Genomic DNA, 55,915 nt, shown 5'->3' on the forward strand with positions numbered 1-55,915 from the left:
GCCGGCCGCAAATGTATTCTGTCCGCCCAGAGCTTCCCGATAGTTCGGTCAAACAGTCTCCAGGACCTGAGAACTCAGGGCGTCATTACGGACCAACCGGCGCGCGCGGCGCGTCGAACCGCGCATCTGCGTTCAGTGCCTGCGGCGTACCCGGCCGAGCACGTGATGTGCAACCAACCAGTGATGCATCATGCCTTCGCCATCGTGCTCCTTCCGGTAGGCACGCGATTCGAAGACCGATAGCCCGAGCAGGACAAGCAGGCCAACCGCCAGCCCGGCGAGACCAGCAATAGTTTCGGCATCCATGGCAGCCTCCTTCAGTTGCAGCCATACGAGTATCTTAGGACAGCAGCAGGCAGGAAAAAAAGTGGGGAAATCGGCGCAACGTTGCGGCCGATTTTCGTGCCAGAAGCGAAATAAATTTGAAAGGATTCGGACAAATGCTTCGTATCTTTGTTGCGGCAGCGATGGCCGCTTTCCTCTCGGCATGCGCCGACGATATGACGGTCAAACACCATGGGACACCGCCGCAGGATCCACCTGACTACCACGGTGTTCCGACCGACGATCGGCCGCCCACCATGATCGATAACCCGCCGCCGGCTCAATAAAGACCGCGGCCGCGCTATTGTCAGGACTGGACGGCGCGAGGAACGATGGCGCGAGAAACCCGTGGCAGCAGAGGCGAGAGCGTCAGCCCTCGCGCGGCCATGAAGAGCAGCAGCGCACCCCATAGGCCGTGATTGGCGAAGGGGCCCACCAAGGCCCATGAGGCCACCAGAAACAGAGCGAGCGATAACGCCATCGCACGCATGAGATCGTGCGTGCGCGTGGCGCCTATGAAGACGCCGTCCAGCAGAAAGCCCCAGACTGAAATTAACGGCGAGAGCGCAGCCCAAGGCAGGAAGGTTCGCGCGGCATCGCGCACGGTGGTCTGGTCGGTTAGCTGGTCGATGATCCAGCCACCTGCAGTCCAATAGGCCAGCGAGAACCCGAGCGCTCCGAGTACAGACCAGAGCAGGTTCACCTTGACCGCTTGCCGGAAAGCATCCCGATCGCGCGCGCCGATGGCTGCGCCGACCAGTGCCTCCGCCGCATGCGCAAAGCCATCGAGGCCGTATGCCATGAAGGTCTGAAAGTTCAGCAGCAGAGCATTGGCGGCAAGTATCGCGTCGCCTTGCTTCGCCCCCAGATGGGCAAACCAGCCGAACGACCCGAGCAGACACATCGTCCGCAGAAAGATGTCCCGGTTGATGACGACAAGGCGCTTGAGTGACTGCGGTTCGAGCAGGGCTGTCCATTGAAGCGGCGGCAGACCGCGGGGGCGTAACCACCAAAGCACCGCTGAGCCGAAGGCAAAGCCGCATGCGTCCGCCGTTGCGGTCGCCGCACCGATGCCCGCGATGCCCCAATGCAGGTCATATACATAGAGCAGCACCGCGATCATGTTCACGACGTTGATGAACACCTGAGCGGCGAGTGCCACCCGCACGCGCTGGGTACCGAGCAGGTAGCCCAGCACCACGTAGTTCGCGAGAGCAAAGGGGGCGGAGCCAATGCGTCCTGCGCAGTACAGCCGGGCGTTGGCCTGAACTTCATGGCTGCCGCCGATCAACGCGAGTACGTAGCGGATCAACGGTGCCTGGATCACCAGAATCAGGGCGCCGATCGCGAACGCCAGCAGCAGCGCGCGCACGACGTTGGCGCGCAGCGCCGCACGGTCGCCGGCGCCGAATGCCTGCGCGACGAGCCCGGTAGTGCCCATGCGCAGAAAGCCGAATCCCCAGAAGACAAAGTTGAAGAACAATCCGCCAAGTGCTACGCCGCCGAGGTCGGCGGCACTGCCGAGATGACCGGCGACCGCCGTATCGACTGCGCCGAGTATCGGCTGGGTGAGATTTGCGAGGACGATCGGAAAAGCGAGCGTTAGAACCCGGCGGTGCCAGCCGCGCTCTGCAGGAAGGGGAAGGCTGTCGCTCAACCGCGCTCCTGCACACAGATCCACGGCGAGACGACGACTGCCCACAATTCCGGCTTGCGCGCGGCATAGTCCGCGGCAGTGGCGGCCTGCATTCGCTCGACGAGCCCGGCGGAAAGCCATTGGATGACGGGTTCGGCGTTGTCGCTGGCGATAGCCTCGGCGACGCTTACGAGATCCAGATCGCGCGCCACGGAAAGCAGCTTGCCTTGTGCGAAGAACCGCTCGAGATCCTGCCAGTCGATTTTTGCCGTTTCACCGAGCAATTTGGCGTACAGCGCGCTGGGCGTGGCGTCTGGGGTAGTCATGGTCATGGTGGAATGAGTTGCGGCAGATACTATAAACGATCCGGCGCGGCAGACGACACGCGGAAAACCATCCGTGTCCCGGACTATCCTTATTAATAATACAAAGCGATTTCTGTCTTAATCAGACAAAAGCCGGAATTGATAAATCTGTTTCAAATCCACACGTGTAATCTCGACTAAATCGCGACATGCGTGCGTTTGCCCACCAAATACACACGAGCGAAGCAGCTCGAAATCGTCCATTGTCACTGACATCCGAAATGCCGCTCGAACAGCCTTGTATTGCTTTTGTGCGATTGCACAAAATCCTATAAATTCAAATATTTGGCGAATATGTATTGATTTTGTAAAGATATGACGGCAAGCGCGGGTAATGCTCAATGGCAGCGCTTACCGTGATCAGGTTCGCTATAAAAAGCGGGTGTGGTCCTTAATCCGTGCGCAGAGACACATTTTTAATCGAATTAAATCGTTGCGCACGTTAACGGCCATTGATAGATTGCACCTCGGCGCATGGTAAACCGGTCCTTTGCCGATATGCGCCAAACCCCCGTTAGCCCGGCGCCATGCCGGGCTTTTTTTTCGTCCAGCGTTCAATTGTGCCGAAGCTCAGCGCGCCGGCAAATCGTGGGTCGGGTCGATCGACCGTCCCTGGTAGCGTAGCTCGAAGTGCAGCATCACGCGATCGCTGTCGGTGCTGCCCATCTGCGCAACCTGTTGACCTTGCGCCACCGTCTGGCCTTCCTTCACGAGCAGCGTTTGATTGTGCGCGTAAGCCGTCAGATAGTCGCCGCTGTGCTTGATGATCAGCAGATTGCCGTAACCGCGCAGACCATTACCGGCATAGACGACCGAGCCGGCCGCGGCGGCCACCACCGGTGTGCCCGCGCTATTGGCGATGTCGATGCCTTTCGAATTGCGTCCGTCGAAGCCGCGGATCACGGTGCCGTTGGCCGGCCAGACGAGGGAGATCGAGGAGGCGGGTGCGGCAACCGGCGCATTGTCGGCGGCAGCAGGGGCCGGACGGCTCGCTCGCGGCGCAGCGCTCGCCGCGGAACTGACCGTGCCCGCGGGCGGTGCGACACGCAGAACCTGGCCTACCTCGATGGCGTCGGGATTGGACAGATTGTTCCAGCGCACGATGTTCTGTACTGACTGCCCTTTACTGCGCGCGATTTTGTTTACCGTGTCGCCGCGTTCCACGCGATAGTAGCCGGGTCCGACCGGCGCCGAGCCGCAGGCGGCGAGTAGCGCGACTAGCGTCGCGCAGGCGAAACGTCTGATTCCTGTTGCCAACATTGAACCTCGCAAGACGCTGCCGGACGGACAGGCCGCGCCGGCAAAACGTCCGATTTTAGCGGGTTTGGCCAGGCGGGCGCGTCATTGTCGTTTGCAGCGCGCTCGTCGCCGGCCTGGATGCGGCCGGGTGACGAGCCTGAGAGGCATGCAGGTAGCGTTAGACGAGCTCGGCGACGCAGACGCGCAGGTCGGCTCGTGCACTTGCTCCTGGCGCGAGCCAATGCAGCCCGAGCCCGTTGTGGATCGCATCCGGCAGGCCGAGCCACGGCTCGATGCAATAGAAGTCGGAATTTTCGGCTTCGGTCCAGGTGGTCACCGCGTACCACGACATCGAGCCGGGGCGATCGAGCTCGATCGTCACGACACGGCCGAGGCCCGGCGCGATCATCCGCACCGGCGCGGCCGGCGGCGTCGGCTCGAGCACGTGAAAGCGGTCGACGATCTGCGGATCGTCGAGGCGGTACTGTGCTGCGCCCGCTTCGGTCGGGCTGATCGAGCCATCAGGCAGTTGATACCGGCGCACCGTCGGCGGCAGCTCAATCGTTGTCTGCGCGCGTTGCCCATGGGGCAGCGTGAAATAGAAGTGATGACCGGCGTACCAGGGCAGCGGATCGCTACCTGTATTGGTCGCCGTCAGCGAGACGTCGAGCGTGTGATCATCGGCGAGGCGATAGGCCGCTTCGAAGCGGAACGAGAACGGGTAGCCGGTACGAGTGGCTTCCGGGTCGGCGAGCGTCATGTGAATACCGTGCCCGTCGTCGTCGATCTGAGCAGCGAACGGCAGGTCGCGCGCGAAGCCGTGCATGGGAAGATCGCGGACTACGCCCTGTGCGTCGCGCCATCGGCCGATCTGGCCGTCTACGCGATGACGGCCGAGGAACGGGAACAGCAGCGGGTTGCCGCCGCGTATGCGCGCAGGCTCGCTCCAGTTTGCGTGTTCGGGCCAGTGGATGACAGGTTGGCCGTCGACATGCCACGAGAGCAGCCGTCCGCCGGCCCACGGAGCGAAGCGCAGCGTCGAAGCGCCGCTGGAAATATCGAGGATGTCGTGCTGAGGGCTGGATTCCATTGGGCTCGTATGAGGAGAGGGGAGAAGGGGGCAGCGTCGCGCCATGCACGCGAATTGTGCGCCGCTTTCCGATGCGTGAAAACCCTTTGTCGGGAAAGCGCGGGTATGGCGGGCGAAGTCGGGGACGGATAATCGCGCTACATCGTGCGATAGAGCACAGATCGATTCAGGAGGTCCCCATGGATATCGCCATGGCCATGAGTACGGCACTGTTCGGACTGTTCGTCGGCAGCAGCGCTTACTTTTTCTACAAGATGGCGCGCTGAAGCAGGCACACCTCGCGGTTTGCTTCAGCCCTGTTTTCTCGCGCTTCTCTCATCATTGGCAGATATCGCATCCCGCTCCCGCGGGCGGCGTTCGGGTGCGCGATCACGCCCTTCACCATCTAGCGCCATTCGCCGCGTCGGCGCCCGCAAAATTGTTGCGGCGCCGTAAATTTGCCGACAAATCTCCCTCGATGCATGGCGCTCGGCGGCGGCCACCGGCATAATCGGTGCGCTCTGCCGCGCCGGTATTGCCTCGGTTCGGCGTCAACCACCCCACTTTGAGGATTCGCGAGTGAGTCTCTGGTTTCTACTCTTTTTGAGCGTGCTGCAGGGCGTTACCGAACTCTTTCCGGTCAGCAGCCTTGGTCACACGTTGCTGGTGCCGGCGCTGTTTGGCATGCATATCGACAAGCACGCGCCGCAATTGCTGCCATTTCTCGTCGCGCTGCATCTCGGCACGGCCGTTGCCCTGCTGTGGTACTTCCGCGAGCGCTGGGTTGCGCTGATCCGCGGCTTTTTCGGCTCGCTTACCGGACGGCACAGCGACGACAGCCACATGGTGTGGGCACTGATCATCGGCACGATTCCGGCGGGGATCGTCGGAATTGTGCTGGAAAAGCGCATTGAGGCGATCTTTCATGACCTGCGCATCGTCGCTGCCGCGTTGATGATCAATGGCGTGTTGCTGTGGTTCGGCGATCGTCTGCAGCGCACCCGTACGCATCGGCCGCCGGAGCGGCTCGCGTTTCGCCAGGCTTTCCTCGTAGGACTCGCGCAGATCGGCGCACTGATCCCGGGCTTTTCGCGCAGCGGCCTCACGATGATTGCCGGCAATGCGGCCGGACTGACGACCGAGAAGGCCGCCGAGTTTTCGTTCCTGCTCGGCACGCCGATTATCTTCGCCGCGGGGCTGTTCGAACTGCCGAAGCTATTTCACGCGCGCGATCAGTTGATGACGGCGGCGGTGGGCGGTGTGCTCACAGGCATCGCGGCATGGCTTAGCGTGCGCTTCCTGATGCGTTATTTCGAAGGACGCGGGCGTCTTGCCTCGTTTGGCGTGTACTGCGTGATTGCAGGCGCCATTTGTCTCGGCTGGTTCGTGGTGCATCAGCAGCCCGTCTGACGCAACGCAGGCCGGGTGCGGCTCGCCCGGGCTGGACGCGGTATAATCCAGCGCCCATCTTGCCGCGTTCTGCGCGTGAGAGGGTGGCGCGGACGACGCGCTCCTGCGCGACAGTAGCTCAGCTGGATAGAGCATCGGCCTTCTAAGCCGAGGGTCGGGGGTTCGAGCCCCTCCTGTCGCGCCACTTCCAGCGATTCTGACTTCGGCGGGGTTACGCCGGGGTTACACCGAAGCTGGTTCCGAACGCACCTCGCGTTGTCAGCGCTGCCCCGTCGATTTCCCGCAAAGCGTCTTTTGAGACTGGTATGCTAGAAAAAAGAGAAGCCAGCCACCATCTACCCGGAGTGCCATACATCTGAAGCGATCGAGAATGGCGTGGCCGAGGAAACGACAACGATGAGTGTACAGTTCCAGAACGCTCCGCTTGCTGAGCTCATTGCCGAACTGCGGTGGGGTCCGTCGATGCCCATTCCCACGAGTAATGGGCCGCTTCAAATTCCGCTAACGTTACCGCGCAGTCAGGATGAAGCGATTTTCATGCAGTTTGCGATGATCATCGCGCAACGCGGTTACGGTCGGCTCGAGCGTCTTATACCCCCAGGCATACCTACGCCTCCGCAGCTACCCGCATGCCGGTTCAGGCCTACCCAGGTCGACCGACAATCTCCGCTTTTTCAGATCGGTAAGGGCATATTTAGCGCGAACGCTTTGCCACCGGACTACCAGAGCTGGCAATCGTTCCGCCCGGAGGTTCGTGCCGGGATCGATGCCTTATACGCTGCGCATCAGCAAGCGGGAGAGCCGCTTCCTGATGTTTCACAAGCTGTAGTGAGGTATATCGATATTTTCAATGAGGAATTGACAGGCGGCCGAAGCATAGCTGCGTTTCTTCGCGACGTGCTGGGCATCCAGATATTGCTTCCGGATTCGATTGCAAACCTGGCCCAGGCCGAGATAGAGCCGAATGTGACGTTTTCGGTCCCGATCGGGGTGGGGGTGCTCACGATGAACATTGGTAAGGCAATGCGCGGGACAGAAACGGCCGCGCTGCTGGATACTTCCGTTCTGATCCAGCGACAAATCGGGCGTTCCGCTGACGAAGCGATTGAGGCATTAACGGAGGCCCGCGGCGTCATACACGACCTGTTCCTGTCGCTCACCCAGCCTATACGCGAAGCGATGAGGCCCAAATCATGACGACTGTCTCAGGTTGGGCATCTGGGCTCCCCAACGTGGCAATCCCAATGGGGGAGTCTCGCTTATTTGGCGCTGGGCTCGAAGGCCGAAGGCTATATGCTATTCCTCAAGCTCAACCGCGCCGGCCTATGTGGTACGAAGCTTCGCTTGATGAGCAGCTTTCCGATGTGAAGGCCTTGGGCGAAGACTGGGACGGCCACGGCGCGGCATCTATCGATGTTGCGATTGTCAATAACGCTAAAAGCTTGTTGATGCTCCTGCGCAACCCACCCGACTATCTGCTGCCCAGTGTTTCCGGGACGATTCTGATTGAATGGGAAGGTTTGCTCGGGCGTGCGAGTCTTGAAATCGGAATCGATACGTTTGGCTTTTACACCGCACCGAAAGTGGGTAAGTCGATATTTCTGGGCGGATCTATTCGGGGACTCGAACTTGGCGACATTGATTTCGCTGTGTCGACGATTGTGGGCAGCGCGGTCCCGCATTCTCTGGAAAGTATCGATTGGACTTTGGGTATCGAGAGCTTGTACAAGGAAGGTGCCGCGGCAGCTTGAAGGGCGCGAAGTGCTGATTCGCGCGGTGATGTCCCCTTACCACACCAAGAAGGGAAAGCTTGTTCGCGGGGCGTTCGAAGCGCCTCCCGATCAGGATGATGTGTCAGTCAGCAGGCACCAGTACGTCGCGCCGTGGATTGCCAAGGCTTATGCGAAACGCTGGGTACAAAGGGGCGATTCGAAGCCGGCCAAGCTGTACGAGGGGCTTGCATTTGTCAGCGTTGAGCATATTAGATCCGTGGGCTCGACGGTTGCGGATTCGAGAAGCGAATATCTAGGGCACGCAGATATTTCGCACGGTGTGGTTAAGCCGAGAGGACAGGCTCTTCCCGCAGATGTTCGGAAAGCGCTTGATGACAGGCTCGACGCGATAGTCAAGAATGCTACGTACATCAAGGACCCGGCGCCTTCCGACAGAAGGTGGCGGGGGTAGAGCGCCGACCTGAACGAACCTCATCCCGATCACGGCGATTGGAAAGCGGACCTTCGTCGCAAACGAACTATTCAAGGCTCGATGCCGCGTGCCTGGCGATACTTTGTCTGCGCGGCGTCATCTGGCAGGCGATTGCTACGTCTTCGTCGCCAACGCGTCGGCATTGTGACGGAGCACGTGCACTCGCATTCCCTCTCGGAGCTTTGCTCCACCTTCGGTGCGCGGGAAGCCAGCTTGATCATCGACCGTCTCGGATCGGACCTCCGCGTTGCCTACCCGAATGGATGGCACGGGTAGTTCCTCGAAATAGATCGGACCTTCGATGGCAAGTGTGTCGCCGACATCGACCGTACCGGTCTCAATGACGACGCCAAACGCATTTTTCCAGACATGAGCGACGGTGCCGATGTACTCATAGTGCGTGGGCATAACCTCAATACGCTTGCTGCCATACAGGAGCGGCACGACATTGCTGGACGATCTCCGCACACCGGGCGGCAAGCGAATTAGACAAACTACTGGCACAACCAACCAGAAAGAAGCGCAGGAGTACCACGACAAGATAAAGCACGATCTGTGGCGCGCTTCGCGTCTCGGTGAACGACCCTCGCGAACATTCGACGAGGCGGCATTGCGCTTCCTGCAGGAGAACGTTGGCAAGCCCGATTATGGCAACAAGGTGCTCCACCTCCGTCATTTTCGCGAACACTTCGGCGGCCGGAAGCTTGAGACGCTGACGCGCAAGGATATCTTGACGGCGCTCCCGACGGTCAGCCGACGCACGCGCGAACCGAGGCCGGTCTCGGCTGCCACAAAAAAACTGTATCTCAGTACGATTCGCGTGCTGCTGAACACGGCCGTCAACGAGTGGGAGTGGATCGAGCACGCGACCAAACTGCAGGCGGCGCCCGTCAATAACAGGCGTGTCCGCTGGATCACGCGCGACGAGGCACAACGGCTCATTGCGGCGATCGGCACCGAGTGGATGCGCGATGCGACCATCCTCGGGTTTGCGACAGGGCTTTGGCAGGCGAACATCCTCGGGCTGGAGTGGTCGCAGGTTGACCTCGTGAAGCGTCGCACGTGGATCCACCCGGACCAGGCGAAAGCGCGGCGCCCGATCGGCGTACCGCTGAACAGCGAAGCCGTCGAGGTGATCCGGCGCAATCTTGGGCATCATGAAAGGTTCGTCTTTGCTCGAAAAGGTAAGCCGATCGTGAACTGGGATCGGGCGCAATGGGAGCGCGCCGTGGCGCGGGCCGGGCTGGATCACTTCCGGTTCCACGACGTGCGGCACACGTGGGCCAGCTGGCACGTGCAGGACGGCACGTCGCTGCCGCGGTTGATGGAGCTGGGCGGGTGGTCGAAGTACGAGAAGGTGCTTCGCTACGCCCACCTCGCGCCCGACCACCTCGCGCCGCATGCGGATGCGGTCACGATCTGGGCGCAAGACGGCTCGGGAAGCCCAGGGCAGGACGTAGCAGGGGACGGGAACGGGGAAGCCGCTGGCGGCACCATTTCACGGTCGCCGGAGCCGTTGCTGCGCTCGGCGTAGCGGAGGGGTTGTGAGCAGCCCTCACGGGCGCTGGCGGTTGCCCTGAGCTCCGGGCACCTGCCAGGAGTCCCGCTTCGAGGCTGCTATGCTTGTCGCAGCTTCTGGAGGAGACCATCATGAAAGCGTTGCTTAACCTCGCACTCCTGTGCGCTGCCGTCGCCGCGTCGAGCGCGGCCCACGCGAACTGTGTCGGCGGTCCGACCGTGGAGACCTGCACCGACCAGAACGGCAATTCGTACACCGTGAACCGGATGGGCAATACGACGATGGTGAACGGCTACAACGCCCAGGCCGGCAGTTCGTGGAACGAGACCGCCAACACCTACGGCAACACGACGCAGATCAACGGTACCGCGGCCAACGGCCAGCACTGGAACGAGACGATCCAGAACTACGGCAACGGAAACCGCTCAATGTACGGCACCGATTCGGACGGGAACTCGTTCAGCAAAACCTGTACGGCATACGGCTGCAACTGAGCCGCCTAGCCGCACCTGTCTAACTGTCTAACTGCGCGGTCGATTGCGTATATGGAATTTTCATGCAAAAAAGCAAAGCTTTGAGGCGCATCGTTATTCCGTATAGCATGATCGCGCACCTATCGGAGTCGGATCGCTACAGCCTTCATCTTCTTGGCCATATCTTCAATGAGACGATGGTCCTGCTTAAGCTGGCATACACAACCTCGATAAAGCGGGAGGACTGTACCGACGCCGAGGTGGCTGCCAGCGTGTGTCAGGCGACACTTTTTTGCCGCCTTCTGGCGGGCAAGATTCATGAGGCCCAACTGAGGTTAAATTCGAAGGAAGTTCGGGTGTTTTTGACCAACTGTTGCTATCCATATGTGCCCGATGAGGCAGGTCCGACGCTGCTGGCGGCATTTAATACGGCAGCTTCGCAGTGCAAGTGGCTCAACGCTGCGCGTAACGGGCACTCGATGCACTATCCCAGTCTGCAGCATTGGCAAGCAGCCCTAACGACGCTCTCAGAAAACAAAGCAGGGTTTGAGCTTATATGCGGGAAGCTGGACGGAGATATCCTATACCATTCATCCGATGCAATGGCCGGTTTGGCGTTCTTTCATGAAGTAGATCCGGCCGATTGGCGAACGGGTGCGGAAACGATGATCCGCGAACTCCAACAATTAGGGGATCGTCTCGGCGAATTCATTCAAACAATCCTGCGCAGCTTTGTGCTACGTGCGAAGGACGAGTTCGCTGGGGCGGTCGGGTCGATAACCGTTGAAACTCTTCCTCCATTTTACGCACCGGACTTCGATCATTTTGAAGTTCCGTATTTTTTCTCAGTCAGCGAAGACTAATCTTCCGTTGCCATGGCTATAGGACGGCAGGCTGATATCAGTCTTACTGCGCCGTCCCGGTTCCGCCACCGAACGGAATGCCTGCCTGCAGGCAGAGCGCCTGCGCGTAAGGGTCTCCCTGCTCGGCAGACGCAATCGCGATTTTGGCGAAAATGTTATTGGCGACGCTGTTGAAGACGCCGGGGCCGTTGACATCCACAAAGTCGCGCAACAGACCTGCCTCGTTCGCCCGGAAAATCGCCGCGCAAATGAGCTGGTTTTCGACGCCGGTCAGGTGGAGCGTGACGTCCAGATAGCGGAGCGGGGGATCGTTTCGGTTGGCATCATCCGCCATGATTTACCCCATCGTGAAGCCGTACGAATTCCCGCCGCCGCCCGAGTAATACGGGCTCGACGTGAACGCGCCGCCAAAATCGCCGCTGCCATAGGAGCCGGTAGTGCCGTTGAAGAAGTTGCCCAGGCTGCCGGCATTCTGGATGTTGTTGCCAAGTCCTGAGATACCCTGCGAGAGCATGCTGCCCACAGCACCCGCACCGGTCGACTGGTTCGACAACGGCGCGTATCCAACGCAGTCACAGGGGCTGCAAGCGCTTATCGAAAAGCCAACCGCCGCGCCGATTCCCGGCAACTGGAAGGACGGTGGATGCCTGGACCACTTACCGAACGATCCGTGGGGGCACCCGTATCAGTTTTTGAATCCCGGCGTGCACGGTGAGATCGATGTCTACAGCGATGGCGCTGCAGGGCCGTCCGGCGACGCAAATACGGCGGCCATTGGGTCGTGGCAACCCGAAGTAGCTGCCGCCGAAAAGGACTACATCCAACAGGTAACCCAGCCAAAAGCGGATTCTGATGGGGCACAGTAACGGCAGCCCCCTGCAAATCAGTCGGGTGCAAAAGGAGCGGTACGCTGAGCTAACCGCCCCGCCTCCCCGTAGCTACGCTACCTATCGGCTTTCAGACCTGATCGATGCCGGCTCAATTTATCTCGCAACTCCAACCACTCCAGTCCAGCCCTTGATATACGTTGCCTTTCTCGACTTCGTCCCTGACCGGCTCTGAATATATCGAACGTGGCCAAAGCCGCTGCGGTCCTTCGTTGGCTCCCCATAGCTTAGCCAGCCGAAAATAGTCAGCAAAATCCCTGACGGCTGGATCGTCCCACGCTAACCTCTGAATCAATTGGGCGAGCAAGGCTCCTACCGGCTGGAACCCAGGATGTTGCCCCTCCGAATTCAGTGATGCGCAGCACATCGCAGTGGAGATGGCCCAATTGCCACCCATCCGCCCTCTGAGTTGTATGGGATCGCCCATCCCTTCATGAATGTCCACCCGCGGCTGACGAATTAGCCACCACGTGGCGAGATCAGCGACGCAAATGAGGTCAATGGCGTGCGCGGGCGTCGGTGCAATTGCTGCGTCACCCGCCAAGACCCGGTTCACGTTATCAACTGGCCGGGAACCCTCTGCTTTCCACGCGTGCGAATGTGCGAGAACTCCGAAAACTAGCGCAGAGCTGAGCTCTAAACGTGGAGAACCTGTTCGAGGCTTGAACAGATTCTTAAATTGTACGCATCGATTGGCCGAATCGAGAATATGGTCGGAGCGAAGCGTTGTTTTGCACTCAAAGGCGGCAGCAACCCCCTGAGCAAGCCATATTTTCTTGTCAAGAAGCTTCGTCGGGTAGGATGGCTTTAGAACTACAACGTCGATCTGTGGCGACATCGTACCGTCGTAGCCAAGCAACCGCCCTTTCGTACGAACGTGATAGTGCGGAGGAAGCCATTCGCGCAACAACTTGGCCCAATTTTCTTCCACCTCGTCTCCAGCAGTTCCTGGATCATCCGGTGCGCGGGAAAAAATGCGTCTATATTCAGAGGCCATCTCCTCGGTAACTTGGGACATGAAAACATGAAGATCATGTAGTTTGGCGCTCATATGGCATCCTTCAATATCTCATATCGAGAGCAAGTAACGGCGTGCATGAATTCTCCCAATCGAGTAGCTGCGCGAAGCATTTTTGTCCTTTCGCCGATGGAGCCGGTGCTTCTCGGCTGCGAAGACGAACATTGTAGTCACGTACGTATGCTCCTCCCGAAAGCAACCTTGAAGGGCTCCAAAGGACAGCAGCGATAGAAGCATGCGGGTATTGTGTTGCGGTGCCAGATACTCTGCTTTGTCGCGACACTAGCCACCAACGCTCGAAGAAGCTCTAAGTAAGTCGGGATCGATAAGCCTCGTCGAAGATCTGTTCGAGCGTCGGATGCACGCCGCGAAGCTGATCGACAACAGCTTTCGCCCAATCGAAATACGCCTGCTTACGTTCCGCGTTCCAGTCAGCCGGCGGACTGCTTGCCAAGTCTCGCAGATTACATATTTTGTCGGCCAGCTTGACGAATTTCGCGCGTCTGCTCGCACTCGCAGCGTGCTCGATCTGCAATCGCTTCCGCTCGTCCTTCGGAAGCGCCTTGTCGTCGGTCACTTCGCTCACGATGTCGGCTACTGCTTGACCGAACAGTCGCACCAATTCGTGCTCCGACGTGTTCGTGTCCTCGATGACGTCGTGAAGCATGGCAGCGATCAGGACGGTTTCGTCCTCGACTCCGGCTTCGTTCGCCAGTACGTGCACGAGGGCAATCGGATGATTGATGTACGGAGAAGCATCCGCGTCTTTGCGCTGTTGATGCCGATGCTTCTCGGCGGCGAAGGCGATAGCCGCAATCAATCTATTCATCTTACTCCCGCAGAATTCGGTGTTTCTGCGTTACAAGCCGTCGATGATATGTGCTTCCTGCTCGTCCAGCGTGAATCGCAACAACTGAATATCCAGGCGCCGGATCGCGTCGTTGAGATCATCAGGAAGCGGACCATCATCGGGCAGCACGACCACCCGTCGGCAGTCGCTGCTAGTGCCATGAACCATCAGTTGCCCGATCGCCGAATATACGTCTGACCGACTAGTGCTGGTTTTGATCTCAAAGACTTCAATCAATCCCCGCCCCACGGCGACACCCATATCAATTAGGACGTTTTTGACTATCCGCGCGCGTGACGGCATGAGCTTCTGCTTGCGCCATTTGCAAACCGCATCAACCACGTCACCGTGACGCGAAACATAGTCGATCTTGCTGGATCGACGTCCTTTACGCCTTCCGCGCGACTCAGCGTAGAAGTCTTCAAATTCCCCTATCTTGCGCTGGAACTCTGGAGAGTTCGTCTCGTCATCCCGGACTGCTTGCTTGAACCGGGCTATTGTATCGATGTAACGAACAGCCGATCTGGTTGCCGCCAAGCCTTCTATCGGCATCACGATCACACCTTCTCGAACATCACCGGCTGAGTCGGCGACGTCAATCAACGGTTGATCGCTCCAGGCCAAAAACGCAGATTTGCTAACGCCTTTGGTTCCGCCGCCGACGCGGCCAGAGTGAAACAGATAGATTGCTCCAGTCTCGTTGTCGCGCGCAAAGAAACCCGCAACCTGATCGTTGCGACCTTCATATGTCGTGTTGATCTCAACAGTGATTTGAAGATCACCGTCTTCGCGGTAGATTCCAAACCAGTTCAGGCGCCTCTGATTAGGAACGTTCGGTTTGTTATTGTCACTCGACCAGTACCAAGTTCGCCCGTCGGTGCGAACGCTGACGTCGTGCCTTGTGTCGCCGGGAAATCCAATGTTTTTGAGTGCTGTGCGGGGAAGTTCGCGCCGAAGTGTGGCCTCTAGTTTGCGCTGGGCTTTAGAGATATCGGCCCGCGTCTCCAACATCAAGAACATTTCCTGCCCCCGTAAAACCTTTGATTGTGGATAGATAGATTGCCACAAAACAGCGTCGCTGCCGATGCAGCGACGCAATGGAGTTTGTGGCGCTTTTCGCCACAGTCGATCGTTCCGGTGTGACCTGCTCCCCGAGATTAGTACGCTGACGGTGTAGAGTCCGTTCCGACAAGGAGCGGTCATGAAGAAGCGATTCACTGAAGAACAGATTATTGGTGTGCTGAAGGAAGGCGAGGCAGGCCTGAAGCCAGCGGAACTGTGCCGCAAGCACGGCATCTCGGAGGCGACCTACTACAACTGGAAAGCGAAATTCGGCGGCATGACGGTTTCCGACGCACAGCGCCTGAAGGAACTGGAGCAGGAGAACAACAAGCTCAAACGTCTGCTTGCCGAATCGATGCTCGACAACTCTGCGTTGAAGGACCTGCTGTCGCGAAAATAGCACGCCCGCAGGCCAAACGCGAGGCGGTCCAGATATTGATGACCGAACGCACCATGGGTGTCACCCGGGCCTGCGGGCTGGTAGGGATTTCTCGTTCACTGTTTCAGTATGAATCGCGCCGCACAGTCGCCGACGAAGAGCTGACTGGGCGGATGATGGTCATCGCGGCTCAAAAACGTCGCTATGGCTATCGCCGGATTCACGTGCTGTTGCGGCGCGAGGGCTGGCTGGCAAACCATAAGCGCATCTGGCGGCTGTACAGCAAGGCGGGGCTGAGTGTGCGTAAGCGCAGACGCAAACGCATTGCTGCTGTCGAGCGCAAACCGCTGCCGGTGACCACGGGGCCGAACCAGAGCGGGTCGATGGACTTCGTCAGCGACGGGCTGGCCTATGGTCGGCGCTTTCGCTGTCTGAACGTAGTCGACGATTACACGCGCGAGTGCCTGGCTATCGAGGTCGATACGTCGTTGCCGGGTGTGCGGGTTAGGCAGGTGCTCGACCGGCTACGCGAGATGCGCGGCCTGCCCGCTTCCATCACGGTAGACAACGGCCCGGAGTTCGCTGGTAAGGTGCTGGATGCATGGGCTTACGAAGTGGGCGTCACGCTGTCGTTCATCCGGCCCGGCAAGCCGGTCGGGAACGCCTACATCGAGAGCTTCAACGGGCGATTCCGCGATGAATGCCTGAACGAGCACTGGTTCGTCTCCATGCGTCACGCTAGGCGTTTGATTGAAGAATGGCGTATCGAGTACAACACCGAGCGGCCTCACAGCTCGCTCGGTTATCTGGCGCCGGCGCAGTTTGCGCAGGCCCATAGAGCGAAGGAATCTTTAACCTCGGACTCTAGCTGTGCTTCGTACTAAAACCGGGGGCACGTCAGATGAGCTATTGAATGGTTTGCCTCCTAAATATGTGCCATCAAATCAGATTGTTTATGACGAAATGGAGCGGCATAAGGGTGTGATGGTGTGCATTGTTCGAATCTTGTCGGGGGATTTTGATTTTGTTGAGCGGTATGCGAGCGATGATTTTGTGACGACGTTTCCGAAGCGCAGGGCCGAACTGGATAAAGTCATCGCGGCATTACCAGACCTGAAGAGGCGTTATGCAGAAACGGGGTCGGTTATTTAGTGAGTGGTGAGATTTTGTTGACACAAACACATCTTCAACAGCGACAGGCCAGGAAGGTATTGCTGTGGTACTCAAGTAAGCTTAATGAGCGGCTCTAATGCTCGTGGCTATTCTGATATGGCGACGTTTACAAAAAATGATCCGACGTTCTCATTCGTGGTCGGCGATGGCAATGAACGCTACAACTCCATGATGAAGGCGACTGACGCGCAAATTGCAAAGAATCCTGCCATGCAGGCAGCAATCGATGCCGCGCGCAATGCTCTCGCTGGTGGCCCAGATAAATCAAATGGTGCGTATTTTTGGGATGGGGCAGATATCAAGAAAAACTATGCTCAACATTTTAAGGTTCGACATGGAATAAAAATAACGGACCCAAGCCACAACATTTACGACATCAAGGATTCAACCAAGCTTGTTATTCTGTACAAGGTCATAAAGAAACAGGATAAGAAAACCAAAAAAACTGAAGCTATAAAAGTAGAGACAGGACGCTACGATCATGTTTACGACTCGACCGCTGGCGTTGGTGGAACGATATTTTGGAAATATAACCAGCAGTACCTTGACGTGACGCGTGGGAGTGAATACCGATGAAGAAAAGCAATTTTGCAGCGGTGTTAGTGATTGCTTCCAATCTGGGATGGGCGGCACCGCCAAGCGAAAACGTTGTAAAGAGTTGCCTTCAGTTGGTGTCGGCATCCCCCGCTGTTGAGGTCAAGACTCTCGATGTGGGCGAGGTTTTTCAAGAAGACGATTACGCGGATGGGTTCGACGCGAAATATGCCTTTAAATATGGCGGTGCTGACGTTGGGTACGCAGAAAGAAAGGCAGAGCAGGCCCTAATCTATTCGGGGAAAATCTATCCGCTGGCAAAGGCTATGCCCACTGGAGACAATCGCGGAATCAAACCTTCCGCGTTCAATCCAACATTGGCGCAATGGGGGATTGTCCGGGAGGGGAGGGAGAAGTATCTCTGCGTTAGCTTCAACTTTGACGGGCTGGGGCGTAGTGGCTCGTATCAAAATGTGCATGGCGGTTATCTTTTGAATTCGAAAACGAAAGGCTTATATTTTGTCGTGCGTGATGTTCGACAATGACGCAGCGGCAAGGACGGTCGCATGAGTTGGATCGCGGACAAACTGGCGTTGCTCATTTGCGCTGCGGCCATGCTGATCGCCGCATGGGTGGCCTTCCATTACGCCGGTCAGTGGTATGTGCCCGCGTTCACGGTGTTGGCGTTCGCTGTGCTTCTCGCGGATAACTCCCGACTGCGGAAAAGGCTTCGCGCACTCGGGGAAGAGCCGAACGCGCGCACAAGGCGCGTGCAATAGTGCGTTTCCGCGCGTAGCTGGATATGGGTGGGAGGGTGGCCACCGGGTCTTCTGATGGATTGCCAGATTGTCGGCAACGGATGGGGTATCGGACGGTTGATGGGCGGATTTTCGGGTTGCCTTTCCCGTTGTGGATCAATGTGTTAATGCGTGGGGGTAGTGGTCGGACAGAGCTAATGTAACCCGCGCGTGCAGCGCTTCGTCCTGATCGTTGAATCGACTTCTGCGCTGAAGAAATCGTTCTTCCGCCATGGCGTCTGCGCGCCTCAAAGGCTTGCAATCATGCAACAGGTAGCGATAAGCACAACAAACGAAACGAGCAGGCAAACCGTGCCTCCGCGCAGCATGAAGTCGGGCCAGTGGGGCATGGGCACGTGGATGGCGCGGGGCAGGCGCGGGGCTGCGGCGGATGCGGGCAGGTAATGTGCCACGAGGGCCATGAGGCCGATGCAGATGAGGGCGAGCACGAAGGCGAACACCCGAAGGGCGATGGAGTAGGTCATGAGGGACAATATGCAAGACGGGCGAGACGGCTAAGGCGTCGAATGTGTCCAGAATAGGGAGACAATTCGGACGTCGCTATCAGACTTGTCCCAAACGGCGGCCCCGTTCGCGTTCACCGTCGCGCGGGAAAAATAGGGCCCGTGCTATCCTCCCCGGCGACGACAGCCTTTCAAGGAGAAGCTTCGATGCCGACGTCCACCCGAATCCTGTCCAGCCTTGGCGCGGGTCTGCTGCTCGCGGCGCTTGGCGGCGTTGCCCATGCCCAGAATCTCAGCTTTCTCAACAATACGCCGGCGGCCTACATGAAGCAGGCCGACAACGCCTCGCTCGCCAAGGCCGTGCGCGAGGCCGTCGATCAGAAGCAGGACGGCGAGACCGCAACCTGGACGAACGAAGGTCTGCGCAACAGCGTGAAGATCGACGCGGCCATCACGCTGACGAAGACCGAAACGACCGGCGACACGACGTGCCGCGACACACAAGTGGTCGTCAACGCCAAGGGCCAGTCGATGACGCTGCGTCCGCGCTTCTGCCGCCAGGGCACGGGCGCATGGGTCTACCAGAAGACGCATTGAGCACCGCGGCGTGAGCGGCAAGATCGTTTCGTGCGGTACCGTGCTGCTCGATCCGCAGGGCCGGGTGCTGCTCGCGCATGCAACAGGCACGAATCATTGGGACATTCCGAAGGGGCAGGGTGAGCCCGGCGAGACGGAGAGCGCGAGCGCGCTGCGCGAAATGGTGGAAGAGACCGGCATCGAGATCGATGCCGCGCGCCTTGCGGACCTTGGTCGCTTCGTCTACCGGCGGGACAAGGATTTGCATCTCTTCGCCGCACGCGCGTTGCAGCAGGAACTCGATTTGTCGCGCTGCCATTGCACGTCGCTCTTTCCGCGCCGCGAAGACGGCGTGATGATCCCCGAAATGGACGCGTGGCTATGGGTCGCACCCGGCGACGTCGCGCGCTACGCAAGCCGTAGTCTCACACGACTTTTCGAGACAACGCTTTCGCTTGCGGAACTGCATCGCATGCTGTGAGCGGTGCGCATTGCCGCCGCGACCGCGCCAATAAAAAACCGCACTATGAAGTGCGGTTTTTTTGCGACTCGCGGAACGCTCGTGGCGCTTATTTGCCCCAGCTGTCGCGCAGGCCGACGATGCGGTTGAACACCGGCTTGCCGGGCTTCGAGTCGTAGCGGTCGGCGACAAAGTAGCCGTGCCGCTCGAACTGATAGCGGTCTTCCGGCGCCGCGTCGCGTGCGCCGGGCTCCAGATACGCCTGCACCACGCGCTTCGAATCCGGATTGAGCGCTTCGAGGAAGTTGCGCCCGCCCGCGTCGGGCTGCTCTTCGCGGAACAGGCGGTCATAGAGGCGCACTTCCGCCGGGCACGCATGCGCCGCGCTCACCCAGTGGATGTTGCCCTTGACCTTGTAGTTGTTCGCGCCTTCGGTGCCCGATTTGCTGTCCGGGAAGTAGTTGCAGTGCACGGCGATCACGTTGCCGTTCTCGTCCTTGTCCGCACCCGTGCATTCGATCACGAAGCCATAGCGCAGACGCACCTTGTTGCCCGGGAACAGGCGGAAGTAGCCCTTCGGCGGCGTTTCGTTGAAGTCCTCGCGCTCGATCCACAGCTCGCGCGAGATCGGGAACGTGCGCAGGCCGCGCTCCGGATGGTGCGGGTGCACGGGGGCCGTGCAGTCTTCGCTTTTGTCCTCCGGATAGTTGTCGATGATGAGCTTGAGCGGGTCGAGCACGGCGGCCGTGCGCGGCGCCTTGTCGTCGAGGTCGTCGCGCAGCGCGCCTTCGAACACGCTCATGTCGATCCACGAATCGACCTTCGTCACGCCGATACGTTCGCAGAAGAGCTGGATCGCCTCGGGCGTGAAGCCGCGGCGGCGCACGCCGACGATGGTGGGCATGCGCGGGTCGTCCCAGCCGTCCACGTGGCCTTCGGTCACGAGTTGCAGCAGCTTGCGCTTGCTCGTGATCGCATAGGTGAGGTTCAGGCGCGAGAATTCGATCTGCTGCGGCAGCGGGCGGGTGAACACGCCGGCGTCGGCCAGTTCGTTGAGCACCCAGTCATAGAGCGGGCGATGGTCTTCGAACTCGAGCGTGCACAGCGAATGCGTGATGTTTTCCAGCGCGTCCGAAATGCAGTGCGTGTAGTCGTACATCGGATACACGCACCACTTGTCGCCGGTACGGTAGTGATGCGCGAAGCGGATGCGGTAGATCACCGGGTCGCGCATGTTGAAGTTCGGCGACGCCATGTCGATCTTCGCGCGCAGCACGTGCGCGCCTTCCTCGAACTCGCCGGCCTTCATGCGGCGGAACAGGTCGAGGTTTTCGTCGACGGCACGATCGCGGAACGGCGAGTTCTTGCCGGCTTCCGTGGCCGAGCCGCGGTTCGCGCGCATCTCGTCCGGCGACTGGCTGTCCACGTAGGCCTTGCCGCGCTGGATCAGCAGTTCGGCGAACTCGTAGAGCTTGTCGTAGTAGTCGCTCGCGTAGAACAGGTATTCGCGATCGTCCTTCTTCCACTCGAAACCGAGCCACTCGACGGCGTCGATGATCGAGTTGACGTACTCGACGTCTTCCTTCTCCGGGTTCGTGTCGTCGAAGCGCAGGTGGCACACGCCGCCGTAGCTTTTCGCGACGCCGAAGTTCAGGCAGATGCTCTTCGCGTGGCCAATGTGCAGATAGCCGTTCGGCTCCGGCGGGAAGCGCGTTTCCACGCGCTGGCCCCACTTGTCCGAGCGGTTGTCGTCGTCGATGATGTTGCGGATGAAATTGGATGCCGCAGGCGCGTCCGTGCGGTCGGCGTCTTTACGTTCGGTATTCATGCGAAAAGGGAAGATCGTTCGAGGGCGCGTGCTTTTGCCGGAATTCCACCAGGATACCACCGGGATTGCGTCGGCACGCGCGCCGGGCTGATGATGACCATTCTACCTGACGCAACCGGGCACGACAGCCCTCGGGCCGCGCGGGCGCAGCTAGACCACGCCCTTGCCGCGCAGCGCCGCCACCTCGTCGTCGCCATAGCCGAGCACGTCGCGCAGCACCTCGTCGGTGTGTTCGCCAAGCGTTGGCGGATGGCTTTCCGCGCGCGGCGGCGTCTCGCTCATGCGCACGGGATTGCGCACGAGCTTGACCGTGCCGCCCGACGGATGCGGCAGATCCACGCGCATTCCGCGCGCCACGACCTGCTCGTTCTCGAATACCTCGGAGAGATCGTTGATCGGCCCGCAGGGCACGCCGGCCCCCTCCAGCGCCGCGATCCAGTCGGCCTTGGCGCGCGTGCGGACCATCTCCGCGAGGACCGGCACGAGCGTGTCGCGATGGCGCACGCGCTCCGGATTGGTCGCGAAACGGACGTCGTCGGCGAGTTCCGGCCGCCCGCCCGCTTCGACGAACTTGCGGAACTGGCCGTCGTTGCCGACCGCGATGATGATCCAGCTGTCGCTCGTCTGGAACGCCTGGTACGGCACGATGTTCGGATGCGCGTTGCCCCAGCGCGCGGGCGCGTTGCCGCTCGCGAGGTAGTTCGAATTCATGTTCGCGAGCATGGCCACCTGCACGTCGAGCAGCGCCATGTCGATGTACTGGCCCACGCCGGTCCGGTCGCGGTGCGTGAGGGCCGTGAGCACGGCGATGGTCGCGTACATGCCCGTCATCAGGTCGGCAATGGCCACGCCCGCCTTCTGCGGGCCGCCGCCGGGCAGGCTGTCGCGCTCGCCCGTGATGCTCATGAAGCCGCCCATGCCCTGCACGATGAAGTCGTAGCCCGCGCGCGACGCGTAAGGGCCGGTCTGGCCGAAACCCGTCACCGAGCAATACACGAGATCGGGCTTCACTTCGCGCAGCGACGCGTAATCGAGGCCATATTTTTTGAGCTGGCCCGCCTTGTAGTTTTCGAGCACGACGTCGCTTTGCGCGGCCAGCTCGCGCACGATGCGCTGGCCTTCCGGCGTGGCGATATCCAGGGTCACGGACCGCTTGTTGCGGTTCGCGGCGAGATAGTAGGCGGCTTCGGCCGTGTCCTGACCGTCGGGTGTCTTCAGGTACGGAGGGCCCCAGTGGCGCGTGTCGTCGCCGGCGCCGGGGCGCTCCACCTTGATCACGTCCGCGCCGAAGTCGGCGAGAGTCTGCGCGCACCATGGGCCCGCCAGCACGCGGGTCAGGTCGAGTACACGGATATGGCTCAAGGCGCCCATGGAGTGTCTTCCAATGTCGTTGTCTGGCTGGCCGCGAGGCGCGGTGCGTTCACGGCATCTTAAGCGATCCCGGGCTTGCGTGCCAAATTTCGGGACGATGTTTCGCTAAGCGGAACTTTGCGCCGACAGCAACCACGGGACACGATGCCGCGCGGCGAGTACGCGTGCGATGTCGCGCCTTCGCACACCGGGCGGAGCGTGCTGCCGCGAGCCTGCTTCGATCCCGTATAATCGACCGATTCCCCAGCGAGCGATGCACGCGCGAACACGCCGTTTTGCGCCGGGTTAGCCGCTGATCGAAACCGCTACGAACCCAGTACGAACCCCTCCGGCATGCTCTCCGGCCGTCACGTCGGCGCACGATTTGCGCGCGCGGCGTGCCGCGAGGCGAGCCCGAAGGCCGGGACATACGCACAGGACGCCCGCAAGCACGCCATGAAAGCCGCTGAAATCCGCGAGAAATTCCTCAAGTTCTTTGAATCGAAGGGCCACACGATCGTGCGCTCGTCGAGCCTCGTGCCGGGCAACGACCCCACGTTGCTCTTCACCAACTCCGGCATGGTGCAGTTCAAGGACGTGTTCCTCGGCACCGAATCGCGCCCGTACTCGCGCGCGACCACCGCGCAGCGCAGCGTGCGCGCCGGCGGCAAGCACAACGATCTGGAGAACGTCGGCTATACGGCGCGTCACCACACGTTCTTCGAGATGCTCGGCAACTTCTCGTTCGGCGACTACTTCAAGCGCGACGCGATCCACTATTGCTGGGAACTGCTGACGAAGGTCTACAGCCTCCCGGCGGAAAAGCTCACCGTCACCGTCTATCAGGAAGACGACGAGGCCTTCGACATCTGGGCGAAGGAAATCGGCGTGCCGGTCGAGCGCATCATCCGCATCGGCGACAACAAGGGCGCGCGCTACGCTTCGGACAACTTCTGGCAGATGGCCGACACCGGCCCTTGCGGCCCGTGCTCGGAAGTGTTCTACGATCACGGCCCGGAAATCTGGGGCGGCCCCCCGGGGTCTCCCGAGGAAGACGGCGACCGCTTCATCGAGATCTGGAATCTCGTGTTCATGCAGTTCAACCGCGACGCCCAGGGCAACATGACGCCGCTGCCCAAGCAGTGCGTCGATACGGGCATGGGGCTGGAGCGCCTGGCGGCCGTGCTGCAGCACGTGCACAGCAACTACGAGATCGACCTGTTCCAGAACCTCATCAAGGCCGCCTCGCGCGAAACGCAGACGCCCGACCTTACGAACAACTCGCTGAAGGTCATTGCCGACCACATCCGCGCGTGCTCGTTCCTGATCGTCGACGGCGTGATCCCCGGCAACGAAGGCCGCGGCTACGTGCTGCGCCGCATCGTGCGCCGCGCGATCCGCCATGGCTACAAGCTAGGCCAGAAGGGCGCGTTCTTCCACAAGCTCGTGGCGGACCTCGTTGCCGAAATGGGCGCGGCCTATCCGGAACTGAAGGAAGCCGAACAGCGCGTGACCGACGTGCTGCGCCAGGAGGAGGAGCGCTTCTTCGAGACCATCGAGCACGGCATGTCGATTCTCGAAGCCGCACTCGCCGATCTGGAGAAGAAGGGCGGCAAGACGCTCGACGGCGAGCTCGCGTTCAAGCTGCACGACACCTACGGCTTTCCGCTCGACCTCACGGCGGACGTTTGCCGCGAACGCAACGTGAACGTCGACGAACCGGCTTTCGACGACGCCATGGCGCGCCAGCGCGAGCAGGCCCGCGCGGCGGGCAAGTTCAAGATGACGCAGGGCCTCGAGTACTCGGGCGCGAAGACCACGTTCCACGGCTACGAAGAGATCGTGTTCGACGACGCGAAGGTCGTCGCACTTTACGTGGACGGCGCGTCGGCGAACGAAGTGAAGGCCGGCCAGGACGCCGTGGTCGTGCTCGACCACACGCCGTTCTACGCGGAATCGGGCGGCCAGGTGGGCGACCAGGGCGTGATCGCGAACGCGAGCGTGCGCTTCGCGGTGACCGATACGCTCAAGGTTCAGGCCGACGTTTTCGGCCATCACGGCACGCTGGAGCAGGGCACGCTCAAGGTGGGCGACGTCGTGAAGGCGGAAATCGACGCGATTCGCCGCGCCCGCACCCAACGCAACCACTCGGCCACGCACCTGATGCATAAGGCGCTGCGCGAAGTGCTCGGTACCCACGTGCAGCAGAAGGGCTCGCTCGTCGACGCCGACAAGACGCGCTTCGACTTCGCCCACAACGCGCCGATGACGGACGACGAAATTCGCCGCGTGGAGCAGATCGTCAACGCGGAAGTGCTCGCGAACGCGCCCGGCATCGTGCGCGTGATGCCGTTCGACGAAGCGGTGAAGGGCGGTGCGATGGCGCTCTTCGGCGAGAAGTACGGCGACGAAGTGCGCGTGCTCGACCTCGGCTTTTCGCGCGAGCTGTGCGGCGGCACGCACGTGACGCGCAGCGGTGACATCGGTCTCTTCAAGATCGTCATGGAAGGCGGCGTGGCCGCGGGCATTCGCCGCGTGGAAGCGATCACGGGCGACAACGCCGTGCGCTACGTGCAGGAGCTCGACGCGCGCATCAACGCGGCGGCGGCGGCGTTGAAGGCGCAGCCTGCGGAGCTCACGCAGCGCATTGCGCAGGTGCAGGATCAGGTCAAGTCGCTCGAAAAGGAACTGGGCGCGCTCAAGTCGAAGCTGGCGTCGAGCCAGGGCGACGAGCTGGTAGGTCAGGCCGTCGAGGTGAACGGCGTGCACGTGCTCGCGGCGACGCTCGAAGGCGCCGACGTCAAGACGCTGCGCGAGACCATGGACAAACTCAAGGACAAGCTCAAGAGCGCGGCGATCGTGCTGGCGGCGGTCGAGAGCGGCAAGGTGAGCCTGATTGCGGGCGTCACGGCCGAGGCCAGCAAGAAGGTCAAGGCGGGCGAGCTCGTGAACTTCGTCGCCCAGCAGGTGGGCGGCAAGGGCGGCGGCCGTCCCGACATGGCGCAGGCGGGCGGCACCGAGCCGGCCAACCTGCCGGCCGCGCTCGCGGGCGTGAAGGGCTGGGTCGAGGCGAAGCTGTAAGCGCCGACTCGCTTGTTGGCGGGTTTCAGGAAGGGCTGTCCGTGAGGGCAGCCCTTTTTTGTTGCGCGTGTTCCGCCTCCTGCGCGCCCCCGGCGTTTTCCAGCAGGGCGCGCTTGAGCGCGTCGAGCGCCGGCGAAAAGTGCCCGCGCCGCCAGATGAGCAGCGTGTCGACGAGTCCGTGCTTCCCCAGCGAATGCATCGCAACGTCATCCACGTTGCGCTGCAATTCCAGCACCGAGCGCGGTGCGACAGCCACGCCCGCGCCCGCCGCCACACACGCAATGATCGCGTGATACGAGCCGAGTTCGAGCACGCGCGTGGGCCGGATGCCGTATTCGAGATACCAGCGCTCGATGTAGCTGCGATAGGCGCAGCCGCGCTCGAACGCGACGAGCGTGGAGAGGGCGACATCGCCAGGCTGGCGGATCGGCGGATGGCCGCGCGGGGTCAGCATCACGAGTTCCTCGCGATAGACCGGCACGTACTCGAACAGTGCGGCATCGGGCGGGCCGCCGAGCGGCATGGAGATCAGCGCGGCGTCCACCTCGAATTCGCGCAGGCGCCCGGTCAGGTGGCCGGTGGTGCCGGTCTCGAGTTCGAGCGTGACCTCGGGCCAGTCCTGGTGATAGCGCGCGAGCACGCCGGGCAGGCGGCTTGCGGCCGTGCTCTCCATCGTGCCGAGGCGCAGCCTTCCCGAGGGCCGGCCGCTTTTGACCGCGTGGCGCGCTTCGTCGGCGAGCGCAAGCAGGCGCTCGGCATAGGGCAGCAGTGTTTCGCCCGCGGGCGTCAGCACGAGCCGGCGCCCGTCGCGCGTGAAGAGATCGGCGCCGAGCTGCTCCTCGAGCTGCTTGATCCGCGTCGTGACGTTCGACTGCACGCGGTTGAGCTTGGCCGCCGCGCGCGTCACGCCGTTTTCGTGGACCACCGCCCGAAAAATGGCCAGCGCGATCAGATCCATGATTCTCTCCTTGGGATTAATTCGTTCATCATAATTCATTTTTCGTGATTGATTGAATGGCCTACGATACTGAAAGTCGATTTGCGCCTTTCGCGTCTCCTGCCGCCATGAATGATTTCGTCTCCCGCCCCGCCGCGTCTCCCGCCGAGCCGCGTGGCCGTTCGCACGGTCCCGATGCCGCGCGCCGGGCCGCGCTCGCGTGCATGGTGACGCTCGCGGTGGCGTTGGGCGTCGGCCGCTTCGCGTTCACGCCGCTGCTGCCGCTGATGCTGCACGGCGGCGGCCTGGACCTGCGCCACGGCGGCTGGCTGGCGTCGCTCAACTACGCGGGCTACTTCGCGGGCGCGCTCGGCTGCGTGGCGCTGCGCGGCGCCCATGCGACGATCGTCCGTGTGGGCCTCGCGGCAACGGTCCTGCTGACGCTCGCGATGGGGCTCACGCAGCAGTTCTGGATCTGGGCCGTGGTGCGGTTCGTGGCGGGCGCCGTGAGCGCGTGGACCTTCGTATTCGCCTCGCAATGGGGCTTGCGGCGTCTGGCCGAATTGAGCGCGCCCGAGTGGGGCGGCGTGATTTATACGGGGCCGGGCGTCGGCATCGTCGCGACGGGGCTTATCGTCAGCGCGGCGGGCGGACTTGGGGCGCGCGCCGGCTGGATCGGCTTCGGGCTGATCAGCGCCGTGCTTGCCGTGCTCGTATGGCCCACTTTCGGCGAGGACAGGCGGGAAAAGTGCGAGGAAAAGTGCGCGCCGACGCTCCACGCGGCGGGGGCCGCAAAGTTCGCAGCCGGCGCCAATGCCTCCGCCGCGCCCGATCAGCCTCGCGCCGACGCCTTCTGGCTCGTCCTGCTCTATGGGGTGCCGGGCTTCGGCTACATCATCACGGCGACCTTTTTGCCCGTGATCGCGCGCCATGCGCTGCCGGGCTCCGCGTGGCCCGACCTGTTCTGGCCGATGTGCGGCGCGGCGCTGATCGTGGGCGCGCTCGCCGGCGCCCGCCTGCCGCTGCATTGGGACAATCGCCTGATGCTCGCGGGCTGCTATGTGGTCCAGGCTGTGGGCATTGCGTTGGGGATCGTCTGGCCGAACGCGGCGGGCTTTTCGTTCGGCAGCATCCTGATCGGGCTGCCGTTCACGGCCATCACGTTGTTCGCGATGCGCGAGGCCCGCCTGCTGCGCGGCGAGCATGCCGCCGCGCTGATGGGGTATGCCACGGCCGCCTACGGCATCGGCCAGATCGCCGGGCCGCTCGTGGCCGCGCCGCTGGCGGCGGCGACCGGCTCCTTCTCGCCTTCGCTGTGGCTCGCGGCGGCGGCGCTCGTGGCCGGCGCGCTCGGCCTCGTCTGGCGAGCCTGCACGCGCGGCCGGATAGCGCACTAGAATAGTCGCTTTGCGTCCGCCGTGAGCGTGCCCGTCGGGCCGCGTGGCGGCTTCGGGTTCGCCCTGCGCATGCCCCCATCGACATGAGCGACTACCAGTTCTGCCCCCGCTGTGCCTCGCGTCTCACCGAACGCGCCGACCCCGCCCACGAAGGCGGCCGCGTTCGCCTTGCTTGCCCCGATCTCGTTTGCGGGTATGTGCACTGGAACAATCCGCTGCCCGTCGTCGCGGCGATCGTCGAATACGAGGGCCGCGTGCTGCTCGCGCGCAACGCCGCCTGGCCCGAGGGCATGTTCGCGCTCATCACCGGTTTCCTCGAAAACGGCGAGACGCCCGAGGAGGGCATTGCGCGCGAGGTGTTCGAAGAGACGGCGCTGCGCGCGGAGAGCGTCGAGCTCGTCGGCGTCTACGAGTTCATCCGCAAGAACGAGCTCATCATTGCGTATCACGTGAAGGCGACGGGCACGATCTCGCTCTCGCCGGAACTGCTCGAATACCGCCTCGTCGAGCCCGCGAAGCTGCGGCCGTGGCGCGCGGGCACGGGTCAGGCGCTTGGCGAATGGATGCGCCGGCGCGGCCTGCCGTTCGAATTCGTCGAACGGCCCGGGCAGTGATGCGCGCACCGGCGCGCCGTCCTCGCAACGTTCCCTGTACCGCCTTCCCAGGATCATGCCGATGAACCGACCCGTCACCGTCGCCCGCGCGGGCTATCGCCACTTTCTGCCTATCGGCACACGCTGGATGGACAACGACGTCTACGGCCACGTGAACAACGTCGTCTACTACAGCTACTTCGACACCGTCGTGAACGAGTATCTGATCCGCGCGGGCGCGCTCGACATCGAGCACGGCGCGACGATCGGGCTCGTGGTCGAAACGCAGTGCAACTACTTCGCGCCGCTCGTGTTTCCCGAGCGCGTCGACGCGGGATTGCGCGTGGCGCGCCTTGGCTCGTCGAGCGTGCGCTACGAGGTGGGGCTTTTTCGCGAGGGCGAGGAGGCGCCTGCGGCGCAGGGCCATTTCGTGCACGTCTACGTCGATCGCGCGACGCGCCGGCCCGTGAGCGCGCTGCCCGATGCGCTGCGCGCGGCGCTTGAACCGCTCGTGGTGGCCTAGCGCGCCACGGCTACGCGCGCGAGCGCCGTCATCGGCCCGAGGCTCCTGAGTGCCTGTAATTGCGCGGCGTCGCGCACGAAGAACGAGCCCGCGAAGCCGAGCGCATTGACCGAAATCCCTTCCGCGCGCTCCTCCGAGCGCGGCACCGCCAGCATCCAGCGGCGCGTGACGAGCAGGTTGTACGGCGCGCCCTGGTGTGCCGCCCCGCTCACGTAGACAACAGGGACGCCCGCTGCGTCGAGCAGCTCGCGATAGCATGCGAGCGCCTCGCGCGCGGCTTCCTCGACGGTGCCTTCGGCAAGATCGAGACGCGCGAAGGCATGGCAGAACGGCAGGTCGGGCACGGTTTCGACCGGCAGCGTTTCGTGCATGACGTGCGTGCGGTCGAGCAGCGCCTCGATGGGCACGGGCGGCCCGTCGCGCCCAAGCGGCAAAGACACCACTTGAAGGTGCTTGTGCGGCTGGCTCGCGCCTGCCGCCGTTCCCCCGTTATAGAAGCCGAGGCCGTCGAGTTCGCGCAGCGCCATGACGAGCGCCGCGAAGTCGGCGGCATCGAGCAGCGCTTCCTGCGGTTCGAAGGCGCGCGTCACGATCAGCAAGTGACGATCGATCACGTTGAACTTGTTGAGCAGTGCGACGTGCGTGGGCGAGAGACCGGCGACGAAGAGGTCGTCGTCATAGGGCAGAAAGGGATTGCGCAGTGCCTGGGTGTCCTGCGTTTTCCGCGCCGCGTCCTTGCGCACGAGATTGGCCGCCACGCGCACGGCGAAGCGCACGCCGTGGTCGTCGATCGGAGTCAGCGCGGTTTCGATCGGCAGCAGCGCGCCGCGCCCGAGCGCCAGCGCCGTTTGCCGTTCGAGGGCGGTGCGCAGGCCGACGGATGCGTTCATCGGCGCTCAAGCCTTGTAGCCGATCGCGCGCAGCAGATCCTTGCGCCAGCGCACGTCGTCTTCGGTTTCGACGCCCAGCGGCGGGAAGCCGTCCACCACGCCGACAATGCCGCGCCCCTGGTCCGTTTCCGCAATCAGCACCTGGGTCGGATTGGCCGTCGCGCAGAAAATGCGGCAGACCTCGGGAACCGCCTTGATCGCGTTGAGCATGTTGACGGGGAAGAAGCCGTCGCCGAGAAAGACGATGAAGCTGTGTCCCGCGCCGATGCGCTGCGCGTTGTCGACCGCCATCTCGACGAGCGCGTCGTCGGTGCCCGAGCGGCGCACGAGCCGCTTGCCCGACGCCTCGCAGAACGCGAGTCCGAAACGGATGCCCGGCACGGCGCCGTAGATCGCCTCGTGCAGGTCTTCGACCGTTTTGATGAAATGCGATTGTCCGAGGACGAAGTTGGTGGCCTCGGGCTTGACGACCGCTACCGTGGACAATTGCATGGCGGACCTCGCGCGTGGGCGTCACGAAGGGCGGCGGCGGCCCTCGTCGGGACGGGTGCTTCGGATCGGCTTGCGATGCGCGCAACGTGAATGTCTTGCCGTCAAACCTAGTGTAGTACGTCCCGTGGGCGGCACCATGCAGCGCAAAACGCGGGCCAAAAGAAAACGGCCGGCGCCTCAAGGGCATCCGGCCGTCATGTCTTTCACGGTCTTTCACGCGGCGAGGCTCAGGAGCCTCGCATGTCGCTCAGGCCGCGGCCTTCTTCGCCCGCTTGCCCTCGACGTCGGGCAGGAACACGGTGAGGATGCCGATCAACGGCAGGAACGAGCAGACCTTGTAGACGAAGCCGATGCTCGTGGCGTCGGCAAGCTGGCCGAGCACGGCCGCACCGATGCCGCCGAGGCCGAACGCGAAGCCGAAGAAGAGCCCCGCCACCATGCCGACCTTGCCCGGAATCAGCTCCTGCGCATAGACGAGGATGGCCGAGAACGCCGAGGCCAGCACGATGCCGATGATCACCGTCAGCACGCCGGTCCAGAACAGGTTCGCGTAGGGCAGCAGCAGCGTGAAGGGCGCCACGCCGAGAATCGAGCCCCAGATCACGTACTTGCGACCGATGCGGTCACCCACCGGGCCGCCGATGATCGTGCCCGCGGCAACGGCGGCGAGGAACACGAACAGATGTATCTGCGCGGCCTGTATGGGCAGATGGAAGCGGTCGATCAAATAGAACGTGAAGTAGCTGTTGATGCTCGCGAGGTAGAAGTACTTCGAGAACACGAGCAGCACGAGCACGCCGATGGCGCTCGCCACGCGGGCGCGCGCGAGCGCGACGTGCGGCACCTCGGCACGCTTTTTCTTCATGCCGGGATGCGCCTTGTACCAGCGGCCGATCTGCGTGAGCACGAACATGGCGACGAGCGCGGCGACCGAAAACCACGCGATGCTGCGCTGGCCGTGCGGAATGATGATGGCCGCGGCGAGCAGCGGCCCGAGCGACGAGCCCGCATTGCCGCCCACCTGGAAAAGCGACTGCGCAAGGCCGTGGCGGCCGCCCGAGGCCATGCGCGCGACGCGGGACGACTCGGGATGGAACACCGAGGAGCCGCAGCCCACCAGCGCCGCCGCCACGAGCAGCACCCCGAAGGTCGGCGCGACCGACATCAGCAGCAGGCCGCACAGCGTGAAGCCCATGCCGACGGGCAGCGAGTACGGCATCGGCCGCTTGTCGGTGTAGACGCCCACGAGCGGCTGCAGCATCGACGCCGTGATCTGGTAGGTGAGCGTGATGAGGCCGATCTGCGTGAACGACAGCGAGAAGTTGTCCTTCAGCATCGGATAGATGGCGAGGATCAACGACTGGATCATGTCGTTGAGCAGATGCGAAAAGCTGATCGCGCCGAGCACGGAGTACACAGTGCGCTGGGCGCCGGCGGCGCTCGGCGCAGACGCGGGGGCGGCGCCGGGCAGGGCGCGCTTGTCGAGGCTGGTTTCCATGGTGTCCAAAGGCAGAGAGCTTCATGCGGGCGCCGTATCCCAGTGGGATGAAAGATGCGGCGACGGCATGAAAGGGTCATGTATAGGAGTTATGAGACGCAGTGTAATGTGTCTCGTCTGCATCGTCAGGACATATTTTGTCGAGATTGGGACATTCCCCGCGGCCGTTTTATTGGCGATGCTTTTTGGTCGGGTATAACCCGCCGGTGCGCGCGCCCACGAGGCGCGTTGCTACGGGGCCGGAACGCGAGACCGATACTCGCGCGACGCTAAAGATCGCGCGTAAATCTGCCGTTGACCGGGTTGTGGCGCACCGTGCCGATAAGTCCGCGCGCCCGACAACACGCTGCGTTGCATGGGACCGGAGTAAGCGCTAAAGCGCTAACGCTGGTCGACAGGAGATCGTTAAAAGATGAAAGCTGTATCGCAGGGTAGCCGGCAAGCCGGTTTCGTGCCCCAGGACACAGGCGCCGCAGGCGCGGCCCAGACCTCCTCTCGAGCCGCGCGGCAAGGCGGCAAGGCGTTTTCGGTCAAGGCGACGCTGCGCACCGCATTTGCCGTGCTGCTGATCGGCACGCTCGCGGTGGGCGTGTTCTCGCTCACGCAGATCAGCCGCCTCAACGGCTCGACGCAATCGATCTACGAACAGGGCTATGTGGCGAGCCGCGCGGCCGAAGAGATGCGCGGTCACATGCTGCGCGCGAGCCGCGCCCAGAAGATGCTGCTGACGGCCACCACGGCCAAGGAGCGCGACGAGCTGGGCGAGGATATCGACCACGATCTCGCGGCGCTCGGCAGCGAGATGAATCAGCTGCAGCAGGACGCGCAGCGCTCGGGCGGCGCGGCGCTCGATCTCCAGAAGAAGCTGGCGAGCGCGAGTTCGACCTGGAGCGGCCATCTGCACGATTTCGTGACGCTCGTGAAGGCGCAGCCGCTCGATCTTTCGCAGATGGGCTGGCAGGTCGCCACGCAGGACGTCTCGCTGCTCGTCGAAACGGAGAAGCTCGAAAAGCTCGTCGACCAGCTCGTGGAGCAGCGCGGCGCCGCGGCGAAAGAAACGATTTCGGCGGCGGCGTTCATCTTCAAGTCGTCGTTCGTGATGATCGCCGCGGCCACCGCCGCGCTCTTCGTGCTCGCGTTCTTCGTGAGCGAATGGGTCGTGCGGCGCATCTCGCGGCAACTGGGCGGCGATCCGGCGGTAGCGAAGGCGATCGCGAGCCGCATTGCCGCGGGCGACCTCGCCCAGCCCGTGAAGATCGATGCGCGTGCCGCCTCGAGCATGCTTGGCGCGCTGCGCGACATGCAGCAAGGCCTTTCGGTGACGGTAGCGGAAATTGCCGCGAGCGCGGAGGCTATTGCTTCGGCGTCGGGCGAGATCTCCACCGGCAATCTCGACCTCTCGAAACGCACCGAAGAGCAGGCGGTCGCGCTCGAACGCACCGCAAGCAGCATGGAGCAGCTCACCTCCACCGTGCGCCTGAACGCCGAGAACGCGGCGCAGGCGAGCACGCTGGCGGGCAACGCTTCGGAGATCGCGGAGAAGGGCGGCGCCGTGGTGGGCCGCGTGGTCTCCACGATGAACGAGATCAACGACAGCGCGAAGAGCATTGCCGACATCATCGGCGTGATCGAGGGCATTGCGTTCCAGACCAACATTCTCGCGCTCAACGCGGCCGTGGAGGCAGCGCGGGCGGGCGAGGAAGGGCGCGGCTTCTCGGTGGTGGCGGGCGAGGTGCGCAATCTCGCGCAGCGCAGCGCCACGGCGGCGAAGGAGATCAAGTCGCTCATCAGCGCCTCGGTGGAGCGCGTGGCGAACGGTTCGACGCTCGCGCAGGACGCCGGCCGCACGATGGACGACGTCGTGAAGGCGGTCAAGCGCGTGAACGACATCATCGGCGAGATTTCCGCGGCGTCGCACGAGCAGCGCGCCGGCATCGAGGAGATCAGCCGCTCGGTCACGCAGATGGACGCCGGCACGCAGCAGAATGCGGCGCTCGTGGAAGAGGCCACGGCGGCCGCCCAGTCGCTCGACGACCAGGCCAGGGCGCTCAAGCGGCTGGTGGGGAAGTTCAGGCTGGCGTGAGGTGCTCCCCCGGCTGGCCTGGGGATGATGCAAAAAGCCGCCTTTGCAGGCGGCTTTTTGCGTTCAGGGGCACTGCGCTTGCTTCGGATTACTTCGCATCGCGCTCGATGATCCATTCGTGGGCGGGATCGTTGTGGAAGTGCCACTCGCGGCGCGGGCCGGCCATGACATTCAGATAGTACGAGTCGTAGCCATACGGCACCGTGACCGGATGATAGCCGCGCGGCACCATGACCACGTCGTGATCCTCCACGGCCATGGTTTCGTCGAGGTCGCGCGCGTCGGTGTAGACGCGCTGGTACGCGAAGCCCTGCGGCGGGTTCAGCCGGTGATAGTAGGTTTCTTCCAGCGCGCTTTCCTGCGGCAGGCGATCGGCGTCGTGCTTGTGCGGCGGGTAGCTCGACGAATGCCCCGTGGGCGTGCGCACTTCCACCACGAGCAGCGATTCCGCGGGCTCGGTCTGCGGGAGGATGTCGCAGACGTAGCGCGTATTGAGGCCCTTGCCGCGCGTCGAACGCTTCATCTGGGCAGGCTCGATGAGACGCAGGGGCAGCGTGCCTTGCGCCGGCGCGCTCGCCACGCCCACCTCTGCCGCGCGCGTGGCGCGCACGGTCGCCTTTACGCCGGGCGGCACGTAGAGCGCGCAGGGCGCCGTGTCCTCGAACACGCTGTCGCGCGAGCCGAGGCTCGACCAGCGCTCGCCGCCCGCCTCGATATCCACCGTGCCCGTGAGCACGACAATGCAGCTTTCGCGGTCTTTTTCGTACACGTAGACCACGTCGCCCTCGGCGAGCCGGTGCGCGGCGAAGCCCACGTAGCGCCAGCCCGCGCTGGCGGGCGTGACGCGCGCGATGGTCAGGCCTTCGCGCGCGGCCTTCACGAGCAGACTCATGCTGCCTCCTTCGATACGGTCGATGTTGCCGATAGCGGTGACAGGGGCGGCGCGTCGGCGAGCTCGCGCAGCGTGCGATAGCCCTTCTGCGCGTAGGCATACGACGGGGCGATCACGGGATCCTGTTCGGCCTCGACCACGAGCCAGCCGCGATAGCCGTGGCGCTTGAGGCGATCGATGATCGTCGGGAAGTCGACGGCCCCGTCGCCGGGCACGGTGAACGCACCCGCGAGCACGGCGTCGAGAAAGCTCCAGTTGCGGTTGCGCGCGAGCTTGATGACGGCGGGGCGCACGTCCTTGCAGTGCACGTGGCAGACGCGCGCGATGTGCTTGTCGAGCTCGGCGACGGGATCGCCGCCCGCGAACGTCATGTGCCCCGCGTCGAACAGCAGGCCTACCGCGTCGCTCGTGCGCGCCATCAGTTTGTCCACGTCGGCGGGCGTTTCGACATAAGCGCCCATGTGATGGTGATAGGCGAGCCGCACGCCTCGCGAGAGCGTGTGCTGCGCGAAGGCGTCCACGCGCGCGGCGTAGGCATCCCATTGCGCGTCGCTGAAGAAGCGCGGCCGCTGGTACAGCGGGCGCGGCGCGCCCTGGATCGAATCGGCCACTTCACCGTACACCATGACCGTCGCGCCGTTTTTCGCGAGCAGGTCGAGATGCCTGTCCACGGCGGCGATCTCTTCCTCCACGCTGCGGCGCGCCAGCATGCCCGAGTACCAGCCCGATACGAGCGAAAGGTCGTACTGGGCGAGCAGGGTCTTCAGGGCCTGCGGCTCGCGCGGAAACTTGTTGCCGAGCTCGAAGCCTTCGTAGCCGATCTCGCGCCCTTCGGTCAGCGCGAGCTCGAGCGGCGTCTCGCCACCCAGCGACGGCAGGTCGTCGTTCATCCACGAAAGCGGATTGATGCCGATGCGTACTTCAAATGCGCTCATATGCGTTCCTCAGGCTTGATCGTCGTTGCGCGGCACGGGTGCGTCGGCGCCATCGGCGTCGGCCGGTGCGGCCGCGGGCGCCGTGTTTTCCGGCTGCGCGGCGGGTTCCTCGCCGCGGCTGCGCGAGGCCAGGCGTTCGTCGTAGTGTTCGCGTGCTTCGCGCACCGCCGCGCGCGCCGACACTTCGGGCACGGCCACTTCCCACCACCAGCCGCCGTCCGCGGTCGTGCGCGCGGGATCGGTGTCGATGCTGATGAGGTAGGTGCGTGCCGAGGCGCGGGCGCGCTGCATGGCGGCCTCGAGTTCGGCGACGTTCGCGACGTGCTCAGCCTGGGCGCCCAGCGAGCGCGCATGCGAGGCGAAGTCGATGCGCGGCGCGCCGAGCGGGCCCTGCGCGCAGTCGTCGAACAGGTTGTTGAACGGCGCGCTGCCCGTGGCCTGCTGCAAGCGGTTGATGCAGCCGTAGCCGCGGTTGTCGAGCACGACGATGATGAGCTTCGCGCCGAGCATCACCGAGGTGGCGATCTCGCTGTTCATCATCAGGTAGCTGCCGTCGCCCACCATCACGATCACTTCGCGATCGGGCCGCGCGAGCTTCGCGCCGAGGCCGCCCGCGATCTCGTAGCCCATGCACGAGTAGCCGTACTCGACGTGATAGGCGCCGGGCCGGCCCGCGCGCCAGAGCTTGTGCAGTTCGGCCGGCAGCGTGCCGGCCGCGCAGACGACGATGTCTTCCGCGGGCGAGCGGCTCGACGAGCGCTGCACCGCGCCGATCACGTCGGCGTCGTAGGGCAGGGAGTTGCGTTCCTGCGGGGCATGCGTGAGCGCCTCGACGCGCTCGCGCCATTCGCCCGCGAGGCTCAGGGCTTTGGCGGTCCAGCCCGCGTCCGCGCGCCACTCGCCGAGCTCTTCGCCGAGCGCGGCGAGCGCGAGCTTCGCGTCGGCCTGCACGGTCCACGCGTTGTGCTTGAGCGCGTCGAAGCCGTTGGCGTTCACGCCGATCACGTGCGCGTGCTGGAACAGCGAATTCGAGCCGGTCGTGAAGTCCTGCAGCCGCGTGCCGACGGCGAGAATGCAGTCGGCTTCGTGCGCGAGTGCGTTGGCGCCGGGCGAGCCCGTCACGCCGAGCGCGCCGACGTTGAGCGGGTCGTCCCACGCGAGCGCGCCTTTGCCGGCCTGGGTTTCGGCGACCGGAATGCCGCGCGCCGCCGCGAGCGCCTGCAGCGTTTCCGAGGCGCGCGAGTACAGCACGCCGCCGCCCGCCACGATCAGCGGACGCTTGGCGCGCGAGAGCTGGTCGAGCGCGCTGTCGATCTCGGCCTGCACCGGGGCGGGCGCATGAAAGCTCACGAGGCGCGGCGTGAAGAAGCTCACCGGGTAGTCCCATGCGGTGGCCTGCACGTCCTGCGGCAGCGCGAGCGTGACGGGGCCGCACAGCGCCGCGTCGGTCAGCACGCGCATGGCGCGCGGCAGCGCCGTGAGCAACTGCGCGGGATGGACGATGCGGTCGAAGTAGCGCGAGACCGGCTTGAGCGCGTCGTTGGCCGAGAGGCCGCCGTCGTGCAGGTCTTCGATCTGCTGCAGCACCGGGTCGGGCTCGCGCGAAACGAAGATGTCGCCGGGCAGCAGCAGCAGCGGCAGGCGGTTCACGTGCGCGAGCGCAGCGGCGGTGACGAGGTTCGTCGCGCCGGGGCCAATCGACGTGGTCACGGCCATCATGCGGCGGCGGAAATGCGCCTTCGCGTAGGCGATCGCGCTGTGCGCCATCGCCTGCTCGTTGTGCGCGCGCAGCGTGGGCAGTTCGTGGCGCCACTGATAGAGCGCCTCGCCGAGCCCAGCCACGTTGCCATGGCCGAAGATCGCGAACACGCCGCCAAAGAGCGGCTCGGTGCGGCCCGAGCCGTCCTCGCTGGCCACGCGCTGCGCGGCTAGATAACGCACCAGCGCCTGGGCGGCCGTGAGGCGCACCGTCGGGCCGTGCGCGGCCTGCTGGACGCTCGGGTGAGCGGGGTGGTTTTCCGTCGCGGCGGGAGCAATGCGCTGGTTCATGCTGCTTTCTCCTCGCGGGTGAGCGCCGCGTCGGCGCCGGTTTGCGGTTGCGTGCGCGAGGCGCGCCAGGCGGCGATCAGCGTTTCGAACGTGCGGCGCACGCGGGCGATCACTTCATCGTCGCCGATCTCGCCCGCGAGCCAGGCAAGGCTCGGTTCATAGAAGATCGTGCGGCCCACCGTGAAGCCGCGGCAAGTGGCCGACTGCGCCGCGAGACGGAAGCCTTCCTCGAGCTGCTCGACCGGCGCCGAGAGTCCGAGCATTACGACGCCGCGGCAATACGGGTCGCGCTCGGCGATCAGCGCGTCGATGGCGCGCCACTGTTCGGCGTCCGTCGGCTCCAGCTTCCACCACTCGGGGTAGAGGCCGATGTTGTAGAGGCGCTTGAGCGCGCGGTAGACGGTATCGGGCGGGTTCGGCACGCCGTCGCGCTTCGGCGGAATCACTTCCAGCAGCAGTTCGTGGCCGCTGGCCTGCACGGCGTCGTAGAGCGCGCGCAGTTGGGACTCCTGCTCGATGCGCTGCTCGACGGGATCGTCGGGATGATATTGCACGAGACACTTGACCGTGTGCGAGACGGGCCACGACGCCAGCGTCGTGCCGATCGAGCGGCCGTGATCGAACACGAGCGGCACCGAACCGGGCAGCTCGACGGGACGGCCGATCCACCAGCCGCGCCCGGTGGCCGCGTTCAGCGCGTCCTGGCCATAGCGGTCGTCGATCAGGACGCCGATGCGTCCTTGCAGGCCGAGCGCCTGCTCGGTCTGGGCGACGGCTTCGACGAAGAGGTTCTTGAGCTGCGAAATGCGCGCTTCGTCGGCGCCCGTTTGCTGCGCGAGGTCGAAGAACTGGTTGCGATGGTCGAAGGCGAAGCCCAGCACTTCGTCGTGCTGAACGCGCGCCGGCGTCACGCGGTGCAGGCGCGCGAGCGTCGCGTCGCGGTCGGGGCGGCGCATGCGCACGGGGTCGGCGGCGGCTTCGCTCAGGAAGTAGTCGAGTTCCGCGGGCGTCGGCATGGCCGGTGCGCAGCCGTGGCGCGACACCACCAGCGCGCCGCACGCGTTCGCGGCGCGCGCGCAGTCTTCGAGCGACGCATCGCGCAGCCATCCCGAGAGGAAGCCCGAGGCGAACGCGTCGCCCGCGCCCAGCACGTTGAGCACTTCGACTTCCACGCCGCGCTGCATCGGCAGCGAGTCGAGCGAGGCCGGCACGGAGCCCTCGATGATCTGGCAGCCGAGCGGCCCGCGCTTGACGAGCAGCGTGGCGCCGGTGACTTCGCGCACGCGCATGAGAGCTTCGGCCAGCGATTCCTTGCCGCCGGCAATGCGGAACTCTTCTTCCGTGCCGATCACGAGGTCGAAGAGCGGCAGAATGCGCTGCAGGTGGGCGGAGACGCCTTCGCTCGCGACAAAGCGCGTCTCGCCGTCGGCCTTGCCGGTGAGGCCCCACAGCACCGGGCGATAGTCGATGTCGAGCACCGTGCGCACGTTGTTGCGGCGCGCGTAGTCGAGCGCCGCGAGGCTCGTGCGGTTCACCTGCTCGGTGGAGAAGTGCGTGCCCGTGATGAGCAGGGCTTTCGACGAGGCGATGAACGCTTCGTCGAAGTCGCCCGCGTCGACGGCCATGTCGGCGCAATTCTCGCGGTAGAAGATGAGCGGGAACGTGTCGCGATCTTTCAGGCCGAGCAGCACGAGCGCGGTCAGGCGCTCGTAGTCCACGCGCACGTGGCTCGTGTCGCAGCCTTCCTTCGCGAGCGTTTCGACGAGAAAGCGGCCCATGTGATCGTCGCCGACACGCGTGAGCATGGCCGACCGGAGTCCTAACCGTGCGCAGCCGAACGCGATGTTCGCCGACGACCCGCCCAGGTACTTCGAGAAGGTCGAGACGTCTTCGAGCCGCGCGCCGACCTGCTGCGCGTAGAGATCCGCGCCAAGACGCCCGAGACAGACGATGTCGCGCGTCTTGCCGGGCGCGAAGCGGCTCGCCGCGTCGGTGGCTGCGGCGGACGAGGCGGGGGAACGGGTGAGTGCCATAGGTATTCCTGTTGAATTCGATGCCGTCGTGGCGCGCGCTCAGATGGTCGCGCCGTCGAGTTCGGCGATCATCTTCTGCATCTCCGCGCCGCCCGCCATCATGTCCAGCACTTCGTTCTTGCTGATCGTGTCTTTCGTGTAGGTGCCGAGCGAGCGGCCGCGATTGAGCAGCGTGAACGAATCGCCGATGGGGTAGGCGTGGTGTACGTTGTGCGTGATGAAAATCACCGAGATGCCCTTGGCGCGCGCGGTGTGGATCAGCTTGAGCACGTTGAAGCTCTGCTTGACGCCGAGCGCCGCCGTGGGCTCGTCGAGAATCAGCACGCGCGCGCCGAAGTGGATGGCGCGGGCGATCGCGAGACACTGGCGTTCGCCGCCCGACATCGTGCCGATGGCCTGGTGCGGGTCGCGCACGTTGATGCCCATTTCGGCGAGCCGATCCTTCGCAATGATCGCGCTCGAATCGAGATCCATGACGTTGAGGAAACCGAAGAGTTTCTTCTGCGGTTCGCGGCCCATGAAGAAGTTGCGCGCGACGGAAAGCAGCGGCACGAGCGCCAGATCCTGGTAGACGGTGGCGATGCCGAGGTCGAGCGCCTCCTTGGGCGACTCGAACTGCACGGGCTTGCCGTCCACGAAGTACTGGCCGGTGGTGGGCTGGTGCACGCCCGCCAGCGTCTTGATGAGCGTGGACTTGCCGGCGCCGTTGTCGCCCAGCAGGCAGTGCACCTCGCCGCGCTTCAGGCGCAGCGTGACGCCGTTGAGCGCGATGACCTTGCCGAAGTACTTGCTGACGTTTTCGAGCGCGAGGATCGTGTCGGCGTTGTTTGCCGCACTGCTTGCGGTAGTGGTATCGGACATGGTGGCCTCCGGATTACGACTGCGCGACGCGACGGCGCACGTAGTGGTTGAACAGCACGGCCATCAGCAGCATGAGGCCGAGGAAGACGCGGAACCAGTCCGAATCGATGTTTGTGTAGGTGATGCCGATCTGCACGACGCCGAAGATCAGCGCGCCGAATGCGGAACCGATCACCGAACCGTAGCCGCCCGTGAGCAGCGTGCCGCCGATCACCGCGGCAATGATGGCTTCGAACTCTTTCTGCAGGCCGCGGTCGGCGGCGGCGGAGCCGATGTCGCACACCTGCAGCACGGCGAAGAGGCACGAGCAGAAAGCAGTCAGCATGAAGAGCGAGATCTTGACGCGCTTGACGGGGACGCCGACGTTCTTCGCGGCGTTGGCGTCGCCGCCCACGGCGAGAATCCAGTTGCCGTAGCGCGTTTTTGCGAGCACGAACGCGCCGATGATCGTGAGTGCGAACCACCAGAGAATGACCTTCGGTACGCCGGGCACGAGCGGCTGGCCGTTGTCGAGCATCTTGCCGATGCCCATGTGGGCGAGGGCGATGAAGAGGCCCTTGAACGCCGTGCCGTGAAACAGGAAGTTGCTGAGCGCGTCGGCTTTGGCGACGTCGCCCACGCCCGAGACGATCGTGCGGTCGGCGAACATGATCGAGAGCGCGAGCGTGAGGCCGCGCAGGATGAACATGAACGCGAGCGTCACGATGAACGATGGCAGCCGCGTGCGCATGACGAGGTAGCCGTTGAGCGCGCCGATCGCGGTGCAGCCCGCGAACGCGAACAGGATGGAAAGCGCGATGGGCCAGTGGAAGTACATGGTCGGAATGGCGACCATCATCCCGGCGAAGCCGATCATCGAGCCGATCGAGAGGTCGAACTCGCCGGCGATCATGAGCAGACACGCGCCGACCGAGAGAATGCCGAGGTAGGCCGCGACCTGCGACCAGTTCATGATGCCGTCGAGGTCGAACATGCCCGAGCCGCCGGCGCCGATGGCGAACACGGCGAATACGAGCACGGTGCCGGAAATCGCGGCGAATTCGGGCCGGCCGAGCAGATGGCCGAAGCGCGATTCGCGGCGCACGCGCTCGTCCGTCGCGCCTGTCCCTGCCGGGGGCGTGGCGTCGGCGTTCTGCGCGCTGCCGTCCGGGGAATGCGAGGGAAAGTGTTTGCCGGCTACACCCATGATGTCTCCTTTGTCGACCGGAGTTAGCGCTTCAGCGCTTACTCCGGTCCCACGTAGAACGGTCGACCTGAGTTAGCGCTTCAGCGCTGATTCCGGTCCCATGCAGTTGCTGATGCCCGGTACGCCACCCCATGCGTCATGCAGTGAGGCGGAACACAGTGGCGGCGTACCGGTGAAGAGCGCGCGGCGCGGTGAGCGAAGGGCGAAACGGGACTCGCGAGGGGCGAACCGTCGCCGCGCGGGGCTGACGAAAAACTGCTCTGCTACTACGTTACGACTGGACGAATCAGCGGTACTGGCCCGCGTACTTGACGACCTTGTCGATGTTCTCCTTCGTGATGAAGCCCGGACCCGAGCGGATGTTGCGCGGGCCGTACGACGGCTGCAGCCCGTAAGTCTCGAGGCGCTGCTGGAACTTCGGATTCGACTGCAGGATCTGGCGGATCTTCATCGGATCGGTCGTGTGATCCTTGTGCACGATCGCGAGCACGGCCACGGCGATATAACCCTGCAGATACGGCTGCTGGTCGATCGCGAACTTGATCGTGCCGTCGCGAATGCCCTTGGCGATGTCGTCGGAGAAGTCGAAGGTGGCGAAGTAGATCTTGCCTGCGAGGCCCATCTGCTGCACGGCCTTGATGGTGCCCACCGCCGACACCGGGCCGAGCGTGAGGATCGCGCCCGTGTCCGGATGGTTGCGCAGGTAGGCGCTAACCTTCGACTGGATTTCGACCGGGTCCTGGCCCGAGTCGATCGTGGAACTCTTGTAGTCCACGCCGAGCGCGTCGGCAAAGCCGCGGCAACGCTCGAACGACAGCGGGTTCGTGGCGTAGTGGTTCACGCACAGGAACGACTTCACGCCCGCCGCCTTGGCTTTTTCGCCGGCTGCGTGGCCCGCCACGTATTCCGGCTGGCCGATATGCATGATCGCGCCCAGCTGCGCGCTCTGTTCCTCGGTGCCGGAGTTGATCGTCACGAGCGGAATATGCTTTTCCGTGACCTTGGCGATGGAGCTCTTCAGCACGTCGTAGTCGGCAATCGTGACGATCACGCCGTCATAGTTGCGCGCGGCCGCCTGTTCGATCAGGCGCGACATGTCGGCGATATCGCCATTGGGGGGATTGCGGTAGTCGGTCTCGACGTTCCAGTCTTCGTCGGCCTGCTTGATCGCATTCTTGATGGTGTTCCACCAGGAATCCGAATCGGGCGCGTGGCTGATCAGCACGAAGTGCGCGTCCGCGGCCTGCGCCGCCGGCATGGCCAGCGTGCCCAGTCCTGCGGCGAGCAGCAGCGTCGCGGCGAGCCGCGCAAGCATTGCCTTGCCCTTGCGTTGTGTCATTGTCTCCACCTTTCTCGGTCTGTCATTTTTGGGATGAGCGGGGCGGCCTGGGGCATCCCTGTCGCCTCGCTCATGGACAAGATTAGGCGATCGTCGCGCCGGATGCAACAGAAATTTCATGACAAATAAAAATAGAAAATCTGTTCCATTTGGCGGAGGACCTTCCTATAATCGGCATCGTCGGTATGCCCTGAAAGCCGCGCCTGGCAAGGGTTTTGCGGCACTGCGGCATAACGCGAAGGAAAAAGATCATGGCGGACGAGACAAGCGACGTCGCATCGGGCGTCGACGAATTGATGCAGCGCGTCGCGCACGACTACGAGGCGCTGCCGCGGCAGCTGAAAAGCGTCGCGACCTATATCGAGCAGAACCGCGCGAGCGTGATGATGGACCGCACGAGCGACATCGCGGCCAGTTGCGGCGTGCACCCTTCGGCCGTGGTGCGCTTTGCGCAGCGCTTCGGCTTCTCGGGCTTTTCGGACCTGCAGGCCGTGTTCCGCCAGGCCTATGCGGGGCAGGGCGCCTCGGCGACGAGCTATCAGCAGCGCATTCGTCAGTTGATCGACGAGAAGGAAGGCAAGGCGAGCCCGGACCTGGGCGGCGCGGTGGCGCGCGAGTTCATCGGCGCCTGCCGCGGCGGCCTCGACGAGCTCGACGCCGGCCTCGACGACGCGCAGTTCGACGAGGCCGTGAAGATGCTGGAGCAGGCCGACAACATCTACGTGATCGGCGTGCGGCGCTCGTTCCCGGTGGCGAGCTACATCGTCTACGCGCTGCAGCACACGAGAAAGCGCGTGCATCTCGTCTCGGGCCTCGGCGGCATGTATCACGAGCAGATCCGCAGCGTGAAGAAGGGCGACGTGGTCATCGCGATCAGTTTCGCGCCCTACGGCAAGGAGACGCAGTACTGCCTGCGCGTCGCGCAGCAGCATCACGCGAAAACGCTCGTCATTACGGACAGCCAACTTTCTCCGCTCGCACGCCATGCGAACGCCCAGCTTTACGTGAAGGAGGGGAGCGCGTTCGCGTTCCGCTCGCTCACGAGCACTTTCTGCCTGTGCCAGGCGCTGTTCATCGCGCTTGCGTACCGGCTCGAACTGAACGTCGAAGAGTCGACGGACCATGGAGGATACGATGACTGAAGCAGCAGGCAAGACGCTGAACGTTGCGGTGTTCGGCGCGGGCCGCATCGGGCGCATACATGCGGGCAATCTGGCGCGCCAGCCCGGCGTGCGCCTGAAGTACGTGATCGACGTGAATCGCGACGCCGCCGCCGCGCTCGCCGCGCAGCACGGCGCCGAGGTGGCCGGCGTGGACGACGCGTTCGGCGACGCATCGATCGACGCCACCGTCATCTGTTCGAGTACCGATACGCACTCCGAACTGATTCTCAAGTCGGCGGCTGCGGCTAAGCACATCTTCTGCGAAAAGCCCGTCGATCTCACCATCGAGCGCGCGCGTGCGTGCGCCGAGGCCGTCGAGCGCGCGGGCGTGGTGGCCATGATCGGCTTCCAGCGCCGCTACGATCCCACCTTCGCGGCGCTCAAGGCGCGTCTCGACGCGGGCGAGATCGGCACGCCGGAAATGCTCGTGGTGACGAGCCGCGACCCGGGCGCGCCGCCCGTCGAGTACATCAAGCACTCGGGCGGCATCTTCAAGGACATGCTGATCCACGACTTCGACATCTTCCGCTGGATTCTCGGCGACGAAGCCGACACGGTGCACGCGACGGGCAGCTGCCTCACCGACCCGGCGATTGCCGAGGCCGGCGACATCGACTCGACGGCGGTGACGATCCGCACGAAGCGCGGCCGTCTTTGCCAGATCAACACGTCGCGGCGCGCGGCCTACGGCTACGACCAGCGCTTCGAGATTCTCGGCAGCGAGGGCATGCTCCAGGCGGGCAACATGAAGCCCACGGAAGTGGTGGCGTGGTCGAAGACGGCCGTGGCGCAGGACGTGCCCGAGGCATTCTTCCTCGAACGTTACCGCGCGGCCTATGCGAGCGAGATGGCGCACTTTCACGAGGCGGTCACGAAGGGCACGCCGGTACGCACGACGGTGGCGGATGGACTGAAGGCGCTCGAACTCGCGGAGGCGGCTTCGCAGTCGTGGCGCGAAGGGCGCGTGGTGAAGGTCGGCGCATAACGGACGGAGGCGCAGGATGCAGGAGATGCAGGCAACACCACGGACCCAGCCTTTGCGCGTGGGTGTAGCGGGACTCGGGCGGCTCGGGCGGCGGCACGCCCAGAATCTCGCGTATCGCGTGCCGGGCGCGACGCTCGCGGCGGCGTGCAGCCCGCTGGAAGAGGATCTGGCGTGGGCGCGCGAGGCCTTGCCCGCGGCGCGCCTGTACGCGGACTACGCGGCCATGCTGGCCGACGACGCGCTCGACGCCGTATGGCTCGTCACGCCCTCGGCGCTGCACGCGCAGCAGATCGTGGACGCGCTGCGCGCGGGCAAGCACGTGTTCTGCGAGAAGCCGCTCTCGCTCGACGTCGCCGAATGCGAGCGCGTGGTGGCCGAGTCGCGCCGCTACGACAGCCAGCAGGTGACGATCGGCTTCATGCGGCGCTTCGATCCGAGCTACCAGGCCGCGTTCGCGAAGGTGCAGGCCGGCGCGATCGGCAGGCCGTTCCTCGTGCGTTCGCAGACCTGCGATCTCAACGACCCCGAGGGTTTCTTCGTGCGTTTCGCGCCTACGTCGGGCGGCATTTTCCTCGACTGCACGGTGCACGACATCGACGTCGCGCGCTGGCTGCTCGGCAAGCCGCGCGCCACGCGCGTCTACGCCACGGGCACGATTGCGCTGCACGAAGGCCTGCGCGCGGCGGGCGACGTGGATAACGGCGTCGCCGTCTGCGAGTTCGAGGGCGGCGGTCTCGCCATGTTCTATGCGTCGCGCACCATGGCGCACGGCAACGATACGTCGAGCGAAGTGATCGGCACGGCGGGCGCGCTCGCGATCGGGCACATTCCGCGCGTGAACCGCGTGGAAATCTACGACGCGGGCGGTGTGCGCAGCGAATGCACGCCCACCTTCTTCGATCGCTTCGAAGAAGCGTTCCTGGTCGAGGCGCAGGCGTTCGTGGCGTCGGTGCGGGCGCGCATGGGCGCGAGCGGCGCACATGACGCCGCCGCGCAGGGCGCGACGCTGGAAGACGCGCTGGAGGCGACGCGCATTGGCCAGGCGCTGCGCCAGTCCTTGCAGACGGGGCAGGCGGTCACGTTCTGACCGGCATCCTGAGGGCGGGGCGCGCCTGCGGTAGAATCGGCGCTATCAGTATGTGACGTGCGCCGCATGAGGCGCCTCCCCCCGAAGGATCCAACCCCGATGCAAATTCAGGTTCACAAGGAAGTGGACGCGCGCGGGCTCAACTGCCCGCTGCCGATCCTGCGCGCCAAGAAGGCGCTGGCCGACATGGAAAGCGGCCAGATTCTCAAGGTGCTCGCGACCGATCCCGGCTCGCAGCGCGATTTCGCCGCATTCGCGAAGCAGACCGGCAACGAGATCGTCGAAAGCACGCAGCAGGACAAGATTTTCGTGTTCCTGATGCGCCGGCGCTGAAATCGCCCGCCCGCGAGCGCGCAAAGAAAAATGGCCCGCTGAATGCGGGCCATGTCGTTTGTACCGGCAGCATACCGGCGGCGTGTCGCGCCGCCAGGACCGGAATTCAGCCTTCCATCGTCGGCTTGCGCGTATGCAGGTACTCGGCGAATTCGGTGGCCACTTCGGGGTGGCGCAGCGCGAACTCGACGGTCGCCTTCAGATATCCGAGCTTGCTGCCGCAGTCGAAGCGCGTGCCGTGGTACTTGTAGGCCAGCACCTGCTCGTCGGCGAGCAGCGACTGGATCGCGTCGGTGAGCTGCAGTTCGCCGCCCGCGCCCGGCTTGATCGACTTCAGGTGTTCGAAAATGCGCGGCTTGAGCACATAGCGGCCCACCACGCCAAGGTTCGACGGCGCGACTTCGGGCGCGGGCTTCTCGACGATGCCCGAAAGCTTGACGATCGAGTCTTCCCATTCCTTGCCGTCGACAATGCCGTACGAGCGCGTTTCGGACGGCGGAATCTCTTCCACGCCGAGCACCGAGCTATGGTAGTGGTCGAACACCTCCACCATCTGCTGCATGACGGGCGGCGTGCCGTAGAGCAGGTCGTCGGCGAGGATCACGGCGAACGGGTTGTCGCCCACCAGCTTTTCCGCGCACAGCACGGCGTGGCCGAGGCCGAGCGCCTCGGGTTGGCGCACGTAGAAGCAGTCGACATGGGCCGGTTTGATGTTGCGGACCAGCTCCAGCAGTTTCGCCTTGCCGCGCGCCTCGAGTTCCGCCTCGATCTCGTAGGACTTGTCGAAATGGTCCTCGATCGCACGCTTGCTGCGGCCGGTCACGAAGATCATCTCGGTGATCCCGGCGGCCACGGCTTCCTCGACGGCGTACTGGATCAGCGGCTTGTCGACGATCGGCAGCATTTCCTTCGGACTGGCCTTGGTGGCCGGAAGGAAACGCGTGCCGAGGCCCGCTACCGGAAATACCGCTTTTGTAACTTTTAGCATGTCTTTAGTCCTGGTCCTGCGGGCTGCGCGGTCCTCCCTGTTGGCGCGCGCGTCCCGCACTCTGGGTCACGTCCTGCTCGCCGGGCTGTGCTTTTTGGGCCCTCAGCCCGGCAGCCGTTCCAGCTGCGCGGTCAGTTTGCCGAGCGTAGCCTGGAATTCTGCCAGCCTTTTCTGCTCCTGTTCAACGACAGCGGGCGGAGCCTTTGCGACAAAGCTGTCATTTCCCAGCTTCGCGCTGCACTTCGTCACTTCGTTCGTCAGGCGGGCGATCTCCTTCGAGAGCCGTTCCCGCTCGGCTGCCACGTCGATCTCGACCTTCAGCACCAGCTTGTCCGTACCTACGATAGCAACCGGCGCGCCTGCCGATGCGGCGTCGAGCGTGGCCTCGTCGGCGATGATCTGGACCTCCGACAACCTCGCCAGCGCCTGCGCGTACGGCGCGAAGCTCGCGAGCCGCTCGCCGTTGCCCGTGGCGAGCAGCGGCACCTTCGTGGCGGGCGAAAGATTCATCTCGCCGCGCAGGTTGCGGCAGGCGTCGATCACGGCCTTGAGATCCGCGGCCCATTGTTCGGCGGCCTCGTCGATCTTCTTCGGCTCGGCAACCGGGTAAGGCTGCACCATGATCGAGGCCGCGCCTTCGCTGACGCCTTGCGGATATGCGTCGGTGAGCGGCGCCACTTTCTGCCACAGCGCTTCGGTGATGAACGGGATCACCGGATGCGCGAGGCGCAGCACCGTTTCCAGCACCCGCAGCAGCGTGCGGCGCGTGGCGCGCTGCTGCTCGGGCGTGCCGGTCTGGATCTGCACCTTGGCCAGTTCCAGATACCAGTCACAGTATTCGTCCCAAACGAACTTGTACAGGGCGTTGGTCACATTGTCGAAGCGGTAGTCCGCGAAACCCTTCGCGACTTCGGCTTCCACGCGCTGCAGGAGCGAGACGATCCAGCGGTCGGCCTGCGAGAAGTCCGTGTAGCCGCCGGGGCCGCAGTCGCCGGGCTGGCAGTCTCCCGGTTTGCTGAAACCGCAGTCGTGGCCTTCGCAGTTCATCAGCACGAAACGCGTGGCGTTCCAGAGCTTGTTGCAGAAGTTGCGGTAGCCCTCGCAGCGCGCGAGGTCGAAGTTGATATTGCGGCCGAGCGTGGCCATCGAGGCCATCGTGAAGCGCAGCGCGTCGGTGCCGAAAGCGGGAATGCCCTCCGGGAACTCCTTGCGCGTCTTCTTTTCGATGGACGCGGCCTGCTTCGGGTTCATGAGGCCCGTGGTGCGCTTGGCCACGAGCGATTCGAGGTCGATGCCGTCCACGATATCGATGGGGTCGAGCGTGTTGCCCTTGCTCTTCGACATCTTCTGGCCTTCGGCGTCGCGCACGAGGCCGTGCACGTACACGGTGTCGAACGGCACCTTGCCGGTGAAGTGCGTGGTCATCATGACCATGCGCGCCACCCAGAAGAAAATGATGTCGAAGCCCGTCACGAGCACGGACGAGGGCAGGAACGCCTTCAGCTCCGGCGTTTCCTCGGGCCAGCCGAGCGACGAGAACGGCACGAGCGCCGACGAGAACCACGTGTCGAGCACGTCCTCGTCGCGCTTGAGCGCACCCGTGTAGCCCTTGGCGGCGGCCTGGGCGCGCGCCTCTTCCTCGCTCTTCGCGACGAAGATCTCGCCGTTTTCGCCGTACCAGGCCGGAATCTGGTGGCCCCACCAGAGCTGGCGCGAGATGCACCAGTCCTGGATGTTTTCGAGCCACTGGTAGTAGGTCGTGGTCCAGTTTTCCGGCACGAACTTGATCTGGCCGCTGCGCACGACGTCGAGCGAGGTTTCGGTGATCGACTTGCCGGGATTGAAAGTGCCCTCCGGCGCGGGCTTCGTCATCGCCACGAACCACTGGTCCGTGAGCAACGGCTCTAGCACGACGCCGGTGCGGTCGCCGCGCGGCACCATCAGCTTGTGCGGCTGCACCGATTCGAGCAGGCCCGCCGCCTCGAAATCGGCCACCACCTGCTTGCGCGCCTCGAAACGGTCGAGGCCGCGGTATTTTTCCGGTGCGTTGGCGTTGATCTTTGCGTCGAGCGTGAGGATCTCGATCATCGGCAGACCGTGACGCAGGCCCACCTGGTAGTCGTTGAAGTCGTGCGCGGGCGTGACCTTCACGACGCCCGTGCCGAACTCGCGGTCCACGTAGTCGTCGGCGATGATGGGGATTTCGCGGTCCGTGAGCGGCAGCTTCACCCTCTGGCCGATCAGGTGCGCGTAGCGCTCGTCTTCCGGGTGGACCATCACGGCCGTGTCGCCGAGCATGGTTTCCGGGCGCGTGGTGGCCACGGTCAGATGGCCCGAGCCGTCCGCGAGCGGGTAGCGCAGGTGCCAGAGGTTGCCGTTTTCCTCTTCGCTCGCCACCTCGAGGTCCGAAACGGCGGTGCCCAGCACCGGGTCCCAGTTCACGAGGCGCTTGCCGCGATAGATCAGGCCCTGTTCATAGAGGCGCACGAACACGTCGCGCACGGCGGCCGACATCTTGTCGTCCATCGTGAAGTACTCGCGCGACCAGTCGATCGAGGCGCCCAGGCGCCGCACCTGACCGGTGATGGTCGAGCCCGATTGCTGCTTCCATTCCCACACGCGCTCTACGAATTTTTCGCGGCCCAGGTCGTGGCGCGAAACCTTCTGGGCGTCGAGCTGGCGCTCCACCACGATCTGCGTGGCGATGCCCGCGTGGTCCGTGCCGGGCACCCACAGCGTGTTCTCGCCGAGCATGCGGTGATAGCGCGCGAGGCCGTCCATGATCGTCTGGTTGAACGCGTGCCCCATGTGCAGCGTGCCGGTGACGTTGGGCGGCGGCAGCTGGATCGAGAAGTTGTTGCGGCCGGGCGTGAAAGTCGCGGCGGCGTAGCCGCGGCGCTCCCATTCGGGGCCCCAGTGGGCCTCGATCGTCTGGGGCTCGAAGCTCTTCGCTAGCGTGCTGTCGCTCATGGGTGAAATCTGCCGAAAAAGGATGCGGAAACCTTCGATTATAAGGGGAAGTGCCGGGGGTCCCGCGCCGCCGCCGGGCGGCAGGCCGGCCAGGGGAGACTTATAATGGCGGCCTGCCCATCTTCGGCGCGCCCTTGCTTTCGCGCGTCTTCCAGCTTCCTGCGTACTCCATGCCCGATCTGCTCGCGAACCTGAATCCCGAACAACTCGCCGCCGTCACGTTGCCGAACGAGCCGGCGCTCATCCTGGCCGGGGCCGGCAGCGGCAAGACGCGCGTGCTGATCACGCGCATCGCGTGGCTGATCCAGCAGGGGCTCGCCTCGCCCCCCACGATCCTCGCCGTGACCTTCACGAACAAGGCCGCGCGCGAGATGGTGGGGCGCCTGCAGGCGCTGTTGCCCATCGACACGCGCGGCATGTGGATCGGCACCTTCCACGGCCTGTGCAACCGCATGCTGCGCGCGCATTACCGCGACGCGGGCCTGCCGCAGACGTTCCAGATTCTCGATACGGCCGACCAGCTTTCGGCGCTCAAGCGCCTGATGAAGGGCCTGAACATCGACGACGAGAAGTACCCGCCGAAGAGCCTGCAGCACTTCATCAACAACGCGAAGGAGCAGGGCCTGCGGCCGAAGGACGTGGACGTTACCGACAACTTCAACCGCAAGTTCGTCGAACTCTACGAGGCCTACGACCAGCAGTGCCAGCGCGAGGGCGTAGTCGACTTCGCGGAGCTGCTGCTGCGCTGCTACGAGCTGCTCGCCCACAATCCGCCGCTGCGCGCGCACTACCAGGCGCGCTTTCGCGACATCCTGGTCGACGAGTTCCAGGACACCAACAAGCTGCAGTACGCGTGGCTGAAGCTGCTGGCGGGCGGCAACAACGCGATCTTCGCGGTGGGCGACGACGACCAGTCGATCTACGCGTTCCGCGGCGCGAACGTGGGCAACATGCGCGACTTCGAGCAGGAGTTCCGCGTGAAGCATCTGATCAAGCTGGAGCAGAACTACCGCTCGCACGGCCATATTCTCGACGCCGCGAACCATCTCATCGCGCACAACTCGCGCCGCCTCGGCAAGAATCTGCGCACCGACGCGGGCCACGGCGAGCCGGTGCGCGTGTACGAGGCCGCGACCGATTCGCAGGAAGCGGGCTGGATCGTCGAGGAGATCCGCGCGCTCATCAATACGGGCTTCGCGCGCAACGAGGTCGCGGTGCTCTATCGCAGCAACGCGCAGTCGCGCACGATCGAGCACACGCTCGTCAACGCGGGCATTCCGTACAAGGTGTATGGCGGCCTGCGCTTCTTCGAGCGCCAGGAAGTGAAACACGCGCTCGCGTACCTGCGCCTGATCGACAACCCGAACGACGACACCGCGTTCGCGCGCGTCGTGAACTTCCCCACGCGCGGCATTGGCGCGCGCTCGATCGAGCAGCTCGCCGACGCGGCGCGCCTCTACAACTGCTCGATGGCGGCGGCGATTCCCTACGTGACGGGCAAGGCCGGGTCGAGCCTCGCCTCGTTCGCGAATCTGATTGCGAAGATGCGCGCGGAAACGGCGCAATTGAGCCTGCCCGAAACGGTGGAATACACCGTCCGCATGAGCGGCCTGGCCGAGTTCTACCAGAACGAGCGCGAAGGCCAGGACCGGCTGGAGAACCTGCAGGAACTCGTCAACGCGGCCACGGCGTTCGTGAGCGAGGAGGGCTACGGCCTCGACACGCCCGCGCGCTCGATCCCGCTGCGCCGCGGCGCGAGCGCGCTGCCGGAGATCGTCTCGCAGGACGGCGAGATCGAAGTGCTCGACGCCCCCGCGATCACGGATCCCGCGCAGAACCCCGACGTCATGACGCCGCTGGCGGGCTTTCTCTCGCACGCCTCGCTGGAAGCGGGCGACAACCAGGCGCAGGCGGGTCAGGACGCGGTGCAGCTGATGACCGTGCATGCGGCCAAGGGGCTCGAATTCACGGCGGTCTTCATCACGGGTCTCGAAGAAGGGCTTTTCCCGCACGAGAACAGCGCGATGGAAGCCGACGGCCTCGAAGAAGAGCGCCGCCTGATGTACGTGGCGATCACGCGCGCGAAGGAGCGGCTCTACCTTTCGTTCACACAGAGCCGGCTGCTGCACGGCCAGACGCGCTACAACGTGCGCTCGCGCTTCTTCGACGAGCTGCCGCAGGAAACGCTCAAATGGCTCACGCCGAAGGTCGAAGCCGGCGCGCGCTGGGGCGGACGCTCCGACAACGCGGGCTGGGGCCGCGACTGGTTCGGGCGTTCGGGCGGCGAGGGCGGCCGCGAGCGCGACGCCTACGTGGCGGACAAGAGCCCGCCGCCGGCATTCGCCAACGCGCAGCGCGCGGCCGAGACGGGTTTCCGCGTGGGCCAGATGGTGTTCCATACGAAATTCGGCGAAGGCACCGTCACGGCGCTGGAAGGCAGCGGCACCGACGCGAAGGCGCAGGTCCGCTTCAAGCGCCACGGCGAGAAGTGGCTCGCGCTGGCGGTGGCGAAACTGCAAGCGGTGGAATGAGCGCGCGGCGCCCAACGAACTGGACTCTACGGAACTCACAGCGATGAATGCATCGTCCCGCGCCGCGGCGCGTCCGCTCGGCGTGCTCGCCGCACTGCCCGAAGAACTCGGCGACCTGCTCGCGGCCATGCGCGCCGAGTCGGGCGTCACCACGCGCACCTTCGGCCAGCGCGACTATCACCTCGGCACGGTTCACGGCGCGCCTTGCGTCGTGACGCTCGCGCGCGTCGGCAAGGTCGCGGCCGCCGCGACGGCGAGCGCGCTGATTCATGCCTTCGACGTCGAAGCGATCGTGTTCACCGGCGTGGCGGGCGGGGTCGGGCCGTCGGTGCATGTCGGCGACATCGTGGTGGGCGAGACGCTGCTCCAGCACGACATGAACGCCGAGCCGCTCTTTCCGCGCTTCGAGATTCCGCTGCTTGGCCGCGCGCGCTTCGATGCGGATCCTGCGCTTGCCGTGGCGCTTGCCGAAGCCTGCGAGCGCTTCGTGGCGGAAGAGGGGGCGGCGCTGGCCGAGCGCTTCCAGACGCGGCAGCCGCGTGTACATCGCGGGCTCGTGATCAGCGGCGATCAGTTCGTTGCGAGCGGCGAGGCCGTGAGCGCCTTGCGCGCGGCACAGCCCGAGGCGCTGGCGGTCGAGATGGAGGGCGCGGCCATCGCGCAGGTCTGCTACGAATACGGGCTGCCGTGCGCCGTGGTGCGCACGATCTCCGATACCGCCGACGAGCACGCGAGCACGTCGTTCGCCACTTTCCTCACCGATATCGCCGGCACGTATTCGACCGGCATCCTGCGCCGGTTCCTCGCCGCCTACGCCTCGACGCCGCGTTGAGCGGTGTCCAAGTGGTGTCTTAAGCGCCGCCGTCGCCGCGATTCCCCTCGGCCACGGCATCGCGCACCTGCTGCAGCGCTGAGGCATCTTCGATCGTCGGCAGGTCGCCGGGTTCGCGTCTTTCCGCGAGAGCGGCGATCGCACGCCGCAGCAGCTTGCCGGAGCGCGTCTTCGGCAGCATGCCGACGAACAGCACGCGCCCCGGCCGGCCAATGGCGCCGAGCTGGCGGTCCACGGTCGCGGCAATCGACGCTTCGAGCTGCTTCGCCGCGTTCGGATCGGCCGCGGCCGCCGCGTCGCGCAGCACCACGAACGCCAGCGCCGTCTGCCCCTTCACCGCATCGTTCACGCCCACCACGGCCACTTCGGCCACCGCGGCGTGCGACGAGATCGCTTCCTCGATTTCGCGCGTGCCGAGCCGGTGGCCGGCGATGTTGATGACGTCGTCGGTGCGGCCGAGGATCGTCACGTAGCCGTTTTCGTCCTGCACGCCCCAGTCGAAGGTCGAGTACACCTGCTGGCCCGGCACGCTCTCCCAGTAGGTCTTCACGAAGCGCGCGTCGTCGCCCCAGACGGTCTGCATGCAGCCCGGCGGCAGCGGGTAGCCCAGCGTGATCACGCCTTTCTCGCCAGGCGGGCAGGGCTCGCCCGTGTGCTCGCTGCGCAACGTGAGGTCGTAGCCGTACGCGGGCACCCCGGGCGAGCCGAGCTTTTGCGGCAGCGCCTCGACGCCGCGCTGGATCGCGAGCATCGGCCAGCCGGTTTCGGTCTGCCAGTAGTTGTCGACCACCGGTTTGCCGAGCGCCTCCGAAATCCACGCGGCGGTGGGCTCGTCGAGCGGCTCGCCCGCGAGGAACAGCGTGCGCAGGCTGGAGAGGTCGGCGGCATGCAGCAGCGCCGGGTCCTGCTTCTTGAGCACGCGAATCGCCGTGGGCGCCGTGAACATCAGATTGATGCCGTACTGCTCGACGAGACGCCACCAGACGCCGCCGTCGGGGCGGATGGGCGTGCCTTCGTACATCACGGTCGTCATGCCGGCGATGAGCGGCGCATAGATGATGTAGCTGTGCCCCACTACCCAGCCGATGTCCGACGCCGTGAACATCGTGTCGCCCGCGTGGCCCTCGAAGATGTACTCCATGGAGGCGGCGAGCGCCACGGCATAGCCGCCCACGTCGCGCTGCACGCCCTTGGGCCGGCCGGTCGTGCCCGAGGTGTAGAGGATGTACGAGGGCTCGTTCGATTCGAGCCAGACGCACGGCACCTGCGCGCCGTAGTGCTGCTCGCGCAGCGGCTCGTAGTCCACGAGGTAGGGGGCGGCGAGGCGTTCGGGCGCGAGCTGCCGGTCGATCAGGAGCACCTTGGGCGTTGCGTGCTGCGCGCGCGCCATGGCTTCGTCCACGAGCGGCGTGTAGTCGATCACCTTGCCGCCGCGCGCGCCCGCGTCGGCGCTCACGATCAGCACGGGTTTCGCGTCGTCGATGCGCGCCGCGAGCGAGGGCGCGGCGAAGCCGCCGAACACCACCGAATGGATCGCGCCCAGCCGCGCGCAGGCGAGCATCGCGAACACGGCCTCGGGGATCATCGGCAGATAGATCAGCACGCGTTCGCCGCGCGCGACGCCCAGCGACTGCATCACGGCGGCCATGCGGTTCACTTCGGCGTGCAGCTCGGCATAGGTATAGCGGCGCTCGATGCCGGTCTCGGTCGAGACGTAGACGAGCGCGCATTGCTGCGCGCGTTCGGCAAGATGCCG

General features: G+C 64.2%; 53 protein-coding genes, 1 tRNA gene and 1 pseudogene (1 of these 55 cut by a window edge). 27 read left to right on the forward strand and 28 right to left on the reverse strand.

Annotated features, from left to right (window positions below):
* Positions 1-132: 132 nt before the first annotated feature.
* On the reverse strand, positions 133-306 hold the full coding sequence (locus tag BAC01S_RS34985; protein ID WP_169740092.1) for a hypothetical protein: 174 nt from the start codon (positions 304-306) through the stop codon (positions 133-135).
* A gap of 134 nt (positions 307-440) precedes the next feature.
* Between BAC01S_RS34985 and BAC01S_RS34990 the strand changes: the two genes are divergently transcribed.
* Positions 441-611 (forward strand): hypothetical protein, encoded by a 171-nt coding sequence (locus BAC01S_RS34990; RefSeq protein WP_169740093.1) that lies wholly within the window; start codon positions 441-443, stop codon positions 609-611.
* Positions 612-631: 20 nt separating this feature from the next.
* On the opposite strand, the gene BAC01S_RS02640 is transcribed toward BAC01S_RS34990, so the two are convergent.
* From BAC01S_RS02640 to BAC01S_RS02655, 4 genes are all read right to left on the reverse strand, one after another.
* The gene (locus BAC01S_RS02640; RefSeq protein WP_027793364.1) at positions 632-1,981 is read right to left on the reverse strand and encodes an MATE family efflux transporter; all 1,350 of its coding nucleotides are present in this window, start codon (positions 1,979-1,981) and stop codon (positions 632-634) included.
* Complete coding sequence (locus tag BAC01S_RS02645) at positions 1,978-2,286, reverse strand: DUF2288 domain-containing protein (protein WP_027793365.1); 309 nt, start codon at positions 2,284-2,286, stop codon at positions 1,978-1,980. The genes BAC01S_RS02640 and BAC01S_RS02645 overlap by 4 nt, the downstream gene beginning before the upstream one ends.
* Positions 2,287-2,895: 609 nt before the next feature.
* The gene (locus BAC01S_RS02650) at positions 2,896-3,585 is read right to left on the reverse strand and encodes a peptidoglycan DD-metalloendopeptidase family protein (protein WP_027793366.1); all 690 of its coding nucleotides are present in this window, start codon (positions 3,583-3,585) and stop codon (positions 2,896-2,898) included.
* A gap of 157 nt (positions 3,586-3,742) precedes the next feature.
* Positions 3,743-4,654, reverse strand: a complete 912-nt coding sequence (locus tag BAC01S_RS02655) for an aldose epimerase family protein (protein WP_027793367.1) — start codon at positions 4,652-4,654, stop codon at positions 3,743-3,745.
* A gap of 558 nt (positions 4,655-5,212) precedes the next feature.
* Here BAC01S_RS02655 and BAC01S_RS02665 point away from each other — a divergent pair.
* From BAC01S_RS02665 to BAC01S_RS02680, 4 genes are all read left to right on the forward strand, one after another.
* Positions 5,213-6,043 carry an undecaprenyl-diphosphate phosphatase gene (locus tag BAC01S_RS02665; protein ID WP_027793368.1) on the forward strand — a complete coding sequence of 277 codons (831 nt, stop codon included), beginning with the start codon at positions 5,213-5,215 and terminating at the stop codon, positions 6,041-6,043.
* 107 nt (positions 6,044-6,150) lie between these two features.
* Positions 6,151-6,227, forward strand: a tRNA-Arg gene (locus tag BAC01S_RS02670).
* A 191-nt stretch (positions 6,228-6,418) separates the two neighbouring features.
* Positions 6,419-7,240 carry a TIGR04255 family protein gene (locus tag BAC01S_RS02675; protein WP_027793369.1) on the forward strand — a complete coding sequence of 274 codons (822 nt, stop codon included), beginning with the start codon at positions 6,419-6,421 and terminating at the stop codon, positions 7,238-7,240.
* A gap of 128 nt (positions 7,241-7,368) precedes the next feature.
* Positions 7,369-7,794, forward strand: coding sequence for a hypothetical protein (locus BAC01S_RS02680; protein WP_027793370.1), 426 nt, complete (start codon positions 7,369-7,371; stop codon positions 7,792-7,794).
* A gap of 568 nt (positions 7,795-8,362) precedes the next feature.
* Here BAC01S_RS02680 and BAC01S_RS34345 read toward each other — a convergent pair.
* Positions 8,363-8,692, reverse strand: coding sequence for a hypothetical protein (locus BAC01S_RS34345; protein ID WP_169740089.1), 330 nt, complete (start codon positions 8,690-8,692; stop codon positions 8,363-8,365).
* 4 nt (positions 8,693-8,696) lie between these two features.
* On the opposite strand from BAC01S_RS34345, the gene BAC01S_RS30130 reads away from it, so the two are divergent.
* From BAC01S_RS30130 to BAC01S_RS02705, 3 genes are all read left to right on the forward strand, one after another.
* Positions 8,697-9,782: a tyrosine-type recombinase/integrase gene (locus tag BAC01S_RS30130; RefSeq protein WP_245616494.1), complete on the forward strand. Its 1,086-nt coding sequence runs from the start codon at positions 8,697-8,699 to the stop codon at positions 9,780-9,782.
* Positions 9,783-9,898: 116 nt separating this feature from the next.
* The gene (locus tag BAC01S_RS02700) at positions 9,899-10,261 is read left to right on the forward strand and encodes a hypothetical protein (protein ID WP_043201159.1); all 363 of its coding nucleotides are present in this window, start codon (positions 9,899-9,901) and stop codon (positions 10,259-10,261) included.
* Positions 10,262-10,323: 62 nt separating this feature from the next.
* Positions 10,324-11,103, forward strand: coding sequence for a hypothetical protein (locus BAC01S_RS02705; RefSeq protein WP_027793374.1), 780 nt, complete (start codon positions 10,324-10,326; stop codon positions 11,101-11,103).
* A 43-nt stretch (positions 11,104-11,146) separates the two neighbouring features.
* On the opposite strand, the gene BAC01S_RS30135 is transcribed toward BAC01S_RS02705, so the two are convergent.
* Both BAC01S_RS30135 and BAC01S_RS34995 read right to left on the reverse strand, forming a co-directional pair.
* On the reverse strand, positions 11,147-11,437 hold the full coding sequence (locus BAC01S_RS30135; protein ID WP_043201011.1) for a hypothetical protein: 291 nt from the start codon (positions 11,435-11,437) through the stop codon (positions 11,147-11,149).
* A 3-nt stretch (positions 11,438-11,440) separates the two neighbouring features.
* Positions 11,441-11,617 carry a hypothetical protein gene (locus BAC01S_RS34995; protein ID WP_169740090.1) on the reverse strand — a complete coding sequence of 59 codons (177 nt, stop codon included), beginning with the start codon at positions 11,615-11,617 and terminating at the stop codon, positions 11,441-11,443.
* A 34-nt stretch (positions 11,618-11,651) separates the two neighbouring features.
* Here BAC01S_RS34995 and BAC01S_RS35435 point away from each other — a divergent pair.
* Positions 11,652-11,891: pseudogene (locus BAC01S_RS35435) on the forward strand (type II secretion system protein GspG); the annotation flags it as partial.
* Positions 11,892-12,081: 190 nt separating this feature from the next.
* Here the strand turns inward: BAC01S_RS35435 and BAC01S_RS34350 are convergent.
* From BAC01S_RS34350 to BAC01S_RS30145, 3 genes are all read right to left on the reverse strand, one after another.
* Positions 12,082-13,041 carry a DUF6602 domain-containing protein gene (locus BAC01S_RS34350; protein WP_156954285.1) on the reverse strand — a complete coding sequence of 320 codons (960 nt, stop codon included), beginning with the start codon at positions 13,039-13,041 and terminating at the stop codon, positions 12,082-12,084.
* Positions 13,042-13,315: 274 nt separating this feature from the next.
* Positions 13,316-13,837, reverse strand: coding sequence for an HD domain-containing protein (locus BAC01S_RS02720; protein WP_027793375.1), 522 nt, complete (start codon positions 13,835-13,837; stop codon positions 13,316-13,318).
* Positions 13,838-13,867: 30 nt separating this feature from the next.
* The gene (locus BAC01S_RS30145; protein WP_245616495.1) at positions 13,868-14,872 is read right to left on the reverse strand and encodes a hypothetical protein; all 1,005 of its coding nucleotides are present in this window, start codon (positions 14,870-14,872) and stop codon (positions 13,868-13,870) included.
* Positions 14,873-15,059: 187 nt separating this feature from the next.
* Here BAC01S_RS30145 and BAC01S_RS02735 point away from each other — a divergent pair.
* The 5 genes from BAC01S_RS02735 (at position 15,060) to BAC01S_RS02750 (ending at position 17,785) form a co-directional block, all read left to right on the forward strand.
* Positions 15,060-16,183, forward strand: a protein-coding gene (locus tag BAC01S_RS02735) for an IS3 family transposase (RefSeq protein WP_156954286.1) whose coding sequence is annotated in 2 segments (ribosomal slippage) — positions 15,060-15,309 and positions 15,309-16,183 — 1,125 coding nt in all. Because the reading frame shifts where the segments join, the coding sequence is not laid out codon by codon here.
* Entirely contained in the window at positions 16,170-16,451 is a 282-nt protein-coding gene (locus BAC01S_RS30150) for a hypothetical protein (RefSeq protein WP_156954287.1), read from the forward strand. The genes BAC01S_RS02735 and BAC01S_RS30150 overlap by 14 nt, the downstream gene beginning before the upstream one ends.
* An 84-nt stretch (positions 16,452-16,535) precedes the next feature.
* Positions 16,536-17,048, forward strand: a complete 513-nt coding sequence (locus tag BAC01S_RS34355) for a hypothetical protein (protein ID WP_156954288.1) — start codon at positions 16,536-16,538, stop codon at positions 17,046-17,048.
* On the forward strand, positions 17,045-17,551 hold the full coding sequence (locus BAC01S_RS34360; protein WP_156954289.1) for a hypothetical protein: 507 nt from the start codon (positions 17,045-17,047) through the stop codon (positions 17,549-17,551). The genes BAC01S_RS34355 and BAC01S_RS34360 overlap by 4 nt, the downstream gene beginning before the upstream one ends.
* A 21-nt stretch (positions 17,552-17,572) precedes the next feature.
* Positions 17,573-17,785: a hypothetical protein gene (locus BAC01S_RS02750; RefSeq protein ID WP_027793379.1), complete on the forward strand. Its 213-nt coding sequence runs from the start codon at positions 17,573-17,575 to the stop codon at positions 17,783-17,785.
* 266 nt (positions 17,786-18,051) lie between these two features.
* Here the strand turns inward: BAC01S_RS02750 and BAC01S_RS02755 are convergent, their stop codons facing one another.
* Positions 18,052-18,288, reverse strand: a complete 237-nt coding sequence (locus tag BAC01S_RS02755; RefSeq protein WP_027793380.1) for a hypothetical protein — start codon at positions 18,286-18,288, stop codon at positions 18,052-18,054.
* Positions 18,289-18,474: 186 nt separating this feature from the next.
* On the opposite strand from BAC01S_RS02755, the gene BAC01S_RS02760 reads away from it, so the two are divergent.
* Positions 18,475-18,864: a hypothetical protein gene (locus BAC01S_RS02760; protein ID WP_027793381.1), complete on the forward strand. Its 390-nt coding sequence runs from the start codon at positions 18,475-18,477 to the stop codon at positions 18,862-18,864.
* Positions 18,865-18,874: 10 nt separating this feature from the next.
* Complete coding sequence (locus BAC01S_RS02765) at positions 18,875-19,324, forward strand: NUDIX hydrolase (RefSeq protein WP_027793382.1); 450 nt, start codon at positions 18,875-18,877, stop codon at positions 19,322-19,324.
* Between the two features lie 88 nt (positions 19,325-19,412).
* Here BAC01S_RS02765 and BAC01S_RS02770 read toward each other — a convergent pair whose 3' ends face one another.
* Positions 19,413-21,131: a glutamine--tRNA ligase/YqeY domain fusion protein gene (locus BAC01S_RS02770; RefSeq protein WP_027793383.1), complete on the reverse strand. Its 1,719-nt coding sequence runs from the start codon at positions 21,129-21,131 to the stop codon at positions 19,413-19,415.
* A gap of 150 nt (positions 21,132-21,281) precedes the next feature.
* Positions 21,282-22,502, reverse strand: coding sequence for a CaiB/BaiF CoA transferase family protein (locus BAC01S_RS02775; protein WP_027793384.1), 1,221 nt, complete (start codon positions 22,500-22,502; stop codon positions 21,282-21,284).
* Between the two features lie 435 nt (positions 22,503-22,937).
* Here BAC01S_RS02775 and alaS point away from each other — a divergent pair, with 435 nt between their 5' ends.
* Positions 22,938-25,562 (forward strand): alanine--tRNA ligase, encoded by a 2,625-nt coding sequence (alaS, locus tag BAC01S_RS02780; protein WP_027793385.1) that lies wholly within the window; start codon positions 22,938-22,940, stop codon positions 25,560-25,562.
* A 25-nt stretch (positions 25,563-25,587) separates the two neighbouring features.
* Here alaS and BAC01S_RS02785 read toward each other — a convergent pair whose 3' ends face one another.
* Entirely contained in the window at positions 25,588-26,520 is a 933-nt protein-coding gene (locus BAC01S_RS02785) for a LysR family transcriptional regulator (protein WP_027793386.1), read from the reverse strand.
* Positions 26,521-26,627: 107 nt separating this feature from the next.
* Here BAC01S_RS02785 and BAC01S_RS02790 point away from each other — a divergent pair, with 107 nt between their 5' ends.
* From BAC01S_RS02790 to BAC01S_RS02800, 3 genes are all read left to right on the forward strand, one after another.
* Positions 26,628-27,896, forward strand: a complete 1,269-nt coding sequence (locus BAC01S_RS02790) for a YbfB/YjiJ family MFS transporter (protein ID WP_027793387.1) — start codon at positions 26,628-26,630, stop codon at positions 27,894-27,896.
* A gap of 83 nt (positions 27,897-27,979) precedes the next feature.
* Positions 27,980-28,510, forward strand: a complete 531-nt coding sequence (locus tag BAC01S_RS02795; protein WP_027793388.1) for an NUDIX domain-containing protein — start codon at positions 27,980-27,982, stop codon at positions 28,508-28,510.
* Between the two features lie 61 nt (positions 28,511-28,571).
* A complete protein-coding gene (locus BAC01S_RS02800) occupies positions 28,572-29,012 on the forward strand; it encodes an acyl-CoA thioesterase (RefSeq protein ID WP_027793389.1) in 441 nt (146 codons plus the stop codon).
* Here the strand turns inward: BAC01S_RS02800 and BAC01S_RS02805 are convergent.
* The 3 genes from BAC01S_RS02805 to BAC01S_RS02815 form a co-directional block, all read right to left on the reverse strand.
* Positions 29,009-29,902, reverse strand: a complete 894-nt coding sequence (locus BAC01S_RS02805) for an ATP adenylyltransferase family protein (RefSeq protein WP_027793390.1) — start codon at positions 29,900-29,902, stop codon at positions 29,009-29,011. The genes BAC01S_RS02800 and BAC01S_RS02805 overlap by 4 nt on opposite strands.
* A gap of 6 nt (positions 29,903-29,908) precedes the next feature.
* Entirely contained in the window at positions 29,909-30,394 is a 486-nt protein-coding gene (locus BAC01S_RS02810; RefSeq protein ID WP_027793391.1) for an adenosine-specific kinase, read from the reverse strand.
* Between the two features lie 247 nt (positions 30,395-30,641).
* On the reverse strand, positions 30,642-31,892 hold the full coding sequence (locus tag BAC01S_RS02815) for an MFS transporter (RefSeq protein ID WP_027793392.1): 1,251 nt from the start codon (positions 31,890-31,892) through the stop codon (positions 30,642-30,644).
* Positions 31,893-32,304: 412 nt separating this feature from the next.
* On the opposite strand from BAC01S_RS02815, the gene BAC01S_RS02820 reads away from it, so the two are divergent.
* Complete coding sequence (locus BAC01S_RS02820; RefSeq protein WP_027793393.1) at positions 32,305-33,975, forward strand: methyl-accepting chemotaxis protein; 1,671 nt, start codon at positions 32,305-32,307, stop codon at positions 33,973-33,975.
* Between the two features lie 88 nt (positions 33,976-34,063).
* On the opposite strand, the gene iolB is transcribed toward BAC01S_RS02820, so the two are convergent.
* The 7 genes from iolB to BAC01S_RS02855 all read right to left on the reverse strand — a co-directional run bounded on the left by iolB (position 34,064) and on the right by BAC01S_RS02855 (position 43,270).
* Positions 34,064-34,867 (reverse strand): 5-deoxy-glucuronate isomerase, encoded by an 804-nt coding sequence (gene iolB / locus BAC01S_RS02825; protein ID WP_027793394.1) that lies wholly within the window; start codon positions 34,865-34,867, stop codon positions 34,064-34,066.
* A complete protein-coding gene (gene iolE, locus BAC01S_RS02830) occupies positions 34,864-35,802 on the reverse strand; it encodes a myo-inosose-2 dehydratase (protein ID WP_027793395.1) in 939 nt (312 codons plus the stop codon). Before iolE ends, iolB begins: the two co-directional genes overlap by 4 nt.
* A 9-nt stretch (positions 35,803-35,811) precedes the next feature.
* Positions 35,812-37,851, reverse strand: a complete 2,040-nt coding sequence (iolD, locus tag BAC01S_RS02835) for a 3D-(3,5/4)-trihydroxycyclohexane-1,2-dione acylhydrolase (decyclizing) (protein ID WP_027793396.1) — start codon at positions 37,849-37,851, stop codon at positions 35,812-35,814.
* A complete protein-coding gene (locus BAC01S_RS02840) occupies positions 37,848-39,884 on the reverse strand; it encodes a bifunctional 5-dehydro-2-deoxygluconokinase/5-dehydro-2-deoxyphosphogluconate aldolase (protein WP_027793397.1) in 2,037 nt (678 codons plus the stop codon). Before BAC01S_RS02840 ends, iolD begins: the two co-directional genes overlap by 4 nt.
* A 39-nt stretch (positions 39,885-39,923) precedes the next feature.
* Positions 39,924-40,745: an ATP-binding cassette domain-containing protein gene (locus BAC01S_RS02845; protein ID WP_027793398.1), complete on the reverse strand. Its 822-nt coding sequence runs from the start codon at positions 40,743-40,745 to the stop codon at positions 39,924-39,926.
* Positions 40,746-40,758: 13 nt separating this feature from the next.
* Complete coding sequence (locus tag BAC01S_RS02850) at positions 40,759-41,931, reverse strand: ABC transporter permease (RefSeq protein WP_027793399.1); 1,173 nt, start codon at positions 41,929-41,931, stop codon at positions 40,759-40,761.
* 286 nt (positions 41,932-42,217) lie between these two features.
* Positions 42,218-43,270, reverse strand: coding sequence for a sugar ABC transporter substrate-binding protein (locus BAC01S_RS02855; protein ID WP_027793400.1), 1,053 nt, complete (start codon positions 43,268-43,270; stop codon positions 42,218-42,220).
* A gap of 251 nt (positions 43,271-43,521) precedes the next feature.
* Between BAC01S_RS02855 and BAC01S_RS02860 the strand changes: the two genes are divergently transcribed.
* The 4 genes from BAC01S_RS02860 (at position 43,522) to BAC01S_RS02875 (ending at position 46,838) form a co-directional block, all read left to right on the forward strand.
* A complete protein-coding gene (locus BAC01S_RS02860; RefSeq protein ID WP_027793401.1) occupies positions 43,522-44,412 on the forward strand; it encodes a MurR/RpiR family transcriptional regulator in 891 nt (296 codons plus the stop codon).
* Entirely contained in the window at positions 44,405-45,418 is a 1,014-nt protein-coding gene (iolG, locus tag BAC01S_RS02865) for an inositol 2-dehydrogenase (protein ID WP_027793402.1), read from the forward strand. Before BAC01S_RS02860 ends, iolG begins: the two co-directional genes overlap by 8 nt.
* A 25-nt stretch (positions 45,419-45,443) precedes the next feature.
* Complete coding sequence (locus tag BAC01S_RS02870) at positions 45,444-46,505, forward strand: Gfo/Idh/MocA family oxidoreductase (protein WP_027793403.1); 1,062 nt, start codon at positions 45,444-45,446, stop codon at positions 46,503-46,505.
* 105 nt (positions 46,506-46,610) lie between these two features.
* Positions 46,611-46,838 carry a sulfurtransferase TusA family protein gene (locus BAC01S_RS02875; protein ID WP_027793404.1) on the forward strand — a complete coding sequence of 76 codons (228 nt, stop codon included), beginning with the start codon at positions 46,611-46,613 and terminating at the stop codon, positions 46,836-46,838.
* Positions 46,839-46,944: 106 nt separating this feature from the next.
* Here the strand turns inward: BAC01S_RS02875 and galU are convergent, their stop codons facing one another.
* Both galU and BAC01S_RS02885 read right to left on the reverse strand, forming a co-directional pair.
* Complete coding sequence (gene galU / locus BAC01S_RS02880) at positions 46,945-47,826, reverse strand: UTP--glucose-1-phosphate uridylyltransferase GalU (protein ID WP_027793405.1); 882 nt, start codon at positions 47,824-47,826, stop codon at positions 46,945-46,947.
* Between the two features lie 102 nt (positions 47,827-47,928).
* Positions 47,929-50,796: a valine--tRNA ligase gene (locus BAC01S_RS02885; protein ID WP_027793406.1), complete on the reverse strand. Its 2,868-nt coding sequence runs from the start codon at positions 50,794-50,796 to the stop codon at positions 47,929-47,931.
* A 170-nt stretch (positions 50,797-50,966) separates the two neighbouring features.
* On the opposite strand from BAC01S_RS02885, the gene BAC01S_RS02890 reads away from it, so the two are divergent.
* A complete protein-coding gene (locus BAC01S_RS02890) occupies positions 50,967-53,327 on the forward strand; it encodes a UvrD-helicase domain-containing protein (RefSeq protein WP_027793407.1) in 2,361 nt (786 codons plus the stop codon).
* A gap of 43 nt (positions 53,328-53,370) precedes the next feature.
* A complete protein-coding gene (locus BAC01S_RS30155; RefSeq protein WP_043201019.1) occupies positions 53,371-54,159 on the forward strand; it encodes a 5'-methylthioadenosine/adenosylhomocysteine nucleosidase in 789 nt (262 codons plus the stop codon).
* Positions 54,160-54,178: 19 nt separating this feature from the next.
* Here BAC01S_RS30155 and BAC01S_RS02900 read toward each other — a convergent pair whose 3' ends face one another.
* Positions 54,179-55,915, reverse strand: the 3' portion of a protein-coding gene (locus BAC01S_RS02900) for a propionate--CoA ligase (RefSeq protein WP_027793408.1). It continues 180 nt past the right edge of the window; only the last 1,737 of its 1,917 coding nucleotides appear in the window; its start codon lies off the right edge, out of view; its stop codon occupies positions 54,179-54,181.

This window comes from Paraburkholderia acidipaludis NBRC 101816, from assembly GCF_000684975.1.
In the GTDB taxonomy this organism is placed as follows: Bacteria; Pseudomonadota; Gammaproteobacteria; order Burkholderiales; family Burkholderiaceae; genus Paraburkholderia; species Paraburkholderia acidipaludis.

Coding starts and splice junctions, on each gene's coding strand:
- BAC01S_RS34360 (WP_156954289.1), top strand. CDS start 17,045: ATGAAGAAAAGCAATTTTGCAGCGGTGTTAGTGATTGCTTCCAATCTG.
- iolD (WP_027793396.1), bottom strand. CDS start 37,851: ATGAACCAGCGCATTGCTCCCGCCGCGACGGAAAACCACCCCGCTCAC.
- BAC01S_RS02755 (WP_027793380.1), bottom strand. CDS start 18,288: ATGACCTACTCCATCGCCCTTCGGGTGTTCGCCTTCGTGCTCGCCCTC.
- BAC01S_RS02855 (WP_027793400.1), bottom strand. CDS start 43,270: ATGACACAACGCAAGGGCAAGGCAATGCTTGCGCGGCTCGCCGCGACG.
- iolG (WP_027793402.1), top strand. CDS start 44,405: ATGACTGAAGCAGCAGGCAAGACGCTGAACGTTGCGGTGTTCGGCGCG.
- BAC01S_RS34990 (WP_169740093.1), top strand. CDS start 441: ATGCTTCGTATCTTTGTTGCGGCAGCGATGGCCGCTTTCCTCTCGGCA.
- iolE (WP_027793395.1), bottom strand. CDS start 35,802: ATGAGCGCATTTGAAGTACGCATCGGCATCAATCCGCTTTCGTGGATG.
- alaS (WP_027793385.1), top strand. CDS start 22,938: ATGAAAGCCGCTGAAATCCGCGAGAAATTCCTCAAGTTCTTTGAATCG.
- BAC01S_RS02790 (WP_027793387.1), top strand. CDS start 26,628: ATGAATGATTTCGTCTCCCGCCCCGCCGCGTCTCCCGCCGAGCCGCGT.
- BAC01S_RS02890 (WP_027793407.1), top strand. CDS start 50,967: ATGCCCGATCTGCTCGCGAACCTGAATCCCGAACAACTCGCCGCCGTC.
- BAC01S_RS02705 (WP_027793374.1), top strand. CDS start 10,324: ATGCAAAAAAGCAAAGCTTTGAGGCGCATCGTTATTCCGTATAGCATG.
- iolB (WP_027793394.1), bottom strand. CDS start 34,867: ATGAGTCTGCTCGTGAAGGCCGCGCGCGAAGGCCTGACCATCGCGCGC.
- BAC01S_RS02750 (WP_027793379.1), top strand. CDS start 17,573: ATGAGTTGGATCGCGGACAAACTGGCGTTGCTCATTTGCGCTGCGGCC.
- BAC01S_RS02850 (WP_027793399.1), bottom strand. CDS start 41,931: ATGGGTGTAGCCGGCAAACACTTTCCCTCGCATTCCCCGGACGGCAGC.
- galU (WP_027793405.1), bottom strand. CDS start 47,826: ATGCTAAAAGTTACAAAAGCGGTATTTCCGGTAGCGGGCCTCGGCACG.
- BAC01S_RS02770 (WP_027793383.1), bottom strand. CDS start 21,131: ATGAATACCGAACGTAAAGACGCCGACCGCACGGACGCGCCTGCGGCA.
- BAC01S_RS02700 (WP_043201159.1), top strand. CDS start 9,899: ATGAAAGCGTTGCTTAACCTCGCACTCCTGTGCGCTGCCGTCGCCGCG.
- BAC01S_RS02860 (WP_027793401.1), top strand. CDS start 43,522: ATGGCGGACGAGACAAGCGACGTCGCATCGGGCGTCGACGAATTGATG.
- BAC01S_RS02775 (WP_027793384.1), bottom strand. CDS start 22,502: ATGGGCGCCTTGAGCCATATCCGTGTACTCGACCTGACCCGCGTGCTG.
- BAC01S_RS02820 (WP_027793393.1), top strand. CDS start 32,305: ATGAAAGCTGTATCGCAGGGTAGCCGGCAAGCCGGTTTCGTGCCCCAG.
- BAC01S_RS02800 (WP_027793389.1), top strand. CDS start 28,572: ATGAACCGACCCGTCACCGTCGCCCGCGCGGGCTATCGCCACTTTCTG.
- BAC01S_RS02680 (WP_027793370.1), top strand. CDS start 7,369: ATGTGGTACGAAGCTTCGCTTGATGAGCAGCTTTCCGATGTGAAGGCC.
- BAC01S_RS02840 (WP_027793397.1), bottom strand. CDS start 39,884: ATGGCACTCACCCGTTCCCCCGCCTCGTCCGCCGCAGCCACCGACGCG.
- BAC01S_RS02815 (WP_027793392.1), bottom strand. CDS start 31,892: ATGGAAACCAGCCTCGACAAGCGCGCCCTGCCCGGCGCCGCCCCCGCG.
- BAC01S_RS02655 (WP_027793367.1), bottom strand. CDS start 4,654: ATGGAATCCAGCCCTCAGCACGACATCCTCGATATTTCCAGCGGCGCT.
- BAC01S_RS02785 (WP_027793386.1), bottom strand. CDS start 26,520: ATGGATCTGATCGCGCTGGCCATTTTTCGGGCGGTGGTCCACGAAAAC.
- BAC01S_RS02885 (WP_027793406.1), bottom strand. CDS start 50,796: ATGAGCGACAGCACGCTAGCGAAGAGCTTCGAGCCCCAGACGATCGAG.
- BAC01S_RS30135 (WP_043201011.1), bottom strand. CDS start 11,437: ATGGCGGATGATGCCAACCGAAACGATCCCCCGCTCCGCTATCTGGAC.
- BAC01S_RS02795 (WP_027793388.1), top strand. CDS start 27,980: ATGAGCGACTACCAGTTCTGCCCCCGCTGTGCCTCGCGTCTCACCGAA.
- BAC01S_RS02760 (WP_027793381.1), top strand. CDS start 18,475: ATGCCGACGTCCACCCGAATCCTGTCCAGCCTTGGCGCGGGTCTGCTG.
- BAC01S_RS02870 (WP_027793403.1), top strand. CDS start 45,444: ATGCAGGCAACACCACGGACCCAGCCTTTGCGCGTGGGTGTAGCGGGA.
- BAC01S_RS02650 (WP_027793366.1), bottom strand. CDS start 3,585: ATGTTGGCAACAGGAATCAGACGTTTCGCCTGCGCGACGCTAGTCGCG.
- BAC01S_RS30155 (WP_043201019.1), top strand. CDS start 53,371: ATGAATGCATCGTCCCGCGCCGCGGCGCGTCCGCTCGGCGTGCTCGCC.
- BAC01S_RS02805 (WP_027793390.1), bottom strand. CDS start 29,902: ATGAACGCATCCGTCGGCCTGCGCACCGCCCTCGAACGGCAAACGGCG.
- BAC01S_RS02645 (WP_027793365.1), bottom strand. CDS start 2,286: ATGACTACCCCAGACGCCACGCCCAGCGCGCTGTACGCCAAATTGCTC.
- BAC01S_RS34995 (WP_169740090.1), bottom strand. CDS start 11,617: ATGCTCTCGCAGGGTATCTCAGGACTTGGCAACAACATCCAGAATGCC.
- BAC01S_RS34355 (WP_156954288.1), top strand. CDS start 16,536: ATGAGCGGCTCTAATGCTCGTGGCTATTCTGATATGGCGACGTTTACA.
- BAC01S_RS02810 (WP_027793391.1), bottom strand. CDS start 30,394: ATGCAATTGTCCACGGTAGCGGTCGTCAAGCCCGAGGCCACCAACTTC.
- BAC01S_RS34350 (WP_156954285.1), bottom strand. CDS start 13,041: ATGAGCGCCAAACTACATGATCTTCATGTTTTCATGTCCCAAGTTACC.
- BAC01S_RS02845 (WP_027793398.1), bottom strand. CDS start 40,745: ATGTCCGATACCACTACCGCAAGCAGTGCGGCAAACAACGCCGACACG.
- BAC01S_RS02720 (WP_027793375.1), bottom strand. CDS start 13,837: ATGAATAGATTGATTGCGGCTATCGCCTTCGCCGCCGAGAAGCATCGG.
- BAC01S_RS34985 (WP_169740092.1), bottom strand. CDS start 306: ATGGATGCCGAAACTATTGCTGGTCTCGCCGGGCTGGCGGTTGGCCTG.